The sequence below is a fragment of the Enterobacter sp. ENT03 genome, from assembly GCF_019218745.1.
In the GTDB taxonomy this organism is placed as follows: domain Bacteria; phylum Pseudomonadota; class Gammaproteobacteria; order Enterobacterales; family Enterobacteriaceae; genus Enterobacter_D.
On sequence record NZ_JAHUXA010000001.1, the window covers coordinates 918379 to 975292 of the forward strand.

Below are 56914 nucleotides of genomic sequence, written 5' to 3' on the forward strand. Positions count from 1 at the left end.
GGAATGCCCTCTTCCAGATACGTCATCACCTGAGCATGAACCCGGCGCTGAAAAGCAATGCGATCCGGTTCGAAATCGCCGTTCAGGTTGTCGCAGCTGATATTGAACGGGAAGCCCGCGGCGAGGCAGAACATCCACTCCAGCGCCTGCGGCTTCACTTCCACGTCCTCAAACTGCCCCTGCGTCGTGGCATCGCGCCCGTCCGGGCAATACCAGTAGCCAAAATCCACCTGCTCGCGACGCGCTTTCCCGGCAATACACCAGTGCGAAATCTCATGTAAGCCGCTGGCATAAAAGCCGTGGGCAAAGACGATGCGGTTATAGGGCACGTCGGCATCAGCAGGAAGATAGATCGGTTCGTCGTCGCCTTTAATCAGACGGGTATTAAAATCACCGGCAAAGCAGCCGTCAAAAATGGCGATTAATTGCTCATAAGTGTGCGTCGTATTCATTAGTTCATCCCCAACCAGTGAAGGATCTCCTGTCCATGGCTATCAAAAAGCAGTTTTGCGCTCATTACCGCCGAGACAATGACAATCATCGGGCGAATGAGTTTTTGTCCTTTGCTCAGCACCAGCCGTGAGCCCATGCGCGCGCCAAGAAACTGTCCGGCAAGCATCACGAAACCGGTGGCCCATACCACTTTACCGCCAATAATAAACAGTAACAGGCCGCCGACGTTGGAGGTGGCATTCAGCACTTTGGCGTGGGCGGTGGATTTCGCCAGATTGAAACCGCACAGCGTGACGAAGGCCAGCGCGTAAAACGATCCTGCCCCCGGCCCGAAAAAGCCGTCGTAAAATCCCACGCAGCCACCGGCAATCAACGCAAACGGCAGGCCGTACAGCCGTCGTTGACGATCCTCTTCGCCGAGTTTCGGCATCAGCAAAAAATAAAGCCCGATGCAGATGATTAAGATCGGCAAAATCTGGCGCAGCACGTCAGACTTCACATACTGGACCAGCAGCGCGCCAGAGGTAGAGCCGATAAACGTCATCAGGATATTGAGTTTTTGATCCGCCAGATTGACGACTTTCAGACGCACAAAATAGAGCGAGGAGGAAATAGAGCCACCGCAAGCCTGTAATTTATTGGTGGCCAGAGCCTGGGCGGGCGTCATTCCCGCCGCCAGCAAGGCAGGAATGGTCAGTAAGCCGCCCCCACCCGCCAGCGCGTCGATAAATCCCGCCAGCAATGCCACAAAAAACAGTACCGCCAGCAGTAACGGCGACACCATAAAGAGATCGATAAAGTTGTCCATTAGAGTGCATGCTCATCCAGTAGCGCCTGGCAGGAAGGCGGCAACGGCGGCGGTGTCTTCTTCTCAGGCTTTGTTATCGGGGGTTTTGCGGGTTCAAACCAGCTTTGTAATTCTGCGCCGCAGCCATCACCTGGCGGCGGCAGCGGTTGATCTTCACATTCGAGACTGTCGGCCGGGCAGCGCAGACGCACGTGCATATGGGCGCGATGCTGGAACCACGGACGGACTTTGCGCAGCCAGTCGCGATCCGTACCGGCGTCGAGACAGAGCTGCTGTTTGATGGCCGGATTGACGAAAATACGCGTCACGTCATTATCTTCCGCCGCCAGCTTGATCAGTTGGCTAATCTGCGGCTGCCATAGTGAAGGCACCACGCGTTTACCGTCGGCGGAAACCAGATCCAGCGCTTGCGGTTTCAGCAGTTGCGCCGCCGTCCAGCGGGTTTGCGGAAGTTGCAGGAAAATATCCACATCCAGCCCGCTCTGATGGCTGGCGTGTCCACCGTTAAAACGGCCCCCGGCGGGCATGCCCATATCACCGATCAGCAGGGTTCCCAGCCCCAGGTTATGCACCTGATTACCCAGACGCTGGATAAACAGCACCAGATCCGGATGACCAAAATAGCGGCGCTGATCGGTACGCATCACCTGGTAGGTATCCGACTGCACGGGAAGCTCGCTGGCTCCGACGATACAGCCATTGGAAAAGGCGCCGATAGACTGCGGGCTGCCTGCCACCGGATGGGTAATTTTCTGCCAGGGCGTGGCGGCGAGGCTGAACTGGCTGGCGAGCAAGGCCGCCAGCGCAATGACACGTTTTTTCATGTTTACCAGCGTGGCAATGTAGTTGTGACGTCCCCGTTCTGCGCCCGCTGGCGCATGAAGTGATCCATCAGCACGATGGCGAGCATCGCTTCGGCAATCGGAACGCCGCGGATCCCCACGCAGGGATCGTGACGCCCTTTGGTGATCATCTCGATCTCTTCACCGGCGCGGTTAATCGTGCGCCCCGGCACCGTAATGCTGGAGGTCGGTTTCAGGGCGATGTGCGCGACGATCTGCTGCCCGCTGCTGATACCGCCGAGAATGCCGCCGGCGTGGTTGCTCTGGAAACCAGCATGCGTTATTTCATCGCGGTTTTGACTGCCACGCAGCGCCACAGAACCAAACCCTTCGCCGATCTCCACACCTTTAACGGCGTTGATGCTCATCAGCGCGTGGGCGATGTCGGCATCCAGACGATCAAACACCGGTTCGCCAAGGCCCGCCGGAACGCCATCGGCCACCACGGTGATCTTCGCGCCAATGGAGTCGCCCTCTTTTTTCAGGCCGCGCATCAGTTCATCCAGCGCCTCGATTTTATCGGGATCCGGGCAGAAGAACGGGTTTTGTTCCACCTGCGACCAGTCTTTGATTGCAAGGGGAATATCGCCCATCTGGGTCAGACAGGCACGGATCACGATACCGAATTTTTGCGCCAGGTATTTCTTGGCAATGGCGCCCGCCGCCACGCGCATGGCGGTTTCGCGCGCGGAGGAGCGTCCGCCGCCGCGATAGTCGCGCAGGCCGTATTTTTGTTCGTAGGTATAATCGGCGTGGCCCGGACGGAAGGTGTCTTTAATCGCACCGTAATCCTGAGAACGCTGATCGGTGTTTTCGATCAGCAGACCAATGCTGGTGCCGGTGGTGACGCCTTCAAAGACGCCGGAAAGAATTTTGACCTGGTCCGGCTCGCGACGCTGCGTGGTGTAGCGAGAAGTTCCCGGACGACGGCGATCCAGATCGTGTTGCAGATCGGCTTCGCTCAGCGGCATGCCGGGCGGCACGCCATCCACAATGCAACCCAACGCCAGACCGTGTGACTCGCCGAACGTGGTTACGCGAAAGAGTTGTCCAATACTGTTTCCTGCCATCACGGCTCCGTTATGTTGTTGTGTTGATGTGTGGCTTAATGACGCGGCATCGTTGTGCGGCTTAGTCTTTATAAATGCTGAAGTGTTCCCGCGCAGCGACCAGTTGTGCTTTGGTCAACATGAAGACGCCATCACCGCCGTTATCAAACTCCAGCCAGGTGAACGGCACATCCGGGTACTGCTCCATCAGATGTACCATGCTGTTGCCCACTTCACAAATCAGGATGCCGTCATCGGTCAGGTATTCCGGTGCACAGGCCAGGATGCGACGTGTCAGCTTAAGACCGTCACTGCCGGAGGCAAGCCCCAGTTCCGGCTCATGGCGGTATTCGTTCGGCAGATCCGACATGTCTTCTTCATCGACATACGGCGGATTGGTGACGATCAGATCATACTGCACCTTCGGCAGGTCGCGGAACAGATCGGAGCGGATCGGCGTGACGTTGTGGATCAAACCGTGCTCTTCGATGTTGTGCTCAGCCACCGCCAGCGCGTCCGGAGATATGTCCACGGCATCCACTTCCGCTTCCGGGAATTCGTAGGCGCAGGCAATGGCGATACAGCCGCTGCCGGTGCACATGTCGAGAATATGCTGCGGCTGGTGGTTGATCAGCCCCGCGAAACGGCTGGTGATCAGTTCGCCAATCGGCGAGCGCGGCACCAGTACGCGTTCATCGACAAAAAATTCGTGACCGCAGAACCAGGCTTTATTGGTGAGATAGGCCACCGGAATACGTTCGTTGACGCGACGGATCACGCGCTCAACGATGCGGTGGCGTTCGCTGGAGGTCAGGCGCGCGTTGCGCATGTCTTCCGGAATATCCAGCGGCAGGTAGAGCGTCGGCAACACCAGCTGCACAGCTTCATCCCACGGGTTATCGGTGCCGTGCCCATACCAGATATTGGCCGCGCTGAATCGGCTGACCGACCAACGTAACATGTCCTGAATGGTATGCAGCTCACTGACTGCTTCATCGACAAAAATTTTATCCACACTATCCTCCAGGACATGCATTGCTGTAAATTCGGCGGCTAGTTTGCCATGAAGACGCCGATAAATCAGCATTCTCGCGCCAGCCCGGCGGGGAAAAATGCGTTTTGCCTGAACACAGGCCGTATGGAGTCGGGTAAACTGGCGAAAATAAAAGATGAGACCGAAAAATGAAAAAGAAAGCATCGCTAAGCGAGGAGGATCAGGCGCTGTTCCGGCAGTTAATGACAGGCACACGCAAAATCCAGCAGGACACCATTGTTCACCGCCCGCTGCGGAAAAAAGTAACCGAGGTGCCGGTTAAGCGCCTGTTATCGGAACAGGCCGATGCCAGTCACTATTTTTCTGATGAATTTCAGCCGTTGCTCAATACCGACGGCCCGGCAAAGTATGTCCGTCCGGACGTCAGCCATTTTGAATTAAAGAAGATCCGTCGCGGTGATTACTCCCCGGAGCTGTTTCTGGATTTGCACGGTTTGACGCAGATGCAGGCGAAGCAGGAGCTGGGCGCGCTGATCGCCGCCTGCCGCCGCGAACACGTGTTCTGTGCCTGCGTGATGCACGGCCACGGGAAGCATATTCTTAAGCAGCAAACGCCATTGTGGCTGGCGCAGCATCCGCACGTTATGGCTTTTCATCAGGCCCCGAAAGAGTACGGCGGTGATGCCGCGCTGCTGGTGCTGATTGAAGTGGAAGAGTGGCAACCGCCAGAGCTTCCGTAAGGCCGTGCCAGAAACAGGGATGCCCGGCGGCGCGGAGCTTGCCGGGCCTACGTTAATTTGTAGGTCGGGTAAGCGAAGCGCCACCCGACAAAAACTACGATTTCAGGTCGGGTAAGCGAAGCGCCACCCGACAAAATCCACGATTGTAGGTCGGGTAAGCGAAGCGCCACCCGACAAAAGGTCAGCCGCCAGAAACAACAAGAGCCGCATCAGCGGCTCTTTTTACAGGGTCAGGCGGGATCAGATCGCTTTCGCCATCTTCAGATTGCAGGGACTCATTTGCCAGTTAAATACCCCTTTGCCTGCGGTGTCCAGCGTAATGCTGGCGATCGCTGAGGTAGAAAACATCGGCGGTGTCAGGGTCGGGCACAGCTCCGACACCAGGTAGCCTACCAGCGGCAGGTGTGAGATCACCATCACTGAAGAGACACCTTCGTTTGCCAGCGTCTGCAAATACGCGCTGACCATACGGACATCCCCCCCTGGCGTCAGTTCTGGCAGGACGTCGATTTCCACGTCGTCCGGCAGGTTCATACACTCCCCTACCTCGCTCAGCGTCTGTTCGGCACGCAGGTACGGGCTGACCAGTACACGCTCGATATTCACTTTTTGGCTTAATAGCCAGGTTGCCATTTGACGGGACTCATCACAGCCACAAGAAGTCAAAGGGCGAACCGAGTCACTGGCTGCATCCAAAGCAGCGTCGCCGTGACGCATGATAAAAACTTGCATATTGCACCGCTTTTGTTAACCAGAAGCATTGAACCGCCCGAATGAAACAACATGTTTACACCGGAACAGACAATGGCCGGGCATTGTGCCTTATCCATTCGTTGAATGAAACGCTGTGTTTTACATCAATGGCGTAAGTATAGTCAATCACTGTTTATAAAATGACCACCATCGACATATTCAACGACAGATTTACCCTTTACTGACCTGAACTTACAGGATCAGTGTTAATAGCAGGCCAGAACGTTTCGCCCTGCGCCGCCATTTGTAACAAGGATTCACAAGGCGTAAATCGTGGGCCGTACTGAGAAGCCAGGCGTTCCAGCGTCGCCACGATATTCCCCACCCCGCGCGTATCCATATAACGGAATGGACCGCCCAAAAACGGCGGGAACCCGATGCCAAACACCGCGCCGATGTCGCCATCACGCGCGCTGCGGATCACGGACTCATCAAGGCAGCGCGCCGCTTCGTTGAGCATCATCATCACACAGCGTTCCGCAATCTGATCCGCCGACAGTTTTGCCCCGTTTGAAGCGCCAATCAGCGGGTAAATCGCCGGGTCCACATGCTTCTTGCTTGTACGCCCTTTCGCACCGTAAAGATAGAATCCACGACCATTTTTTCTGCCTTTGCGATCGTCATTCAAAATCGCAGCAACGACGTTTGCAGGTGCAGAAAAACGTTCTCCATACGCGCTTTCCAGTACAGGAATAATTTTAGTACCGGTGTCGATTCCCACCTCATCCAAAAGTTGGATTGGGCCGACCGGGAAGCCAAATTTCACCAACGCGCGGTCAATATGATCCACCTGTTCGCCTTCGGTCAGCAAACGCATGGCTTCGTTGATGTACGGGGCCAGAATACGGTTAACGTAAAAACCGGCTTTATCTGCCACTACAATCGGTGTTTTGCCCTGCTTTTTCGCCAGTTTTACCGTGGTGGCAATGGTTCGCTCTGAGGTTTGCGCATGGGCAATCACCTCTACCAGCGGCATTTTTTCCACCGGGCTGAAGAAATGCAGACCGATAATATTTTCCGGGCGCGCCGCTTTCGCGGCAATATCGCCAATCGGCAACGACGAGGTGTTGGACGCAAAAATCGTCTGCGGCGAGCAGTGCTGCTCCACCTCCGCCACCATTTGCTGCTTTAATGCCAGATCTTCGAATACCGCTTCAATGACGACATCACGCCCGGCAAAACCACGGTAATCAGTGGTGCCGGAGATCAGCGCCATGTCGCTGTCACGCTCCTGAGGACGCATATGGCGGCGACGGACTTTTTTATCAAGCTGCTGCCAGCTGTATTGCAGCGCATGGTTAATACCGGCAGGTTTAATATCCTTGATGCGCACCGGCAGCTTGCCTTTACTGGCAGTGACGTAAGCAATACCGCCGCCCATCAGCCCACCGCCCAGAATGCCCACCGCGCGTAAGGGGGCAGGTTCGACGGCGCTGCCAGGGTCTTTTTTAATGTCGGTGCTGGTGAAAAAGATATGTCGTAATGCGCGGGACTGCGGGGTCATCGCCAGCTCGCCAAAGGCGCGGGCTTCTGCCTCGTAGCCGCTGCTGCGACCCTGCGCCAGCCCAGTGTGTACCACCTCCAGAATGCGCGGCGCGGCCGGATAATTGCCGTGTGTTTTCTGCTGCGTCTTTTTCTCCACCATACGAAACAACAAAGTGCGCCCGAGCGGGCCAGCCATGATGCGTTCACGCACCGGTAAACGACGCCCGGTCGGTTTGCCTTTTTTCGCGAGATCCGCTGCGGCTTCCAGCAAAATCGATACCGGCACCACATCGTCCACCAGCCCCACTTTGCGGGCCTGGCGCGGGCGGAGCATTTTACCGGTAAGGATCATCTCAAGCGCCGTACTGACACCAATCAAGCGCGGCAGCCGCTGCGTACCGCCGGAGCCGGGTAACAGGCCGAGCTGCACTTCCGGCAGCCCAAGCTGTGTTTTTGCATCATCTGTACAGACGCGCCCGTGGCAGGCAAGCGCCAGCTCAAGGCCGCCGCCGAGACAGGCACCGTGGATCGCCGCAATCACCGGGATCGGCAGGGCATGAATATCAGCCATCACCTGTTGCCCCTGACGAGCCAGTTCTTCCGCCTCTTTGGCGGTTTTGCAACGGTCGATCATGTTGATGTCTGCCCCAGCGACAAAGTTGTCTTTTTTCGCCGAAATGAACACTACGCCGCGCAGATCTTTGTTTTCGCGGATCTGGCGTAAAATCGCCCGCACCTGAACGCCAAATTCCGCCTTCAGGGTATTCATTTTTTCGCCGGGCACATCGATGGTCACCACGGCGATATTGTCCGGTCGCACGGTCAGGGAAAATGCAGTTGTCATGTCCATTATTCAGCCTCCAGGACCATTGCCGCGCCAAGTCCGCCTGCGGCGCAGGCTGTCACCAGACCAAAACCACCGCCCCGGCGGCGTAATTCATGCAGCGTCTGGGTGATCATGCGCGCACCGGTGGCGGCAAACGGATGACCATAGGCGATGGAGCCGCCCAGTACGTTAAATTTGCTGTCGTCCACTTCCCCGGTGGCATGGCTGCGGCCCAGCACATCGCGGCTGAACTGGTCACTGGCCATCAACTTGAGGTTGGCCAGCGTCTGCGCGGCAAAGGCTTCGTGCATATCAAACAAGGTGAGATCGTTAAGGGTGATACCGGCGCGTTCAAGGGCCAGCGGTGTTGACCAGGCCGGACCGAGCAGCATGTCCTGCTGAACGCCAATGGCGGTAAACGCATAGCTGCGCAGGAAACCAAGCGGGGTCAGCCCCAGTTCCCTGGCGCGGGATTCGGTCATCAGGATCACCGCCGCCGCGCCATCGGTCAGCGGCGTACTGTTGGCTGCTGTGACGCTGCCGTGCTTGCGATCAAACGCCGGTCGCAGTTTGCTGTAATCGGCAAGGGAGGAGTTGTGGCGAATATTATTGTCCTGAACAACCGCATCGCGGTATGGCGGCACGTAAGCCGTCATCACCTCGTCCGCCAGCTTACCCTCAGCCCAGGCCTGCGCCGCAAGCTGATGAGAGCGATGCGCCTGCGCATCCTGTTGCTCGCGACTGATGCCCCAGGTTTTTGCCATCTGCTCGGCGGTATCGCCCATGCGTAAACCGGTGGAGTATTCCGCAACGGCGGGCGGCACAGGGAGTAAATCGCGCGGGCGCAGGCGGGAAAACAGTTTTAGTTTCTGCCCGGCAGTGCGAGCTTTACTGAGATCGAGCAGCGTGCGCGCCAGGGTTTTACTCACCCCAATCGGCAGCACGGAAGTGGAATCGGCCCCACCGGCAATACCGGCGCGAATGGTGCCGGCCATCAGGCTTTCGGCGACGTTCGCCACCGCCTGGAAGCTGGTAGCACAGGCGCGGCTGACGCTGTAGGCATCCGTGTGAATATTCATGCCGGTGCCGAGCACGATCTCGCGAGCAATGTTCGGCGCTTCGGGCATTTGCACCACCTGGCCAAATACCAGTTGTTCAATGACATCAGGCGGAATTTCACTGCGGGCGAGCAGTTCACCCACGACCATTTTCCCGAGGCTAATAGCCGGAATGCCATGAAAAGCAGTAGCCTGGCGGGCAAAAGGGGTACGCAACCCGCTGACAATGGCAATGCGATCGCCCTGACGGGTGACAAGTGGTAATGCCTGACTCATAACACTCCCCTGTAAATAACGTCATGCAAAGTGGTCTGACCTGATTTTAGTCTTAACCTTTTTCTTACATTTAGCCAACCGGCGGAGCGAATTTTTGCGAACTAATACACAGAGATGGTGAAGAAAACGCTCCTGAGGATCAGGAGCGTAATACGGGGGGGATTAACGCAGGCCCAGCTGGAAAATCAGCGTTTCCGCTTCACAGGCAAAAACAAAATCAATATCCAGGCGCACACCCTCAGCAACCTCGGTAAAGGTGGACGTGATCTGGCAAGGGTCTGACTCCACGCTGCGCGCTTTTTCCGTTAACGCAGCAAGCGTTGCTTCTGCATCAGCTCGGGTGGTAAATACGCGGCTGTAAGAGGCGGTGCAGTCGGTATTATCCATAATGGTGCCTACATCTATACAGCAGCAAACCGGGGTTTCATCAGCACTGCATTTACTCATTGTAGATTTCCTCTGTATTTGCACTCTCGGTGCCATAAACGATGTGGTTATTTTACGCGCCCCGCAATAGTGGCTCCAGTCGATAATGTCACAATTGCCAAATAGTGACCGTTATCACAGCTTAAAATGATCTAAAACAAAATTCGCCCTTTCTCATGACTGTAACAGAGGGCAAATTTGCCACCTGGATCGCGTTTCGAAGATCACAATTGAAAAAACTTATAAACAACCTTGCAACAATCCTGCTGGTCAGACCTATAATTCCGCCACTGGTCTGATTTGTAAGTCGTACCTCAGACCCTACACTTCGCGCTCCTGTTACGGCACGTAACAATCAATGCATAAAAATAAATCGGATGAGGTTATGGTCATGAGCCAGAAAACCCTGTTTACCAAATCTGCACTCGCAGTTGCAGTGGCAATTGTCTCTACACAAGCCTGGTCTGCGGGCTTCCAGTTAAACGAATTCTCTTCCTCTGGCCTTGGCCGCGCTTATTCTGGCGAAGGTGCTATTGCAGATGATGCAGGGAACGTCTCCCGTAACCCTGCGTTAATTACCTTATTCGATCGCCCGTCGTTTTCCGGCGGCGCCATTTATATTGATCCAGACGTGGACATTTCAGGTCGTTCGCCTTATAGCGGTCGTAGTCTTGACGCGGATAATATTGCGCCAACGGCATGGGTGCCTAACCTCCATTTCGTCGCGCCGATTAATGAACAATTTGGCTGGGGCGCATCGGTTACGTCTAATTATGGCCTGGCGACCGAGTTTAATGACAACTACATCGCTGGCGAATACGGCGGTAAAACCGATTTAAAAACGATGAACCTTAACCTCAGCGGCGCATATCGCTTAAATGACAACTGGAGTTTTGGTCTTGGCTTTGATGCGGTTTATGCCGACGCGAAAATTGAGCGTTATGCTGGCGAACAAAGCGCGCTGCTGCCAAAAAACAGTTCTAAAATCGCCAGCCTTAAAGGCGACGAATGGGGCTTTGGCTGGAATGCCGGTATTCTTTACGAGCTGGATAAAAATAACCGTTATGGCTTTACCTACCGCTCTGAAGTGAAAGTCGACTTTGATGGCGACTATAAAAGCGGCATCAGTCCTCTGGTTAATGGCTTACCTGGCGCGGGCACAGCTTTCCCTTCCGGTACGGCTGGTCAGACGATCCCAGGTTCGCTCAGTCTGCATCTGCCTGAAATGTGGGAGCTGTCCGGTTATAACCGTGTCGCGCCACAATGGGCGGTGCACTACAGCATCGCTTACACCAGCTGGAGCCAGTTCCAGGAGCTGAAAGCGACCGGCAAAAACGGTCAGACGCTGTTCTATAAGGAAGAAGGCTTCAGGGATTCCTACCGCCTGGCGCTGGGCACGACCTATTACATGGATGATAACTGGACCTTCCGCACCGGTATCGCCTATGACGACAGCCCGGTTCCGGCTGGCAAACGTTCTATTTCCATTCCGGATCAAGACCGTCTGTGGCTGAGCGCCGGTACCACTTACGCCTTCAATGAAAATGCGTCGGTTGATGTGGGTGCGTCTTATATGCACGGCCAGAAAGTTACCGTTAATGAAGGCCCGTATACCTTTAAGTCAGAAGGTAAAGCCTGGCTGTTCGGTACTAACTTTAACTACGCATTCTGATAAATCCGTCATATAAAAAAGGTGAACCCAGGTTCACCTTTTTTATTGCCTGCGTTGGGATTACTCAGAATCAATATCTTTTAAATCATCCTGAATAGCCTGCGCGTTGGGGTTTTCGTCAGGTTTTAACTGACCGCCGTTGGCAATAAAATCGTGACGCTGGAAATAGGCTTCGCGTACCAGAATATAAGGATCGGACGACTGGCGCAGCAAACCGTCGGAATCCAGCAACTGTGCACGGGACTCGATACCTTCTACCGTCCATTTGCCGACCGAGAGCGGCCACGTCAGCCATGAGAGCACCGGATAGAGCGTATCCGCCATATCGCCGCCATCTTCACGCAGGGTAAAGCTGCCATAGAACGGCAATTGCACATACGGGCCGTAACCCACGCCATAATGCCCCAGCGTGCTCCCGAAACGGTGCGGCTCAATACGCTGCAGTTTTTCGTTGGATAATCCTGCGACGTCGATAAAGCCCCCCATCCCCAACAAGGTATTCAGGAAGAAGCGGGTAAAGTGCACCATACCTTTATAGGGATCACCCTGCAGGAAGAAGTTCACCATAATGGCGGGCTCTTCCAGGTTACTGGTGAAGTTGCTTAACCCGTTACGCGCAGGCTGCGGTACATAATCACGCCAGCCGACGGCAATCGGCCGCAGCACATAAGGATCCAGCACGTTAAAGTTGAAGTTATACATGGTGCGGTTGAATCCTTCGAACGGATCCGAGCGCCCCTGTTGCTGCTCACCAGAACTGGCGCAGCCGAACAATAATGTCGTACCCAGCGCGAGCGCCGACAGGCGATATTTCATGGATGTCTCCCTGTAATAAATGGTCATCGCAAAATGTCATCCGTGACGGATAAACGCGCAGCGCTCAGGTTCCGCCTGGAATACGCAAGAGATTGTATCAGCACGTTTAACGATGTGCACGTCAGCGGCAGCATGACCTGTCATGCATTCAGCATAGCTGGTCTTTATCTTCTCGTTTCGCCTTCAATGTTATACGCACTCTTAAATCCTGTTATCACCTTTTTTGCCCTTAACATAATTTAGGAAGAAGCCCGCTGCTTTAGCGCATAAAGCCGCTACGCTTATTGTCATGATCCCTGGAAAGATGAAGCAAAGATGGACGAAATGAAACACGAAAAAATTGATGAGCACACTGACGACATCGAAGTTGAAAGTGAGGAAAAGGATCGCGGCGAGAAAATCGAAGTGGATGAGGAGCATTTGCCTTCACGAGCGATGGCAATACATGAGCATATTCGTCAGGACGGGGAAAAAGAGCTGGAGCGGGATGCGATGGCGCTGTTGTGGTCAGCCATCGCGGCGGGTCTGTCGATGGGGGCATCGCTGCTGGCGAAAGGCATTTTCCATGTGCAGTTTGAAGGCATTCCCGGCGGCTTTGTGCTGGAGAACCTCGGCTACACCTTCGGTTTTATTATTGTGATCATGGCTCGCCAGCAACTCTTCACCGAGAACACCGTCACCGCCGTACTGCCATTTATGCATAATCCGACGTGGCGCAACGGCGGTCTGCTGATGCGACTGTGGGGTGTGGTGCTGTTAGGTAACTTGATCGGCACCGCGATAGTTGCCTGCGCGTTTGGCTATATGCCGGTGTTTGACGATCCAACGCGCGATGCCTTTGTGAAAATAGGCATGGACGTGATGAAAAACTCCCCCCTGGAGATGTTTGCCAATGCCATTATTTCCGGCTGGCTGATCGCCACGATGGTATGGATGTTTCCTTCTGCCGGCTCCGCCAAAATCGTAGTGATCATTCTGATGACCTGGCTTATTGCGCTGGGCGATACCACGCATATTGTGGTCGGTGCGGTGGAGATTTTTTATCTGGTGTTTACCGGTTCACTGCACTGGAGTGAATTCCTCTGGCCATTCGCCCTGCCAACGCTCGCCGGAAATATCTGCGGCGGGACGTTTATCTTTGCCCTGTTAAGCCATGCGCAGATCCGTAACGACATGAGCAACAAGCGTAAGGCTGAAGCTAAAGCGCTGGCCGACGAAGCGAAAAAGCAGAGTAAATCACAGGAGAATAACGCTTAAGTGGCGACACTTTGAGCATTCAGGCGGTCACGCGCTTAACGCAGTGTTGAAATGACGCTATACTCGTGCCGCCTTGTCCCCTTAGTTAAATGGATATAACGAGCCCCTCCTAAGGGCTAGTTGCAGGTTCGATTCCTGCAGGGGACACCAGAATTCTCGGCTGAAATATCCCAATACGATTGTCCGATTTTCAGCAAAAAGGCTGCCCTCCGGCAGCCTTTTTCACTTTCATCAATATTCAAACTGCCGGTAATAGCGGCGAATATCCAGACTGTGTCCGGTGTAATGCTCGAAGTGAGCGGCCAGACGGTCTACCAGCAGAGTGGAGGCGACGCAGGGCGCCATGATCCAGCGGAATTCATCGTCGATACCAGTAAGGGTATAGTCCCGCGGATCGATGACCACCAGGTTGTCGGTGATTTTACGGGCAAAAGCCTCAATACGATCGTCAAGCGGTCGGCACTTCCCTTCCCCTTTAACCAGAAACAGCGGGACGTCTTTTTCAAGCAATTCCAGCGTACCGTGGAAAAACTCCGCAGAACTGACGGACTTGGTGCGTTTCCACTGCATCTCTTCCAGAATACACATTGAGAACAGATAGACTTCACCCCACATTTCCGCGCCACCAATCCACATCATATAATCGGCGGTATGGTAACGATGGGCGATCTCATCGGCGCGCTCGTTAAACTGGCATTTGGCCTGCAACAGGTTTTCCGGCAGTAACTCCAGCTGACTGGCGAAACGGTCATAACCGTCAAATTCGCCATTACGCGCCACCAGACGGAAAAACAGCCAGTACAACAGCATATACTCATATTCCACACCGTTTTTATGCTGCATCGGAATATGCCAGGTGGCCGCGGCGCCAAGCGGCGAATCGGCGTTTTTGGTAATAGCCACGACGCGGATGCCCTGTGCTTTACACCATTCGGCAATGGCGACCGATTCTTTGGTATCCCCCGATTTGGAAAGGGTGATCACCACCGATTCTTTGGTGAGTTTTTTATTTCCCTTACAGAGTAACTCTGCTGCCTGCTCGGTATAAACCGGCAGCGCAGTCATCTCTTTGGCAAATTCTTGCATCGCCATCATCGGCGCCAGCGAACCCCCTACCGAGGCGAAAAAAATATTATTAAAACCTGCGGCATGTATATTATCCGCAACCTGTTCAGCCGTTTTACGCGCAGCAATGATGTCACGAGCACTGGTCAGGTACTCGTCCTGATTAAAACCTAACATAGCTATTCTCCAGATAAGGAATTAAATTTTGCTTTTAAGCACCTTGTCGAAATCGTCAAATATACGCACGCTTAAATCGATGCCTTTAACCGTGGCAATATGGAATGCGAGTAGCTGGAATGGCACAATCAATAATAAAGGCGCGAAGTGATGATTTAAGGAATAATTCAGCGCCAGTGTCTGGGGATCGTTATTTTCAGCCGCCAGTGTGACGGTAAATACCGCATCCACGGCGGGCTGCATATAATCCCGTAATGCACGGGTGCGCGCATGTACACTGTCCTCAATAAAAAACAGCGTATGGCTGGCGCTGGCTTCCAGATAGGGGCCGTGCATATAGGCTTCCAGTTCGAAACCGCTGGAAGGCAGGCGCACGGTTTCCGTGAACTTGGTTTCAAACTCTTTTGCCACCCCGGTCAGCGCGCCATAGCCCGTCGCCACAAAACGCGCAGCCTGGATAAAGTGCTGCTGGTGACGGGTAAAAAAAGCGTCTGTTTTATCGATCACATCAGGTATTGCCAGCGCAGCCTGTTTAAGGCTCGCGAGTGTGCTGGTGCGTTCGTCCTGTGCAAGCTGCCCGCGGTGTTCAGCCACCAGCAGTGCGATAAGCAGCAGGTTCAGCACGGTGGCGCTAAAGCCGCGCGTGACAAAGCCGACACTTTCGATTCCGGTATTAATATCCAATATGCCGTCCGCCTGCACCGCGGCCGGACTGTGCGGACTGGAGGTCAGGCAATATACCGGAATATCCAGCGCCTGCACTTTTTTCATCGCCTCAAGCGTAGAGGCACTTTTACCGCTCTGGGAGACCGCGATAACTACATCGGTTGTCGGATCGACACGTTCGTAATGGGTGAAGTTATAGGGTTCCTTCACATCTACCAGAATACCGAAATGGCTTTCGAAATAATAACGAGCGCACAATACTGCATTCCATGACGATCCCGTCGCGAGGATCAATACTTTATTTACTGGCCTTGAAGCCAGATGCGAAATTAATGGCGCGAGCTTCTCAGGATATTCCTGGAGTATTCGCGTGAGCGTCTCCGGTTCCTGATCGATATAATCCAGCATGGTTGACATCATTTTCTCCTCAGAATAACCCAATCCACGATCCCGCTATACCGACCACGGCCATGCCGCCCAGAATGGCTAACGGTTTCACTTTGCGGCCCAGCAGCCAGTAGACAATACCGAAGCTCAGCAATGGCAACAGCGCAGGCATGATGTCGTTGATGATGTCCTGCACATGAGTTTTCGCCTCGCCGGTACCAAAGGTCAGCGGAATGGTGATATTAATCATCGAGGCGGTCATCGCCCCCACCACCATCAACCCGATAATGGAGGCACCATAAGTCAGGCTTTCCATCATGCCGCTCTTCTGGATGCGTTGCAGTACGCCGGTACCCAGCACATAGCCCCAGCGGGTAAACAGATAGCGTGCCGCCAGATGCGGAACGTTAAATACCAGCAGGAAAAGAATTGGCCCCAGAATGCTGCCCTTCAGCGCCAGGCTGGTGCCAATTCCGGTGGCGATCAGCCGCAGGGTTCCCCAGAAGAAGGAGTCGCCCAGCCCGGCAAGTGGTCCCATCAGCGAGGCTTTCACGCTATCGACGGACGCCGCGTCCATACCTTTCGCACTGCTGTTTTTCTCCTCCATCGCCGCCGTGATGCCGAGGATCAACGTGACGATATGCGGCGTGGTATTAAAGAACACCAGATGCCGTTTGAGCGCCCCAGCCAGATCCTCTTTACGGGGATAGAGTTTTTTCAGTACCGGGATCATGGCGTAGACAAAGGCAAGGTTCATCTGCCGCTCATAGTTCCAGGAGAACTCCATCTGGAATGACCGCCAGAATACGCTGCGCAGTTCTTTGCTGGTTATGGTGTGTGTGGCGTCATCGGCCACCTGAGTTTCCTCAGAAATCGTCTTCATCGTCATTCTGGACTCCTTGCGCCGCCGTCGGACGGGGGGAATTAAATTGCATCACGTTTACCATCACCACGGCGGTAATGGCCCCGAGAATGGCAATGCCGGTCACCGGGATCTTCAGATAGGCCATCAGCACAAATCCGAGGAAGAAATAAGGGGCTACCTTTTTGTTGATCAGCAGACGAGCCAGCATCGCGAAGCCCAGCGCCGGAATAATGCCCGTCGCGACGCTTAGCCCGTGTTTGATGAACTCCGGAATGGCATCCAGCAGGCTTTTCACCGCGCCACTGCCCACCATAAAGGAGACGGTCACCACGGTTGCCAGCATCAGCGACAGACCAAAACCGGCGATCAGGTGCATTCGCTCAATCCCGCGCGTGTCGGCCCGATCGGCATAAGCATCGGCCTTCTGATTGAGGGTTGGGATGAAAAGGCCGAGGTAGATATTTTTAAGCACCAGCGTCAGGGTGGCGATGGGCAACCCAAGCAGCAGCGCGGTTTCAGTCCCGGCCCCTGAGGTGATGGCAAAGGCGACGCCAAGGATGCCGCCGGTCACTACATCCGGTGGAATAGAGGCCCCCACCGAGAACGAACCGATAAATGCCAGTTCAAGCGTCGCCCCCATAATGACGCCGGTTTGCACATCGCCTAATACCAGCCCGGTCAGTAAACCGGTCACAATCGGGCGGGAAAGTAAGGATGTGCCCAGGGCATATTCAGACTGGGCAATAAAGGCCACCAGTCCGAGCAATAATGCTTCTAACATAATGCGTTCCTCGTCATTCAAAGACAGTCAGTGAATAACAGTTTTCTGTCATTAGGCACCTGCCGGATTTCCACTTCCGTACCTGCTTTAACCAGTTCATTCAGCATTGTCACCTCTTCAGGCAGGACATTTATTGCTTTCGAAATATTCTGGCTCCCCTCTTTGGCTTTAATACCGCCAAGATTAATACTTTTAATTTCTGGTACCGCACCGGCCAGCCGCCAGGCGTCTTCAACAGATTCCACAACGATGAATAATTTATATTTATCGGTGACGCCGCTTTTGATAGCGGCAATGGCATCATCAATGTTTTTCATGACCAGCTTAACGGCGGGCGGTTTTGCCAGTTTGATGGTGGTCTTGCGCAATTCGTCATGCATAACCGCATCGTTGGCGATAAGAATGCAGTCTGCGCCGATATATTGCGTCCAGGAAAAAGCAACCTGTCCATGCAGTAAACGGTGGTCAACTCGCAGGAGTGTTATCATTTTTCGATCCTCGCTTAAAAATCTTTATCTGCCACCTGCGCAGCATCAAGCGTCTGGTTGCAATACTGGATGCTGTGCCGGGCATTCGTCAGGGAGTCGGTAATAAGGGCTGGCAGCGCCTCGTCCTGAGGGGCGATCAGCATTTCGATAATTAGCGGTAAATTAAGCCCGGCAATAAGATGAAAACCGGGGCGCGAAATAAAGCGAATAAATTCGTTATTGACGCTGCCAGCGAAAATATCGGTGATGACCACCAGTTCATCTTCGGCCGGAAAGGAATTAATAAGATGATTGACCTGCTCGGTCAGGTCTTCGCCTTCGTCAATATAGGCACAGAGTGTATGGATATTATTTTGTCTGCCGAGGATCAGCTCGACTGAATTGAGAATGCCACTGGCAAAGGTACCGTGGCTGGCAAAAATATAGTGTCGTTTCATCCTGACCTCAAAAAAAAATTCCACCTGTTGAAACAGGTATTGCAACCGCCGTGCCAGAAATAGTGGCACGGCGGTCAGGTGGAATTATCAGGTGCAGAAAAACGTCAAAACTCTTGATCGTACTGAAGAAATTCTGTTTCCAGATGCAGAAGATCGTGAATGTAAAACAGCTCCGCTTCGGGAATATGGACACTATAACTCGCCTCAATGACACTGATGGCCTCGCGCAGCGCCGGAAGGTGTTGGCGTTGACACTGTGCGCGATGCCCGGCGTAGTTGTGGATCGCCGCCTGGCGGATCAGACGTTCAATAAGACAGCTAACGTGGATATAGAGCGCGACCTTACGGTCGTTCGGCACGGCAATCGCCGTCAGATGCTGGTAGCGCGTGAGAAAGGCTTCAACCTGATTGATGACTTTGCTGGTATCGAGAATGGTGACCGACTCAATTACCCGGCGCAGGGAGAAGTTTTTCACGATCCGTTCGTTAATCTGCATCACGTCGGCGGGGCTGATAAGGGTGCCGAACAGCGCCATCAATGTTTCTTTACCCTGACCGGAAATCAGCGTATCCAGCGAAATCCATGGCACATCAGGAATGCGGGGATCGAGGGTGCCAATCAGCGCCAGCACGTCAAAGCGGGAAAAGATCGGCTCGCGCCGTTTATTCGCCGCCAGAATGTCGTACTCATAGGCTACGACGTCTATACCCAGCTCCTGCGGAATGCTCGCTTTCAGCAAGCTGCTTAAATTGCTGGCCGCGCCAATCCCCGTTGCGCAGGTGGTAATGATCGCTTTTGGTTTGTTCCGTTCCGGCCAGATGATTTTATGCTCCACCGGCAGATCGGCGGCGATGTCACTGGCGATGGTTTCCAGATAATCGCCCTGTAAAATGCGCTCGCCCACGTACAGCGCCATGCGCGTGGAGACGTTATTAATGATCACCACTGGCATCGTCACCTGTCGGCTGAAATAGTGATGGATGTCGTTAAGGGAGCCCATATCCACCAGGATCACCAGACTGCTGGCCAGCGCATTACGCTCCACGTACTGCGTTACCTGCTGGGCAATGGCCTCCGGCGTGACGTCGAGCGGCATATCAAAGGATTCATAGACGGTCTGCTTCAGTAGCCGATTGGCGACGTTGGCAATACTGCTGGCGGTCGCATAACCGTGGGCGAGGATCACCGCTTTGGTGACCAGCTGACTACTCTGCACACCGCTTTTGTTCAGCCACAGCAGCAGCAAAATACGGTCCATGGTCTGAATGCGCAGATCAAGCCTGCGGGCCAGCGAGACCAGAACTTCTTCGCAAAACAAATACAGTAGCGGGTATTTTTGTTCTAAAAAACGATCGAGCTGTTTGCACATCTCGGCGTTCAGCCGCGAGCGTTCACTGGTGGACCGATGCATCAGATAATGCCCGATGGCGTAGATGCCGTTACCGTTAAACTGGATGTTGTAACTTTTCTCCAGTCGATAAAATTCCTCCCGCACCTGGCTGGTCACCAGCATCAGCATTTGCGAACTGGTTTTGTCCTCGTTATCAAAGATCAGGCGGTCAAACAGATTTTCAATTTCATGGCCGATGCGCTGCTCAATATCATCCCACGGCTGTTGCGTCGTACGGTATTTTTCAAACAGCGTCAGTACGCTGAGCTGCGCATCATGGATGAGCATTCGCCCGACATCCTGCGCCTGAAGCAGCCACGGCAGACGGGTGTTTTCATCCAGTACGATGTCTTCCCCCTGCCCGGCTGTTGTGTCGCTGAGCGCGGGCAACTGCGCCATCACCGGCTCCGGCAGATCATGGATGGTCACCTGCAACACCTGCCCGTGACTTTGCCGTGCAAACGCAGACGCCACCACGTATTTAATGACGTTTTTCAGCTCACCGACGTTTCCCCGGAAGACATAATGCGTCAGCACGGAAAGCAGACGCGGGCTGATACGTAATGCCAGCCCCACCTTTTTCGCCTCTAGCCAGAAAAATTGCAGGATCAGCGCCTCCTTCTCTTTACGGCTGCGGCTTTCCAGATCCGGCAATACCACCTGAATGGGAATACGACGAATAAAGGTGGTCAGAAAGGTGCTGTGAATATCTTCGGTAGTGGCGAAGATGAGCCGCACGGCAACGCGATGCCCGCTGGCCGTCTCCCCCAGACGATAAATTTCACCCCGATCGAGCCAGGTGAAAAGCTTTTCCTGCCCTTCCGCATGCAGGCGGTGTACTTCATCCAGAAACAGGATCCCGCCATCCGCGGCCTCAAAGGCACCGGCTTTATCGCTGGTCGCCCCGGTAAAAGCCCCTTTGACGTAGCCAAACAAGTTGGCGGCGAGCAGCTCTGGATTGCTGGCGTACTGGGCGCAGTTCAGGGTGACAAAAGGCGCGTCGGCATCAATAAGCCCGTGAGCGATGGCATAGCCGTGCATCAGGTTCGCCAGATAACTTTTGCCGGTACCGCTGTCGCCGGTGATCAGCAGCGGCAGGCCGCCGTCCGGATAAAACAGCGCGGTTTTGAGCTGCTCGATGGGCTTTTTAAGAGAGCCTTCATGACCGATGAGCAGGGAAAAGTGATCCTGTTGTACGCGCTCGCCGTCGTTTTCCGCCAGCAGTTCGCCGAGGCTGGCAAACTCCGTGCGCGACAGCGGATAAAACTGTTGCTCAAAACTGGCCTTATGCAGGAAGTAGACCGGACGGGTATTGATTTTTATCAGCACGCCCTCTGCCACCAGTTGATTGAGATAGTGGCTGGCGGTATTACGCTGTAGCCCAAAACGCTGCGCCAGATGACGGGCAGTGAAAATCTCGCTGACGTCATGCGGATCAAAAAAATCAGTCTGGTTGATTAAAAAGGTGAGCAAAACGTCTTTACGCATGGGGCGTTCCTTTTACAGCGCTGTACTTATCAGGCGCTATCATGCCGTGAAAGGCTGCGATGACGGGGAAAAGGCCGGAAAGGTTTTTTGTTTTTGTGGGCAATCGCACAAAATGTGTTGTCACTTTTTTGTCACTTATAGCTAACGCCACGCTAAGGTCGATCAGAAAAAACGAGACACCGCTCACAATTTAACCTTATAAATCAAGCAGGAAAAAGGGCGTTTTCATTAAGGCAAATGGCGTCGCTCAAGCGGGATTTATTGCGCCAGGAAATTAAAGTGTCGTCGTTCCCCGACACAACCTAAGTAACGGAAAGTATTTAAGAAAATGCCGCTTGTTTCCCTGATTTATTAAGCGTACATTAGCGCCGTCTGGTGTGATTCACACCTGAATTCTGAGGTGCTGCCGCCGCTCTAAACGAGATTATTCTCATTTTGACTCAGGCGCGGCGTCACCTCTCTATACTCAGTCCTGTCTTGTTCATGATTGCATACCGATGTGTATGCGGAGCGATGAAAAAGTGAAATATTTCTTTATGGGCATTTCGGTAATGGTCATTGTATGGGCCGGCACTTTTGCCCTGATGATCTGAGCAACGTTCATACAAAAAAACAGGAGCCATTTTGGCTCCTGTTTTTGTTTATTCCGCCTCTTCGGTCAGCGGTCTGGCAGTGGAAGGAAGTAGCCCGTCGGCACGGAACATCGCTTTAATGCCCCGTATGGCCTGACGGATACGATCCCGGTTCTCAATCAGCGCAAAGCGCACATGGGTATCACCGTAATCACCGAAACCAATCCCCGGCGATACGCATACCTTCGCCTCGTTCAGCAGCTTCTTGGCAAACTCCAGCGAGCCCATTGCCGCGTACTGTTCAGGGATCTTCGCCCACACGTACATCGAGGCTTTCGGCATTTCCACCATCCAACCCGCTTCGTGCAGCCCTTTCACCAGTACATCACGACGACGTTTGTACTGCGCGGCAATGTCCTTCACGCACTGCTGATCGCCTTCCAGCGCGGCAATCGCCGCCACCTGTAACGGCGTAAAAGTGCCGTAATCGTGGTAACTCTTGATACGCGCCAGCGCGTTCACCAGCACAGAATTCCCCACCATGAAACCAATACGCCAGCCGGCCATATTGTAGCTTTTCGACAGGGTAAAAAATTCGACCGCCACATCGCGCGCGCCCGGCACCTGCATGATGGACGGCGCTTTCCAGCCGTCATAAACAATGTCGGCATAAGCCAGATCATGCACCACCAGCACGTCATAACGCTTCGCCAGCGCCACCACTTTTTCGAAGAACTCCAGCTCAACGCATTGCGCGGTCGGGTTCGACGGAAAACCGAGGATCATCATTTTCGGCTTGGGATAGCTTTCGCGGATAGCGCGCTCCAGCTCATTGAAGAAGTCCACGCCCTCCACCAGCGGCACAGAACGCACCTGCGCCCCGGCGATCACCGCGCCATAAATATGGATCGGGTAGCTGGGATTAGGCACCAGCACGGTATCGCCATGATCGAGCGTGGCCAGCATCAGGTGCGCCAGCCCCTCTTTTGAGCCGATGGTAACGATGGCTTCCGTTTCCGGATCAATATCCACCTCATAGCGATCCTGGTACCAGCGCGAAATCGCGCGGCGCAGACGCGGAATGCCGCGGGAGGTGGAATAACCGTGCGTATCCGGGCGCTGCGCCACGGTGCAAAGTTTTTCGACGATATGCGGCGGCGTTGGGCCGTCGGGGTTGCCCATACTGAAATCGATAATATCTTCACCGCGACGACGCGCGGCCATTTTCAGTTCAGCGGTAATGTTAAAAACATAAGGGGGAAGACGTTCGATGCGCGTAAAGCGGCGTACTGGACTGGAGTCAGCCATAGATTCCTCGATGTAACGTTAGCGCCCGGACCGTCCGAGCGACGTTGCCACTGCGTGGCATGCTTTGAAAATAGCCTGAATAAATTCCCGCTGTCGAGGGGCAGCGGAAAATAAATTATCCAGAAGCCAAAAGCGGAAGCGATTTTTCGCGAGAAGACGCTGACTGAATCATTCGCACCCTGAATAAAACAAAGGTTTAACACGATGATAATTTTGATGTTACCCGTCAGTGATGCTTTTCACCTGCGACCGCTGTCTGACTGTCCACCTGTGACAATCCCCTTTTAATTTTAAGGGTTTTCCTCTTAAAGGAGGGCGGAAGTTAACTGGTCATCTGGCGTCAGATTTTTTATCATCTCTGTTCCACGCCATTCACACGAGTTATCCGTGCACGAAATATTCAACATGCTGCTGGCGGTCTTCGACCGGGCCGCGTTAATGCTGATTTGTCTGTTTTTCTTGATCCGCATGCGCCTGTTCCGCGAGCTGCTGCATAAAACGGCCCACTCACCCAAAGAGCTGCTGGCGGTGACGGCGATTTTTTCCATGTTTGCGCTGTTCAGCACCTGGTCCGGCGTGCCCGTAGAGGGGTCGCTGGTAAACGTGCGTATTATTGCGGTGATGTCCGGGGGGATCTTATTCGGGCCCTGGGTCGGGATTATTACCGGCATCATTGCCGGTATTCACCGCTACCTGATCGATATTGGCGGCGTTACTGCCATTCCTTGTTTTATCACCAGTATTATCGCCGGCTGCATGGCGGGCTGGATCAACCGTAAAACACCGAAAGCGCATCACTGGCGTATCGGCATCATCACCGGGATGTTGTGCGAAACCCTGACCATGATTCTGGTGGTGATTTGGGCGCCGAGCATCTCGCTGGGGCTGGATATTGTGTCGAAAATCGGCATCCCGATGATCCTCGGCACTGTATGTATCGGCTTTATTGTGCTGCTGGTGCAGAGCGTGGAAGGTGAGCAGGAAGCCAGCGCCGCGCGGCAGGCCAAGCTGGCGCTGGATATTGCCAACAAAACCCTGCCGCTGTTCCGCCATGTTAATACGGAATCCCTGCGTCAGGTTTGCGACATCATCCGCCGCGATATTCACGCGGATGCAGTTGCGATCACCAATGTTGAGCATGTGCTGGCCTACGTCGGCATCGGGGAAAATAACTATCGCGACAGCGATGATATTATCAGCCCCACCACCAATGAGGCGATAAAGTCCGGTAAAATCATTATTAAAAACAATGACGAAGCGCATCGCACACCGGAAATACACTCCATGCTGGTGATACCGCTATGGGAAAAAGGCGTGGTGACCGGCACGTTAAAAATCTATTACTGCCATGCGCACCAGATCACCTCCTCGTTACAGGAAATGGCGATCGGTCTGTCACAGATCATCTCCACCCAGCTGGAAGTGTCGCGCGCCGAGCAGTTACGTGAGATGGCCAATAAAGCGGAACTGCGCGCCCTGCAAAGCAAAATTAATCCGCATTTTCTGTTTAATGCCCTGAACGCGATTTCGTCGTCGATTCGCCTGAACCCGGATACCGCCCGGCAGCTGATTTACAATTTATCGCGCTACCTGCGCTATAACATTGAACTGAAAGACGATGAGCAAATTGATATTAAGAAAGAGTTGTATCAAATCAAGGATTACATCGCCATTGAGCAGGCGCGCTTCGGGGACAAACTGACAGTGATTTATGACATCGACGAGGATGTTAGCTGCGTGATCCCAAGTCTGCTGATCCAGCCGCTGGTGGAAAATGCCATTGTGCACGGCATCCAGCCTTGTAAGGGAAAAGGCGTGGTCACCATCAGCGTGGCGGAATGCGGTAATCGGGTACGCATCGCCGTGCGCGATACCGGCAACGGCATCGATCCTAAGGTTATTGAGCGCGTAGAGGCCAACGAGATGCCCGGCAATAAAATCGGCCTGCTCAACGTTCATCACCGCGTAAAACTGCTGTACGGCGAAGGGCTGCATATTCGTCGCCTGGAGCCAGGCACTGAAATTGCCTTCTACGTACCACACGATCGCGCGCCGCTGCCTGCGCCGGTTACGCTGTTGCAATAATCAGGAGTGTCACCATGAAAGTCATCATTGTCGAAGATGAAATCCTGGCGCAACAGGAGTTGAGCTGGCTCATTAAAGAACACAGCCAGATGGAGATAGTCGGCACCTTTGAGGATGGTCTGGACGTGCTGAAGTTTCTCCAGCACAACAAAGTGGACGCGCTGTTTCTGGACATTAATATTCCGTCGCTGGACGGCGTTTTGCTGGCGCAGAACATCAGCCAGTTTGCCCATAAACCGTTCATTGTGTTTATTACCGCGTGGAAAGAACATGCGGTGGAAGCCTTCGAGCTGGAAGCGTTTGACTACATCCTGAAACCTTATCAGGAGTCGCGCATCATCAATATGCTGCAAAAGCTGGAGACAGCCTTTCAACAGCAATCAGGGACGGGTGCGAGCAGCCCAATGGTGCGTGAAAACGATACCATTAACCTGATCAAAGATGAGCGCATCATCGTCACCAGTATTCACGATATTTATTATGCGGAAGCGCATGAGAAGATGACGTTCGTATATACCCGTCGCGATGAATTTGTGATGCCGATGAATATCACGGAGTTTTGCAACAAACTGCCGACGGCGCATTTTTTTCGCTGCCACCGCTCGTACTGTGTGAATCTGGACAAGATCCGCGAAATCGAACCCTGGTTTAACAACACCTATATTCTGCGACTGCGGGATCTTGATTTTCAGGTCCCGGTCAGCCGCAGTAAAGTCAAAGAGTTCAGGCAGTTAATGCACCTGTAAAGGGTTTACAGATAGTAACCCAACGTCTGACGTAAATGCGCACCCGCGCCGAGCAGGCCTGGGTTGTCGTGCACGATCAGATAAACCGGAATATCCTGCACGTAGGATTTGAAACGTCCTTTGTCTTCAAAGCCGCCGCGAAAGCCTGAGGCGGTGAAGAAATCGAGGAAGCGCGGCACAATGCCCCCGGCGATATATACGCCGCCGAAGGTGCCGAGCGTCAGCGCCAGGTTGCCGCCGAAACGTCCCATGATCACACAGAACAGCGACAGCGCACGGCGACAGTCGATGCAGCTGTCTTCCAGCGCACGCTCCGTGATGTCTTTCGGTTGCAGGTTTTCTGGCAGGCGTCCATCGGATTTCACAATTGCGCGGTAAAGGTTCACAAGCCCAGGACCGGAGAGCACGCGCTCAGCCGAAACGTGACCGATTTCACTGCGCAGCTCTTCAAGGATAATGCCCTCTTCTTCGCTGTTCGGTGCAAAATCCACATGGCCGCCTTCGCCCGGCAGGCTGACCCAGCGTTTGTCGACGTGCACAAGATGCGCCACGCCGAGGCCCGTGCCTGCGCCATACACGGCAATTGGTTTGCCTTCCACCGGCTCACCGCCGCCAAACTGCGTCAGATGCTCTTTTTTCAGCATCGGGATCGCCATTGAAACCGCAGTAAAGTCGTTGATAATTTCCAGATGCGCAAAGCCGAGACTTTTCTTCATTTCTGCGATGGAGAATTCCCAGGTGTGATTGGTCATCGCCACCCAGTCACCGGTGATCGGACAGGCAATCGCGATACAGCCATCCTCAACCTCCGCGCCCGTCTCGTCCAGATAGACACGGACAACCGCTTCCAGCGTGGGATAATCCAGGCCGGAATAGGTTTTGGCGCGGGAAATTTCGCCGCTGTCGACATCACACAACGCCAGGCGTGCGTTAGTGCCGCCCACGTCACCTACTAATGCATACTTTGTCATTCTTTTTACTGCTCCGCTGAAGTCAGAAAAATTCTTTGGCACACTGTAAATTCATGGCGCGTTAACAACAATGACCATAGCACGAGTGCCTGTATATTATTGAGCTTCATCACATAATAACTTTACCGTTTCAGCAAAGTCTCAAAGCTGGTGTAAACGTATACACTAATGATACGTCTGCATATTGAGGGTTATTACATGGTTTATCAGGCCGATCCTGAGCGCTATAAAAAGATGGAATATCGCCGCTGTGGTCAGAGCGGATTAAAACTGCCGGCGGTGTCGCTGGGCCTGTGGCATAACTTTGGTGATGCCACGCTGGTAGAAACCAGCCGCCAGCTACTGCGCCGCGCCTTTGATCTCGGGATTACCCATTTCGATCTCGCCAACAACTACGGGCCGCCGCCTGGATCCGCTGAACGCCACTTTGGCCGCATCTTACAGGAAGATTTTAGCCCGTGGCGCGATGAGCTGATTATCTCCACCAAAGCGGGCTACACCATGTGGGACGGCCCATACGGCGACTGGGGTTCACGCAAGTATCTGATCGCCAGCCTTGATCAAAGCCTCAAACGCATGGGGCTGGAGTATGTGGACATTTTCTATCACCACCGCCCGGATCCAGAAACGCCGCTGAGAGAAACGATGCGCGCGCTGGATCACATCGTGCGCCAGGGCAAAGCGCTGTACGTGGGTCTGTCTAACTATCCGGCGGACATGGCGCGTGAGGCGATTGATATTCTTAATGACCTCGGCACGCCGTGCCTGATCCATCAGCCGAAATATTCAATGTTTGAACGCTGGGTGGAAGACGGCCTGCTGGATGTGCTCAGTGAGAAAGGCGTCGGCAGCATTGCCTTCTCGCCGCTGGCGGGTGGACAGCTGACCGACCGCTATTTACAGGGCATTCCGGCGGATTCCCGCGCCGCCAGCGGCAGCCGTTTCCTCAATCCCGATCAGTTAACCGATGAGAAGCTGCACAAGGTGCGTCAGTTAAACGATCTGGCACAGCAGCGCGGCCAGAAGCTGTCGCAAATGGCGCTGGCGTGGGTGCTGCGTGACGATAAAGTGACATCCGTGCTGATCGGTGCAAGTAAAGTGGCGCAGATTGACGACGCGGTCGGCATGCTGGCGAACCGCCATTTCAGCGCCGAGGAATGCGCAGCAATTGACAGCATCCTCAATAGCGCAAAATAACAGCAATTTTAGCAAAAAATGCTGCCCTTCATGATTTAAGAGTTAAACCAATCTACCGGGGCTTTACAGCCCCGTAATATTGCATTAACAGGCCGTTTCGGCCCCGATCGTGAAGGAGATAAGTATGTTCAGGTCACTGATACTGGCAGCTGTTTTAATGACTTCTGCCCCGCTGGTGGCAAATGCCGGCGAAATCACCCTGCTGCCCTCAATAAAATTACAAATTGGCGATCGTGATAATTACGGTAACTACTGGGACGGCGGCCACTGGCGCGACCGTGATTACTGGCATAATCACTATCAATGGCGTGAAAACCGCTGGCGTCCTCACGACCGCGGTTATCACCGTGGCTGGGATAAACGCAATGCATACGAGCGCGGCTACCGTGAAGGCTGGCGCGACCGCGATGACCATCGTGGACCGGCTCGTGGACATGGCCACGGGCATGGACATCATCATTAATGGATACTAAAAAGCCCGGCGTAGTAATACGCCGGGCTTTTTTATTACCATTTATAGTCCCATCACCGTTCCCACCAGCAGCCACATATTTAACGCCACCACCAGCAACACGATCAGCCAGCCGATCCGTTTTATCAACGGCGTGTTGACCAGTTCGCCCATCAGTTTACTGTCGCTGGTAAAGACCAGCAGCGGCACCAGCGCCAGCGCAATACCAAAACTCAGCAGCACCTGGCTCATCACCAGAATGCGGGTCGGATCCAGCCCCATTAAAATGACGATAAACGACGGCAGCATGGTGACGGTACGGCGCACCCACAGCGGAATATGAAAGCGAATAAAGCCCTGCATCACTACCTGTCCCGCCAGCGTACCGACCACTGTCGAAGACAGCCCTGCCGCCACCAGACTCAGACCAAAAATAGTGGCTGCCGCATGGCTCAGTAACGGCTCCAGCGTCAGATAGGCTTCATCAAGATCGGCCACACCGGTATGCCCGCTGAAGTGAAACGCCGCGGCCGCCGTCGCCATCATGGCCAGATTAACGAAGCCGGCAATGGTCATGGCGATCGCCACATCCCATTTGGTGGCCGAATAGCGCTCTTTGCGCGATCCACCGTGCAGATCTTGCGTCAACGAAGAGTGCAGATAAATCACGTGCGGCATAATGGTCGCGCCCAGCACGCCCGCGGCGAGAAACACGGCTTCGGTGGTGGGCAGGCTTGGGAGCAGCATCCCTTTACCTAACGCCGCGAGTTTCGGCTGGGAGAAAAACAGCTCGACAATATAGGCCGCCGCCACAAACAGCAGCAGGCCGCCAATGACTTTCTCCAGCGGTTTCTGCCCGCGTTTTTGCAGCATCAGGATCAAGAAGGTGGCGATCCCCGTCAGCACCGCGCCCTGTAGCAGCGACACGCCGAGCAGTAATTTAAAGCCGATCGCCGCGCCAATAAATTCAGCGAGATCGGTCGCCATGGCGATGATTTCCGCCTGCACCCAGTAAAACCACACCAGCGGGCGCGGATAGTGATCGCGGATTTGTTCGGCGAGGTTTTTGCCGGTGGCGATGCCCAGTTTGGCCGAAAGGATCTGGATAAGCATGGCCATAAAGTTGGCCCAGACCACCACCCACAGCAGCTGGTAGCCGAAGCTGGCGCCGGCCTGAATATTGGTGGCAAAGTTGCCCGGGTCGATATAACCGATAGCAGCAACGAACGCAGGTCCCATTAATGCGAACCTAAGCTTGCGCGCCGCACGACCACTGTTACTCTCAACGCGACTGTCGTTCATTCATGCCTCTGATATAGCCTTTGCTATGTTTCATGCTAACAAAATGAGAATGATTATCAAGATCACCTGATTTGTTTAAACTGATTATTCTGATAGCCCGGAACGATAGCCGGAAGGAATTTTAACAGCGGAAAGGTGCTCTTAACATTTGCCCTATCAATTTGTTAAAAGCTTAGCAGCAAAATTTGCCTCCTCGCACCTTTACGTAACATAACAGAAATGTATGTTTGATCACTATTTTTGAGATTCGTCACAGGTAGTTACTATAGTGTGCTTTTGATCTCGTTTTCTTTACGCTTGTTGCATAGAATGTGCACGGAAATTAAACCTGCCTCATATTTGGAGCAAATATGTCCCGCGTTCTTCACTTTGTTCTGGCGCTTGCCGTTGTGGCGTTGCTTGCGTTGTTGTTAAGCAGCGACCGCAAAAAAATTCGCATCCGCTTTGTTATTCAGCTTCTTGTTATTGAAGTTTTACTGGCCTGGTTCTTCCTGAACTCTGATGTTGGTCTGGGCTTTGTAAAAGGCTTCTCCGAAATGTTTGAAAAACTGCTCGGATTCGCCAATGAAGGGACAAACTTCGTCTTCGGCAAAATGAATGATGAAGGTCTGGCATTCTTCTTCCTGAAAGTGCTGTGCCCTATCGTCTTTATTTCTGCGTTGATCGGTATTCTGCAACACATTCGTGTGCTGCCGATTGTGATCCGTGCCATTGGTACCGTACTGTCAAAAGTGAACGGTATGGGCAAACTGGAATCCTTCAACGCCGTCAGCTCGTTGATTCTGGGGCAGTCTGAAAACTTTATCGCTTATAAAGATATTCTCGGCAAGATGTCCCGTAACCGCATGTACACCATGGCGGCCACGGCGATGTCTACCGTGTCGATGTCCATTGTGGGCGCGTACATGACCATGCTGCAGCCGAAATATGTGGTCGCCGCGCTGGTACTGAACATGTTCAGCACCTTTATCGTACTGTCGCTTATCAACCCGTACCGTGTTGATGAGAATGAAGATAACCTGCAAATGGCTAACCTACACGAAGGCCAGAGCTTCTTTGAAATGCTGGGTGAATACATTCTGGCAGGCTTTAAAGTAGCCATTATTGTTGCCGCGATGCTGATTGGTTTTATTGCATTGATTTCCGCGCTGAACGCCCTGTTCGCGACCGTGTTCGGCATCTCCTTCCAGGGCATCCTCGGTTACATCTTCTACCCGGTCGCCTGGGTAATGGGCGTACCGTCGCATGAAGCCTTGCAGGTCGGCAGTATCATGGCAACCAAACTGGTTTCAAACGAATTCGTGGCGATGATGGACCTACAGAAAATTGCCGGCACCATTTCTCCGCGAGCAGAAGGTATTCTGTCTGTGTTCCTGGTGTCCTTCGCTAACTTCTCGTCCATCGGTATCATCGCGGGCGCGATTAAAGGTCTGAACGAAGAACAGGGTAACGTAGTGTCACGTTTCGGTCTGAAACTGGTCTACGGCTCTACGCTGGTCAGCATCCTGTCTGCGTCCATCGCCGCACTGGTGCTGTAATTCTGCCGTGATAAGAGAACCGGGCCTGGCCCGGTTTTTTTATTTAATCGTCTAATGGCTGGGGCTTACCCAGTAAATATCCCTGCAAATACTCCACCCCCAGCCCCAGTAGCAACTCGCGCTGTGCCTGCGTTTCCACATATTCCGTTACCACAGTGAGTGATTTTGCTTTTGCCAGCGTGCAAATCGCCTTCACGATCATCGCATCCAGCGGGTCGCGCTCGATCTCTTTCACAAAGGCACCATCAATTTTAATAATATCGGCGTGCAGACGCTTTAAACGTTCAAAATTCGCATAGCCGGTACCGAAGTCATCAATGGCAATTTTGAAACCAAAATCGCGCAGCTGTCGTATGTTACGCAAACTGGTTTCCGCATCTGAGAAAGCCTGTTCTTCGGTGATTTCAAAAATAATGTATTGTGGCGACACCCCGTAACGGGTAAAGAGCGCAATAATGTCGCTGGCCGACGTTTTTTGCATTAACGTCATGGGCATCAGATTGACGGAGAAACGGGCTTCTTCCCCGGCTGCCGGATGCGCCTGGATCCAGTTTAATAGCGTTTTGATAACCAGCATGTCAAAGCGCGGGCTGAGATTAAAACGGGCAATAAGCGGGATGAAACGATCCGGAGTGATAAGCTCGCCATCGCAAACCAGCCGGGTGAGGATCTCCTGATAGCCGCAGCCATCCGCCCTCTGAACAGGCTGGGCATATAGTGTAAGACTCCCCTCTTCCAGCGCACGCTTAACCTTATTCAGCATAAGCACCTGTTCGGTGGTCTGGTCAGAGACCGTTTCAATACTTTGCGTTAGCGCCAGCACGCGCTGTGCCATGCAGGCCTCCCCGGCAAGCCAGCTGAGCTGTCCCAGCGTATGGTGCAACGTTTCGCCAGTCCCCTCAACTTTCCCCCAGGAGGCCCCAAATTCGATCTCAAGGGCCGTGTCATGCCAGTAAATTTTGCGGCTGTTGAGGTGATCCACCATATGCTGCAAACGGGCTTCAGGCTCCTGCCCATTTAATACCAGCAGCAATTCACTTCCCGGCAAACGAAACAGCTTTTCGTTCGCCATCATCAGCGGTTGCAGGTCCCGGGCAATAGCGCGTTTGCAGTGAACGCGCATCATCATGCCGTAATGGCGGCTTAGAAATTCCAGATTATGCAGATGTAAACAGCACACCACCGCGTGGGGTAGATTTTCCAGATGCAGTTCAAGGGCGCGCAAATTGGGAAGCCCGGTAAGCGGATCGGTCAGCGCCTGCGATTTCCAACGTTGTCTGAGCCACTCGCTGCGGTGATAAATATGTGCCATGTAAAAAATGCAGATGGTTACAGCTATCAATACTGACAGTACAAAGGCCAGTGAATAGTCCGTGCCGACGCCGTGCAGGAAATTGCGATTGTAGGCGACCAGAAACCATGCCGTGCCTCCCCACCTAAAAGCAATTAACTCTGGACTGAATTCTCGTACCGCAATTATAAACATGATGAATATAACAGGCACCAGAAAACCAGCAATATATTCCGCCTCACCAGGTGAGCAGAGGATGATCAAAATAAAAATTAAAGCCAACAACCAGCTCACAGTAAAAACACGTTTACGTAAAGAATAAAGGGGTTGGATGCTGCGACGCCAGAATACCCGCGCATAATGCGGATTCACAACCATGCGTAGCGGATAATAAAAAAGCAGAGTAAAAATGAGCGCCGCACTGATAAGCCCCTGAATATTAATTATATGGTAAATAACCGAGCGACTATCTGAAAATTCCGAAATCGAAATAGGATAATCAAACCAAACGCCAGAAATATACATTAAGAATTTAATACCAGCAGGCGCGAAAAATCCTAACCAAAATACGCGTACGACCCTATTTTCATGGGGAAAATTGTAGCGCCAGCGACTGCCAAGCCGCCAGCGAACCACGGCGCAGGCCAGCAGCACCGGGGCAATCTGACAAAACAATAGTAATAGTGCCTCGCGGAAAGAGAGGTCCATCAACCAGTGATTCACGACTGCAAAGCCGAGTATTACCGGTACTACCCCGCGCCGGCCAAAGATAAAAATAATAGCAAGCATTGCGCTTAATGGCAGCCAGGAAAGGAACGTATCACCCTCATGGATTAGCACCATGGGTGAAAGAAGGCGTGAAACTATTACAGCTACGAGACAAATAATGAATGCAAGTGAGAATAGTGTTACATGCTTACAAATATTAATTTTCATTATGATTACTAGTTAATTATCACAAGCGGTAGTGAAACGAAATTTATAATAGGTTTATTCTTATGACCAGGCAAGTTTAAGCTAGCATATTAATCTAAAATATATTAACGGAGGTTTTCAGGAAATATGATGGATAAAGAGGGTAAAGAGTCTTAACAGTAACGGAGGGCCCAATAGCAGGCATAAAAAAAACCCCCGCCACAGGCGAGGGTTCAAATTTTGGTGGAGCTAAGCGGGATCGAACCGCTGACCTCTTGCATGCCATGCAAGCGCTCTCCCAGCTGAGCTATAGCCCCACAATAGTATTTACGCACCAAATCTGTTGGGATCAGAATTTGGTGGAGCTAAGCGGGATCGAACCGCTGACCTCTTGCATGCCATGCAAGCGCTCTCCCAGCTGAGCTATAGCCCCAATGCGTAAATCGTGTCGCGTTGACGGGCGGCATAATATGAATTCCGCCGCGAGGTGTCAACGGCAAAATCAGTAAGCCCCGCTCAATCGCTGAAAAAGCAGTCAAATGAATGACATTGCGAGCCGCCTCGCAGACGTTAGTTAAACCCGTCACACTTTCCAGTTAAAGGGTGCTATAAGATGAACCACTAACCCCTACTTCTCGTCAGGAAATTGCATGATCAAGGAACGGATGACGCCGGATGAGCTCGCCAGACTCACGGGATACAGTCGCCAGACCATCAATAAATGGGTGCGTAAAGAAGGCTGGATTACCTCGCCAAAGCCAGGCGTTCAGGGTGGAAAAGCCCGTCTGGTGCATATCAATGAGCAGGTACGTGAGTTTATACGCAACGCACGTCGCGCAATTGATGACAGTACTGGTAACGATACCGCAGATCTTGAGCCATCGCTGGAAGCGCTTTTATTGACGCTGGCGAGGGAAATGACTCCAGCGGAACAAAAACACTTAACCTCCTTGCTGCTACGCGAGGGCATCAGCGGCTTACTACAACGGCTCGATCTTCGCGATCAGAATTAACATGATAAAAATACCTGCCAAATTAACGACCGAAGAGCTGGCTGATTTTGTTGGCATGACAAAACAAACGGTGAATCGCTGGATCCGCAAAAAAGGCTGGCAAACCCAAAAGATCCCCGGCGTGAAAGGTGGACGAGGACGGCAAATCCTCATTGATAAAAATGTGCTGGCGTTTATTGAGCAACTGCCCAAATTTCGTCATCTCACCTCCGGGCGCTCGCTGGCTGAACCCGCTGCCGCTTATGGCAACCTGTCAGCGCCCATGCGTCAAATTATCAGCGTCTTGCAAACGATGACGCCTTCCGAAGAAGAGCAACTGGATCGTCTGTTGAAGAGAAACGGATTGCAGTACATGTTAAGCCGCCTCGACATCACCGAGACAAGCACTCACAACAAATAAAAAACGGCAGGGTAAACCTGCCGTTCGCTTTTATGCTGATCCGAAGGAATTACTGCTGGCTTTCACGCGCAGCAATGTACTCCAGCGCTTTATTGATGCGCTCGACGCTGCGGGATTTACCGATAGCATGTACAGTGACATCCAGCGCCGGAGACTGGCCAGCGCCCGTCACCGCCACACGCAGCGGCATACCGACTTTACCCATCCCCACTTCCAGCTCGTCTGCCGTCGCCTGAATCGCGTTATGCACATTTTCAGCCGTCCAGTCAGTAATGGCCGCCAGCTTATCGCGCACCACTTCCAGCGGCTGACGCGCTACCGGACGCAGGTGTTTTTTCGCCGCATCCGCATCCAGTTCCTCAAAGTCCTGGTAGAAGTAGTGGCAGCTTTCCGCCATCTCTTTCAGGGTCTTACAGCGCTCGCCCAGCAGTTTAACCAGATCGGCCAGCTGCGGGCCGTTGCGGGTGTCAATGTTCTGCTGTTCAATGTGCCATTGCAGGTGCGTGGCAACGTATTCCGGCGGCAGGGTGTTGATGTAATGGTGGTTCAGCCACTGCAGTTTTTCAGTGTTGAACGCACTAGCGGATTTGCTGACCGCGCTGAGTGAGAACAGCTTGATCATCTCTTCGCGGGAGAAGATCTCCTGATCGCCGCTGGACCAGCCGAGGCGCACCAGATAGTTGAGCAGCGCTTCCGGAAGATAACCGTCATCGCGGTACTGCATTACGCTGACTGCGCCGTGACGTTTGGACAGTTTTTTGCCGTCGTCACCGTTGATCATCGACACGTGCGCATACACCGGCACCGGCGCATTCAGCGCTTTAAGGATGTTGATCTGGCGCGGCGTGTTATTGATATGGTCTTCGCCGCGGATCACATGGGTGATCTCCATATCCCAATCGTCCACTACGACACAGAAGTTATAGGTTGGGGAACCGTCGGTACGGCGGATGATCAGATCGTCCAGCTCCTGGTTGCTGAACTCGATAGGGCCACGGATCTGATCGTCGAAAATCACCGAGCCTTCCTGTGGGTTGGCAAAACGCACCACGCACGGTTCATTATCAGCGTGATGTTCATGACTGTGACGGCAGCGACCGTCGTAGCGCGGCTTTTCACCGTTTGCCATCTGTTCTTCGCGCAGTGCGTCCAGACGCTCTTTTGAGCAATAACATTTGTACGCCGTTCCGACTTTCAACATGTCATCGATGACCGCGTTGTAGCGATCAAAACGTTTAGTCTGAAAATACGGGCCTTCATCCCACTCCAGGCTCAGCCAGTTCATGCCGTCCATGATGGCTTCGATAGCCTCCGGCGTAGAGCGCTCAAGATCGGTGTCTTCAATACGCAGCACAAACTCACCGCCGTGGTTACGTGCAAAAAGCCAGGAATAGAGAGCGGTACGCGCGCCGCCAACATGCAGATAGCCAGTGGGGCTTGGCGCGAAGCGAGTTTTAATTTTCATGAATTGGCCTTACGTTGATAAAGATGCCGGTCACCGGCAAGTCCTGGAAAAACGAGTGGGCAATATTCTATCACTCCAGGCTGATTCCTCAATGAAGTTACCGTCACAGGGGCGGCAAATCGGTTTTTTGTTGATAAATCATGCGCGAACACAGGCTTCGCCGCCGCGTTGTTTAATTTTACGACGAACAAACAAAATCTTTAGAAAAGGCGTTGACTCATTTTCAACTCTCCCTATAATGCGACTCCACACAGCGGGGGTGATTAGCTCAGTTGGTAGAGCATCTCCTTTACACGGAGGGGGTCGGCGGTTCGAGCCCGTCATCACCCACCATCTACTTAAATGTAGACCCGCAGTGCCGATAAGACTTGAGACGTGGGGTGATTAGCTCAGTTGGTAGAGCATCTCCTTTACACGGAGGGGGTCGGCGGTTCGAGCCCGTCATCACCCACCATATCTCACCTTATCAACAGCAGTACCGAAATGGGTGATTAGCTCAGTTGGTAGAGCATCTCCTTTACACGGAGGGGGTCGGCGGTTCGAGCCCGTCATCACCCACCATTTCGGGTCGTTAGCTCAGTTGGTAGAGCAGTTGACTTTTAATCAATTGGTCGCAGGTTCGAATCCTGCACGACCCACCAATGTAGAAAGGCGCCCTAAAGGCGCCTTTTTGCTGTGCGTGAAATGCAGGATGAGAACCTGCCGCAGGTTCGGGTCGAGCAAAGCGAGACAACGGAGCCGCTGGCGGCGACGGCCCGAAGGGCGAGCGAAGCGAGTCATCCTGCACGACCCACCAATGTAGAAAGGCGCCCTAAAGGCGCCTTTTTGCTATGCGTGAAATGCAGGTTTTACCGAGTGGCGCGGCGCTTGCCCCGCCTATAACTACAAATTCTCACCCGGCCTGTGTGATCCCATCATTGTAGGCCCGGCAAGCCTGCGCCGCCGGGCGCGTGCTCAGCACCGCTGCGTCAGCGTTGCCAGTAATCTGGATAACACTGGCGTCACCTGCTTTTCCTCATACACCACATACAAATCCGCCGGAATGCGCTCTTCGAGCGGGCGAAAAGCCACGCCGGGCCACTGCATTTGCGCGTAGCTGTCCGCCATCAGCGTGATACCCATTCCCATGCTGATCATCGCCAGCACCGTTTGCGGCTCCACCGCCTCGCGCACGATCACCGGTGAAAATCCCACCCGCTGACAGACTCGTTGCAAAAACGCCCAGTCAGAATGCACCGACGGCAGCGTGACAAAATGCTCATCGCGCAACATCGCCAGTGGAATGGACTCCCTGGCCGTCAATGGGTGCTCATCCGGCAGCGCCACGAGGAACGCCGCCTGCTGCACGCGTCGGCTGGTCAGCCCGGCGGGCAGGTCCAGTGCCATACGCCAGATCCCCGCATCCAGCTCACGCCGCTCCAGCAGCGCCTGCTGACTTCCAGGGGATTTCTCACGAAACAACACCTCGACGTCAGGATTTTCCTTCAGAAAGCGATACAGAACGTTACGCATGCCACCCCATAGCGCAGTGCCGACAACGCCCAGCTCGATGCGCCCGGCCTCCCCTCGCCCGATTTGCTCCACGCGTGCCAGCGCCTGATTCACATCACTCAGCAGACGGCGCGACTCCTCCAGCAAAATTTTTCCCGCATGGGTTAACACCACGCTGCGGGAATGGCGAACGAACAGCTGCGCTCCCAGCTGGTTTTCCAGTTCTTTAATGTGAAAACTCAGCGGCGGCTGCGACATGTTAAGGCGGGCCGCAGCCCGCCCGAAGTGCAGTTCCTCCGCCACGGCCAGAAAATAGCGCAGCAGTTTTAGGTCTGTTTTGTACAGCGGTTCCATCAGATTCGCAGGCCTGCGGGCAGGATCATTTAGCGTGTCAACGTACCACACATGCGCGCTTATCAGGCTGATGTTTATAATTAAAGGCAAAGAAAAAGATCACTGCCAGCGCGAGGGCATAACCCGCAAAAACCAGCCAGATCGTCTGCCAGTCCTTGACGCCATCCACGGAAAAATAGTCCACCGCCAGTCCGCTCAGGATGGAACCCACATACGCCCCGACGCCGTTAACCATGGTCATAAACAGCCCCTGCGCACTGGCGCGGATTTCTGAACTGACCTCCTGCTCAACAAACACCGAACCGGAAATGTTGAAGAAATCGAAGGCGCAGCCGTAAACGATCATCGACATCAACAGCAGTATGCAGCCGACCGGAGACGGATCGCCAAACGCGAACAGCCCGAAGCGCAGCATCCACGCCACCATGCTCATCAGCATCACCGTCTTAATGCCGTAACGGCGCAGGAAAAACGGGATGGTGAGGATAAAACCGATCTCCGCCATTTGTGAAACGGACAGCAGAATCGACGGGTATTTCACCACCAGACTGTCGGCAAACTCCGGCTGGCGGGCAAAGTCATGCAGGAAAGGATTACCAAAGACGTTTGTAATTTGCAGCACCGCCCCCAGCAGCATGGCAAAGAGAAAAAACACCGCCATGCGGGGATTTTTGAACAATACAAAAGCATTGAGTCCGAGTTTACTGCTCCACGACTGCGACACTGTTTTCGCCACCGTCGGAATTTTGGGCAGCGTCAGGGAATAGGCCGCAAGGCACAGGGATGAGGCGGAGGCGATATAGAGCTGCGCGCTGCTAAGCTCCAGATCCATCAGGCTTACTGTCCACATGGCAACGATAAAACCGGCGGTACCGTAAACGCGGATCGGCGGAAAATGGCTTACCGTATCCAGCCCCGCCTGCTCAAGACAGGAGTACGAAATACTGTTGGACAGCGCAATGGTCGGCATAAACGCCATCGCATTGACCAGCATCACCCAGAACATCAGATCGGGCGTACTGACGCTGGCGGCGTAAAACATCGCCCCGGCGCACACCAGATGGCACAGCAGATAAGCCCGCTCCGCCCGCAGCCATTTATCAGCGATGATCCCCATGATGCCCGGCATGATAATCGCCGCCAGCCCTTTTGAGCTGTAGACCATCCCCACGTTTGCCCCGCTAAAATGCAGGGTGTTGATCATGTACGAGCCAAGGGTCACCAACCAGCTTCCCCAGATGAAGTACTGCAAAAACGACATGATTTTTAAGCGAACCGTGATCCCCATAGCCTTTTCCTTGTCGCAGAAAGACAAACCGCCCCGGCCAGCGGAGCGGTATTTGTGATTATCAGGCCAGCTTGCGCAGGAAACCGCAAATCAGGTCGATGAAGTTCTGCCGCGAGAGCTCCGCCGCGGCGAGGGTCTGCGCATGGGAAAGCTTCACGTCCCCTAGTCCTTCCGCCAGATTGGTGATGGCCGACACCGCCACCACTTTCATTCCGCAGTGGCGCGCGGTAATCACTTCCGGCACGACGGACATGCCCACCACATCGCCGCCGATAATTTGCATCATGCGGATCTCCGCCGCCGTTTCGAAGTTCGGGCCGGAGTAAGAGACAAACACACCTTCACTGAGCGGGAAGCCCGCTTCCTGTGCCACCGTGTGCAGCAGCGCGCGGTAATCCGCGTCATAGGCGTTCGCCAGCGAAAAGAACCGCTCGCCGAAGCGGTCATCGTTCGGCCCGCACAGCGGCGATCCCGGCATGGTGTTAATGTGGTCTGACAGGGCGACCAGACTGCCCGGCCCGACCTCCGGGCGTAACGATCCGGCGGCGTTAGTGCAGAACAACAATTCACAGCCCAGCAGATCGAAAGTACGTACCGCATCGGTCATCACCGTCATACCACGACCTTCATAGTAGTGGCCCCGGCCTTTCATACAGGCCACCGGTACGCCCGCCAGAGTACCGAGCACCAGCTCGCCCGCGTGACCGTGCACCGTACTGACCGGGAAGCCCGGTAATTCTTCATAAGAGATCGCTACCGCATCGACGATCTGATCGGCCAGCGCGCCCAGGCCGGAGCCTAAAATGAACGCCACGCGGGGGGTGAAATCCGGTTTGCGCGCCCGAATGATGTCAGCACAGATAAAAGCATGATCGGAAAAATGGGCAGGGGTCATGGCGTGTCCTTAATCGTTATGTTTTGCCGTGCGGAAGGCTCCGCGGGTACTGAGGTTTTATAACGACTCCTGCGCTTTACTGACCAATACACTTTTCTGGCCATATTGATAGCGTCTCTGTATTGATTGCACGCGAACGCGAAACACCGTCACGCTTATTCATATCGGCAATGATTACCCCACTTATCGTCTCAAGCTCTGCTAAAAAATGCCGATATAACAATTTTATGGCAAACAAGGAGTTCATAATGACGACCATCTCGACGACCACCCCGTCAGTACAAAATAGTGGCAGTTCGCGCTCGTCCAGTTCAGGAAATGACATCGCAGCCCAGATCAGCCGTCTGACGCAGCAGGTGACTAAACTGACCGCGCAGCTGAAAGAAGTGGCGAACGGCACAGGTACGACCGACGAGAAACGAAAGCAGCAGGAACAGCTTCAGTCGCAGATCCAGTTGCTACAGGCGCAGATCGCACAGCTGCAAAACCAGCAGGCCAAAGAAGCTGAGAAGAAACAAGAAGAGAAGCAGCTGGCCAAAGCGGAAGGCGTGAACACCCCGTCTGACGACCACAAGATCGATATTTATATTTAACATCCGCTCATACGCAAGGCTCCGGCGATCCGTCGGGCCTTTCCGCCTGCCCCGCCCTTTTTATCTTCTGAATTGCACATTGCGGATCCTTAACCTATCTGTTTCATAAATGAATGACAGAAATGACTTTTATTTAGCAGAGAGAAAAACGCAGAATAATGAGACTGACTTCAGGAGTGTTTATGAAAATTTTCCGCATCCTCGATCCCTTCACCTTAACCCTGGTGGCGGTGGTGTTACTGGCATCGTTCTTCCCGGCGCGCGGTGGTTTTGTACCCTTTTTTGAGGGGCTGACCACCGCCGCCATCGCCCTGCTGTTCTTTATGCACGGTGCGAAACTGTCCCGCGAAGCCATTATCGCTGGCGGCAGCCACTGGCGGCTGCATCTGTGGGTGATGTGCAGCACCTTTGTTATCTTCCCGGTGCTGGGCGTGCTCTTTGCCTGGTGGGCACCTGTTAATGTCAGCCCGGAGCTGTATACCGGTTTTCTCTATCTGTGCATTCTGCCCGCCACCGTACAGTCTGCTATTGCGTTTACCTCCCTTGCGGGCGGTAACGTTGCCGCTGCCGTCTGTTCAGCGTCGGCATCGAGTTTGCTGGGGATTTTCCTGTCACCGCTGCTGGTGGGTCTGGTGATGAATATGCACGGCGCGGAAGGCAGTCTGGAGCAGGTGGGCAAAATTATGCTGCAACTGCTGTTGCCGTTTGTGCTCGGCCACCTGTCACGTCCGTGGATCGCAGGTTTTGTGACGAAGCATAAAAAATGGATTTCAAAAACTGACCAGACGTCGATTCTGCTGGTGGTCTATTCAGCCTTTAGCGAAGCGGTGGTTAACGGCATCTGGCATAAAGTGGGCGCAGGCTCGCTGCTGTTTATCGTCATCGTCAGCATTGTGCTGCTGGCCATTATCATCGGGATAAATATCTTTGCCGCCCGTCGCTTTGGGTTTAATAAGGCCGATGAGATCACTATTGTCTTCTGCGGCTCGAAGAAAAGTCTCGCCAACGGCATTCCGATGGCGAATATTCTCTTTCCCGCTGCCGCGGTGGGGATGATGGTGTTACCGCTGATGATTTTCCACCAGATCCAGCTGATGGTTTGTGCGGTGATGGCGCGACGCTATAAGCGTCAGAGTGAAGTATTGCAGGCGCAGGAAGCCACTGCCTCCGACGCCACGCGGGGCTAAGGGCGTCGCAGGGGCTGCACCAGATGCGTCAGCCCCTCAGTTTTGATCAATAGCGTAAACGCCATCAGCTCACCCAGATGCCCGGCAGGAAATTCATCCTTACGGGCAAACCACAACAAATACTCTTCCGGCAGGTCTATCAGCCTGCGCCCTTTGTATTTACCAAAGGGCATTTCGGTGTTGGCGATCTCGATTAGCTGCGCGCTATCCATTTCAGGCACCTAACAGACGGATCATCTCCGCCTCGTCGATCACCTCGATCCCCAGTTCCTGTGCTTTCGCAAGCTTGGAACCCGCCGCTTCACCGGCGATCACCAGATCGGTTTTCTTCGACACGCTGCCCGCGACTTTTGCGCCCAGCGCCAGCAGCGCCGCTTTCGCATCATCACGTGACATCTGACTCAGGCTGCCGGTCAGCACGATAGTTTTACCGGCGAACGGGCTGTCGATTTCTTCGGCGTTGACCACCACCGGCGCGGCCCAGTGAATACCCACCTCTTCCACAAGCTGGCGGATCACCTCCCGGTTGCTCTCTTCATCGAGGAAGTGACGCACATGGGTGGCGACCACAATGCCGACGTCCGGCACTTTTTGCAGTTCGTCGATGGACGCAGCGATCAACGCGTCCAGCGTACCGAAATACGCGGCCAGCCCGGCTGCGGTGGCTTCGCCGACTTCACGAATACCCAGCGCGTACAGGAAACGGGCAAAGGTGGTTTCTTTCGATTTTTCCAGCGCATTCACGATATTCTGCGCCGATTTCGGCCCCATACGATCCAGCCCGGTGAGCTTCCCGGCGGTGAGCCTGAACAGATCGGCAGGCGTATGGACGTACTCTTTTTCCACCAGCTGGTCGATGATTTTGTCGCCCATACCATCGACGTCCATTGCCCGGCGCGAGACAAAATGTTTGAGGGATTCTTTACGTTGCGCGCCGCAGATCAGGCCACCCGTACAGCGAGTGACCGCTTCACCTTCCACGCGCTCCACGTCCGAGCCGCATACCGGGCAGTGGGTCGGGAACTCCACGTCGCGGGTTTCCGCCGGGCGCTCTGATTCAATGACGTTGACCACCTGCGGGATCACATCTCCGGCGCGACGGATCACCACTTTATCGCCGATTTTCAGCCCCAGACGGGCGATTTCATCGGCGTTATGTAAGGTGGCGTTGCTGACCAGCACCCCCGCAACATGTACCGGCTCCAGACGTGCCACCGGCGTTATAGCCCCGGTACGGCCGACCTGAAATTCGACGTCGCGCACCCAGGTCATCTGCTCCTGCGCCGGGAATTTAAAGGCCACTGCCCAGCGCGGCGCACGGGCGACAAATCCCAGCTGTTCCTGCAGATCCAGTGAGTCGACCTTGATCACCACACCGTCAATATCAAACCCAAGCTGTGGACGGTCTTCCGCGACCTGGTGATAAAAATCCAGCACCGCCTGCGGCGTGTCGCAAATGCGGATGCGGTCGCACACCGGCAACCCCCAGCGCTTAAACTGTTGCAGACGTTCATGATGGCTGCGCGGCAATTCACCGCCTTCCAGAATACCGACGCCGTAGCAGAAGAAGGTTAGCGGGCGCTTCGCTGTAATACGCGGATCGAGCTGGCGCAACGAGCCTGCGGCTGCGTTGCGTGGATTAGCAAAGATTTTACCGCCGGTACGCCGCGCTTCATCGTTGATCTTTTCAAATCCCGCCTGCGGCAGGAACACTTCGCCGCGCACTTCAAGACGGGCGGGAATGTTATCACCGTGCAGTTTCAGCGGGATAGCGCGGATGGTTCGCACGTTGGTGGTGATGTCCTCCCCGGTGGTACCATCGCCGCGGGTGGCCGCGCGGATCAGCACGCCATTTTCGTAAAGAATACTCACCGCAAGACCATCCAGTTTCAGCTCGCAGCAATAGCTCAGCGCGTCGGTGCTTTTCAGCCGATCCTGTACGCGCTTGTTAAAGGCCAGAAAGCTCTCTTCATCGAAGACGTTATCCAGCGACAGCATCGGCACTTCGTGGCGGATCTGGGTAAAAGCACTTAAAGGCGCGGCACCGACACGCTGTGTCGGGGAATCCGGTGTGATGAGTTCAGGATGCCGGGCTTCCAGCTCCCGTAGCTCGCGCAGCAGCCGATCATATTCGGCATCGGGCACTTCCGGCGCGTCCATCACGTGGTACAGGTATTCATGATGGCGAAGCGTGGTTCGCAGTTCTGTGAGTTGTTGTTCGATTGAGTCCATAACACACCATCAATAATAAAAACCCCCGACAGGCGGGGGTTCAGGAAGGGGTTAACACAGCGACGCGCAGGTTACGCGTTTGCCTCTTTAACTTCGCGAATGCGGGCCTGATACTCACGCAGCTTTTGCGGCGTCATCATGCGGCGCTGATCGTCCAGCACCATACCACCCACTTCGTCAGCAATGTACTGCGCCGACTGTAGCATCAGCTTAAAGTTTTGCAGTTCATCGCCATAGGACGGCACCTGCATAAAGATGGTCACGCCAGGCGTGGTGAAATTGCCGGTCATCTCTGGATCAAAGGTGCCAGGGTTGACCATGTTCGCCAGGCTAAACAGTGCCGGCCCGCTGCCGTCAGGGCTAAGGTGACGATGGAAAATGTTCATGTCACCGAACATAAAGCCCGCCTGCTGGATGCTGTTAAGCAACACATCGCCATTGATTTCCGTCCCCTGATGCGCGGCGACGCTCATCACAATCACCGTCTCTTTGCGCTTCGGTGGTTCAGGTGCAGCGACCGGTTGTTCAATGATCGGCGCAGGAGCAGGCTCTGGCTGCTGCACCGGCTGCGGTGCAGATTGCGGCGCGCTGTATTGCGGCTCACCGTGCGGTGCTGTCGGTTGCGGCTGTTGTACCGGCTGGTGGGTCACCGGCTGGTGATGCTGATGCTGAACTGGCTGCGGCTGAACCGACTGATGCGGCTGCTGCACAGGCTGGTGCGGCGCGTCGTCATAAGCCGCAGGCGCAGGTTCGCGCCGCGTTACCGGTTCACGAGCAGGCACCGTGGCCGTCGGACGAGGCTGCGCCGACGCATAAGGCGGCTGATACTGGTGCTGGGGCGAACGAGGGGCGTCTTGCTCAGGGGCTGCACCCGGCGCAGGGTTAACCCGGTGAACACGCACTTCACCCACGCCATCATCGGCGTCGTCATCGATGTCGTCCTCAAACGGTTCATCATCACGACGCGACTTCATGCGTTTTAATGGGCGATCGCGGAACATAGAAGAGCGCTCTTTCCGGCTGGTCCAGAACCCATGTACCAGCAGAGCGATTATGGCGATCGCGCCAACAATGATTAATATCAGACGCAAATCCTGCATCATTATATTCTCTGTTGTTCTAACACCTTGCCACCACGGCAAACATTTACTCACTAAGAGTATTTGCCGATTACCGCAAGTGCAAGTGTGCACATGGCTTTCACTGCATAAAGATGAACAAAATCGTGCTTTTTGCTGTTTTTTCGAACATTTCCGAACTAGCCAGCGACGCGTAAACCGTTAATATAGCCGTGCACTTTCCCTTGCTGTCACTAAAGGAGTCTGGCCTGACATGGGTTTATCATCTGCAACCGCGCCTCGTAGCGGCGTCTGGTACTTTTCTCAGGGCTGGAAGCTCATCACCCTCCCCGGCATTCGACGCTTTGTGATCATGCCGCTGCTGGTCAATATTTTGCTGATGGGCGGCGCATTTTTATGGCTGTTTATGCAACTCGACAGCTGGATCCCACAACTGATGACGCACGTGCCGGACTGGTTACAGTGGCTGAGCTACCTGTTGTGGCCCATCGTCGTCATATCCGTGGTGCTGGTGTTTGGCTACTTCTTCTCGACTATCGCCAACTGGATCGCGGCCCCCTTTAACGGCCTGCTGGCGGAGCAGCTGGAAGCGCGGCTGACCGGGGCAACGCCGCCGGATACCGGGATCGGTGCCATCATGAAAGACATTCCGCGCATTATGAAGCGGGAATGGCAGAAACTGGCGTGGTATCTGCCGCGCGCGTTCGTACTGGTCATCCTCTATTTTATTCCCGGCATTGGCCAGACGGTGGCCCCAGTACTGTGGTTCCTGTTCAGTGCCTGGATGCTGGCGATCCAGTATTGCGACTATCCCTTTGATAACCACAAAGTGCCCTTTAAAACCATGCGCGAGGCATTGCGCACGCAAAAAGCCACAAATATGCAATTTGGCGCGCTGACAAGCCTGTTTACGCTGATCCCATTCCTCAATCTGGTGATCATGCCCGTCGCTGTATGCGGCGCAACGGCAATGTGGGTTGACTGTTATCGACCAAAACATGCGCTGTGGAAGTGAGTGGATTATTCCTCTACTTATTCCATACTTGTTGCCATTATTTCTCATCAGCATATAGATATGCGAAATCCGTACTTCCGCATCATTCTTAACCGCGTATGCTGATGACGTTCCCAAATTCATACAGTTAAGGACGGGCTATGAGTAAGATTTTTGAAGACAACTCGTTGACTATCGGTCATACGCCGCTGGTTCGACTGAACCGCATCGGCAATGGACGCATCCTGGCGAAGGTTGAATCCCGCAACCCGAGCTTCAGCGTGAAATGCCGTATCGGTGCCAATATGATTTGGGATGCCGAAAAACGGGGTGTGCTGAAACAGGGCGTTGAACTGGTTGAACCGACCAGCGGCAATACCGGCATCGCGCTGGCCTATGTGGCCGCAGCGCGCGGTTACAAACTGACGCTGACCATGCCGGAAACCATGAGCATTGAACGCCGTAAGCTGCTGAAAGCGCTGGGTGCGAATCTGGTGCTGACCGAAGGCCCGAAAGGCATGAAAGGCGCCATCCAGAAAGCAGAAGAAATTGTCGCCAGCGATCCGGCGAAATATCTGCTGCTGCAACAGTTCAGTAACCCGGCCAACCCGGAAATCCATGAAAAAACCACTGGCCCGGAAATCTGGGAAGATACCGATGGTCAGGTTGATGTGTTTATCGCGGGCGTAGGTACCGGCGGTACGCTGACCGGCGTCAGTCGTTACATCAAAAACACCAAAGGCAAAACGGACCTCATCACCGTGGCGGTTGAACCGACCGATTCCCCGGTGATCAAGCAGGCGCTGGCTGGCGAAGAGCTGAAGCCTGGCCCGCATAAAATTCAGGGGATTGGCGCAGGATTTATTCCTGGCAACCTGGATCTGAAACTGATCGACAAAGTGGTGACCATCACCAACGAAGAAGCGATCGACACTGCGCGTCGTCTGATGGAAGAAGAAGGTATTCTGGCCGGCATCTCCTCCGGTGCGGCGGTAGCCGCCGCGCTCAAGTTGCAGGAAGATGAGGCCTTTACCAACAAGAATATTGTCGTTATTCTACCTTCTTCCGGTGAGCGTTATTTAAGCACTGCGCTGTTTGCTGATCTTTTCACGGAAAAAGAACTGCAGCAGTAACGCCAGCACAGTAAAATTGCGCAAAAAAGCACCTGTTAAGGTGCTTTTTTGTGGCGTACTTCAAATTTTCCACTCTCGTGGCATTGATTACCCCCGCCGGGTCTGGTATTTAACCACCACATTTATTTCGAAGCGCGAAATTAATCGAATTGTGACTTTGCGCCAGCTGAATCGATTTAATGATTTGGTTCAGGTCTCGCTTTCGCGGCATAATGATTAATGACGGACGAAACCTTAACGGCCAGAAATTTCAGGCTCCGGATTTGCGTCATCACGCTTCTGTATCGCGCCCCGTTACTATTGGCGCTAACAATACAGGCTAAAGTTAAGCCGCCAGGCTAGACTTTAGTTCCACAACACTAAACCTATAAGTTGGGGAAATACAATGTTCCAGCAAGAAGTTACCATTACCGCTCCGAACGGTCTGCATACCCGCCCTGCTGCTCAGTTTGTTAAAGAAGCAAAAGGCTTCTCTTCTGAGATCACTGTGACCTCCAATGGCAAAAGCGCCAGTGCTAAAAGCCTGTTCAAACTGCAAACTCTGGGTCTGACTCAGGGTACTGTGGTTACGCTGTCTGCTGAAGGCGAAGACGAGCAGAAAGCCGTTGAGCATCTGGTAAAACTGATGGCTGAACTCGAGTAAGTTCACGGGTTCTTTTAAAAATCAGTCACAAGTAAGGTAGGGTTATGATTTCAGGCATTTTAGCATCCCCGGGTATCGCTTTCGGCAAAGCACTGCTGCTGAAAGAAGACGAGATCGTCATCGACCGGAAAAAAATTTCTGCCGACAAGGTTGATCAGGAAGTTGAACGTTTTCTGAGCGGTCGTGCCAAGGCATCAGCGCAACTGGAAGCCATTAAGACTAAAGCTGGCGAAACTTTCGGTGAAGAAAAAGAAGCCATCTTCGAAGGGCACATTATGCTGCTCGAAGATGAGGAGCTTGAGCAGGAAATCATAGCCCTGATTAAAGATAAGCACGTCACTGCTGATGCAGCCGCGCACGAAATTATCGAAGGTCAGGCCACCGCTCTTGAAGAGCTGGATGACGAATACCTGAAAGAGCGCGCCGCTGACGTGCGCGACATCGGTAAACGTCTGCTGCGCAATATTCTTGGTCTGGCAATTATCGATCTGAGCGCTATTCAGGATGAAGTTATCCTGGTGGCAGCGGATCTGACCCCGTCTGAAACGGCACAGCTGAACCTGAAGAAGGTGCTTGGCTTTATCACTGACGTTGGCGGCCGTACCTCCCACACCTCTATCATGGCGCGTTCCCTTGAGCTGCCAGCGATTGTGGGCACCGGTAGCGTCACCACGCAGGTGAAGAACGACGACTATCTGATTCTGGATGCCGTAAACAATGCGGTTTACGTCAATCCGACTAACGAAGAAATCGAAAAACTGCGTGCCGTGCAGGAACAGGTTGCCAGCGAAAAAGCTGAACTGGCAAAACTGAAAGATCTGCCGGCCATTACGCTGGACGGCCATCAGGTTGAAGTGTGCGCCAATATTGGTACTGTCCGCGACGTAGACGGTGCTGAGCGCAACGGCGCTGAAGGTGTCGGCCTGTACCGTACCGAATTCCTGTTCATGGATCGCGACTCTCTGCCGACTGAAGAAGAGCAATTCGCAGCGTATAAAGCCGTTGCTGAAGCCTGTGGCTCGCAAGCGGTTATCGTCCGTACCATGGACATCGGCGGCGACAAAGAGCTGCCGTACATGAACTTCCCGAAAGAAGAAAACCCGTTCCTGGGCTGGCGTGCAGTGCGTATCGCTATGGATCGTAAAGAGATCCTGCGCGATCAGGTTCGTGCCATCCTGCGCGCCTCTGCCTTCGGCAAACTACGCATCATGTTCCCGATGATCATCTCTGTTGAAGAAGTGCGTATTCTGAAAAAAGAGATCGAGATCTACAAACAGGAACTGCGTGACGAAGGTAAAGCCTTTGATGAGAGCATTGAAGTGGGCGTGATGGTGGAAACCCCTGCGGCGGCGACCATTGCCCGTCACCTGGCCAAAGAAGTTGATTTCTTTAGCATAGGTACCAATGATTTAACGCAGTATACGCTGGCAGTTGACCGCGGTAATGATATGATTTCACATCTTTACCAGCCGATGTCACCGTCCGTGCTGACGCTTATCAAGCAAGTCATTGATGCTTCTCATGCTGAAGGCAAATGGACTGGCATGTGTGGTGAGCTAGCAGGCGATGAACGTGCTACACTTCTGTTGCTGGGGATGGGTCTGGATGAATTCAGTATGAGTGCCATTTCTATCCCGCGCATTAAGAAGATTATCCGTAACACGAACTTCGAAGATGCGAAGGTATTAGCAGAGCAGGCTCTTGCTCAACCGACAACGGACGAGTTAATGACGCTGGTTAACAAGTTCATTGAAGAAAAAACAATCTGCTAATCCACGAGATGCGGCCCAAATTACTGCTTAGGAGAAGATCATGGGTTTGTTTGATAAACTGAAATCTCTGGTTTCTGACGATAAGAAAGATACCGGAACCATTGAGATTATTGCTCCGCTGTCTGGCGAGATCGTCAATATTGAAGACGTGCCGGATGTGGTGTTCGCTGAGAAAATCGTTGGTGATGGCATTGCTATCAAACCAACCGGTAACAAAATGGTGGCACCGGTTGACGGTACCATCGGCAAAATCTTTGAAACCAACCATGCCTTCTCTATCGAATCTGATAGCGGCATTGAGCTGTTCGTTCACTTCGGTATTGATACTGTTGAACTGAAAGGCGAAGGTTTCAAACGTATCGCCGAAGAAGGCCAGCGCGTTAAAGTTGGCGACCCGGTCATCGAGTTCGATCTGCCACTGCTGGAAGAGAAAGCCAAGTCTACCCTGACGCCGGTTGTTATCTCCAACATGGACGAAATCAAAGAGCTGATCAAACTGTCCGGTAGCGTGACCGTGGGCGAAACCCCGGTTATCCGCATCAAGAAGTAATTCTTGCCGCACATAAAAAAGGCACCTGCAAAGGTGCCTTTTTTTGCCTGTAGCCTCACGGTTAAACCCGGTCTGGCGGCAACAGCAGCTCATCGCAGCCGGTATCCAGCGTATAACGCATCACGTCAAACACCCGCGTACCCGCCTTCTTCACCGCATCGCTCAGGCTCAGGCCTTTAACGATCCCACTGGCCAGTTCGGCGCAGAACAGATCGCCGGTGCCTTTTAAATCCGTCGCCACCCGCGGATGGGTGATCACTTCCACACTATTCGCCGTAACCAATACCACGTGCATGTCGTCGCTGTCGGCCACGCCCGGCGCACTGGTGATAACAATCCATTTCAGCGATTCCGAGAGCAGCCCTTTGGCGGCGGCAATGGCGCTGTCGTGGTCACGGCAGGATTTACCGGTCAGCACTTCCAGTTCAAAGACGTTCGGCGTCAGCCCCTGCGCCAGCGGCAGCAAATGCTGACGATAGGCGTCCGGCAGATCCGGCTTGACGTAAATACCGCTGTCGATGTCGCCAATAACCGGATCGACCAGGATCAGCAGATCCGGATGCTGTGCTTTTAGCGCCGTCAGCCAGCGAGCCAGAATAGCAATCTGCGACGCATTGCCCATATAACCGGTGGTCACCGCGCGCAACTGGCGCAGCGCATCCCGCTCCTGCAACGCCTGCAGATAACCGCTGAACCACTCGTCAGGGATCACGCCGCCGTAAAAGGTATCGTAGTGCGGAGTATTACTGAGCAGCACCGTAGGCACGGCGATTACATTCAAATTGTGGCGCTTGATGGTCGGCACGCCAATGCTGTTACCCACGCTGCCGTACACTACCTGCGACTGCACGGCGACAATATCCGCCTGCAATGCTCTGGTTTTATCGTTGAACAACACCATGTTCATTGTTGCCTCCTTTAGATGCCTGAACCCTGAGAATAACTCTCTTCACCAAACACGCCGGTGGAGAGATAACGATCGCCGCGATCGCAGATAATTGCCACCACTACCGCGCCCGGCGTGCCCTTTGCCACGCGCAACGCTCCGGCAACCGCCCCGCCGGAGCTGACGCCGCAGAAGATACCTTCCCGGGTGGCCAGCTCGCGCATGGTATTCTCCGCCTCGCGCTGATGAATATCCAGCACCTCGTCCACCAGCGCAGCATTAAAGATGCCTGGCATATATTCAGCGGGCCAGCGACGGATGCCGGGAATGCTACTGCCCTCTTCCGGTTGCAGACCAACGATAGTCACCGCCTTTTCCTGCTCGCGCAGAAAGCGGGATACGCCGGTGATGGTGCCGGTGGTGCCCATGCTGGAGACAAAATGGGTGAGGCGTCCGCCGGTTTGCTGCCAGATTTCCGGCCCAGTGGTGGTGTAGTGTGCGTAAGGGTTATCTGTGTTATTGAACTGATCGAGCAGTTTGCCTTCGCCGCGCTGCGCCATTTCCAGCGCCAGATCACGCGCGCCTTCCATGCCCTGGGCTTTGCTGACGAGGATCAACTCTGCGCCATAGGCACGCATCGCAGCCCGTCGCTCCTGGCTCATGTTGTCTGGCATCAGCAGTTTCAGGCGATAGCCTTTGAGGGCGGCGATCATCGCCAGGGCAATACCGGTATTACCGCTGGTGGCTTCGATCAGCACGTCGCCGGGTTTGATTTCACCGCGTTTTTCCGCCTGGACGATCATCGACAAGGCCGCGCGATCTTTTACCGATCCCGCCGGGTTATTGCCTTCCAGCTTGACCCAGATTTCACTGCCATTCGCGGGTGTCATGCGCTGGAGTTTCACCAGCGGCGTATTGCCGATGGTGTCTTCTAATGTATTCACAAACGCTGTCCAATAAAAAGCCCGGTGGCGCTACGCTTACCGGGCCTACATGCATAACCCCGACCTGTACCACCTGGCAACAACAAGATGGCGATAACTTATCAGCCACGCTCATTCAGGTCTATATTCAGCACACAGATATTCCCTCATGTTCCCCTACAGTCATGCAACTTATTGCTTATAAAGAGGTCTTACCGGCGATCAATACTTATTAAAGGAATAATGTGATGAAAAAGACTCTATGTGCCATCGTTGCACTCGGCTTAACGCTTCCGGCCTGGGCTAAACTTAACGCCCATGAAGAAGCCCGTATCAACGCTATGCTTGACGGGCTGGCACAGAAAAAGGATTTAGTGTTTGTACGCAACGGTGATGCACACAATTGCGAAGAAGCGGTTTCGCATTTGCGCCTGAAACTGGGCAATACCCGTAACCGAATTGATACCGCAGAACAATTCATTGATAAGGTGGCATCCTCGTCTTCAATTACCGGTAAACCTTACATTGTAAAGATGCCCGGCAAAGGAGATGAAAATGCCCAGCCCTATCTGCATATGCTGATCGCCGAAACGGATAAAACGCTGGTCACAGAAGATAAATCACGCTGATGCCCGGTGGCGCTACGCTTACCGGCCGCGCCACCCGGCAAAAGACGTTATTACTCATATTCAGCAAGTAAAAACTCGACGTGATATTCCCCCGAGCCCGTTGTCGCGCACCAGTTTGCAGAGCCTTGCGTAAATACCAGCCCGCCCGCATCTGTTATCTGGCTCGCCGGAAGCTTCAGCGTAGCGGTAGTGTTCGCCGGGATACGCACACTCAACCGGATGCCTTCCCCCACACGACGCCAGTGCACGGCGATTTCGCCATACACCGACTGATACCCGGCCTCGACAAAGGTCACATCGCCGCCCGGCAGCGGGGAGATAATCACATGCTTAAAGCCTGGCTGCATCTCGTCGGCTTCAATCCCTGCCACCGCGCGATACAGCCACTCCCCTACCGCGCCATAGGCGTAGTGGTTAAACGAGTTCATATCAGGGCTCCACATCGATCCATCGGGCTTGATGCCGTCCCAGTGCTCCCAAATCGTGGTCGCCCCCGCTTTGACCTGATAGAGCCAGGAAGGGAAATCATCTTTTAACAGCAGCGCCCAGGCCTCTTTCACCCGCCCATTCTGACTCAGCGCATGGCAGAAATACGGCGTGCCAACAAACCCGGTCACCAGATGGCCGTCATGCTCGTCAAGCAACTCCACCAGTGTGTTGATGGTACGTGCGCGGAACGCTTCCGGCACTAAATCGAAGTACAACGCCAGAATATGCGCCGTCTGGGTTCGGGCGGTCATCATCCCGTCCGGGGTGAAAAATTCCGCCTGGAAACGTGCGACCACCGCCTGATGTAACGCCCGATAGTTTGCCGCGTCGTCATCGCGGCCCAGCACCGCCGCTGCACGGGCAAACAGGCCGCTGGAATACGCATAGTACGCCGTGCAGGTCAGCACATCCGGCGTCGCGCCGAAGTAACTTCCCTCTTGCGCGTCCAGCGCCACCCAGTCGCCAAATTGCAACTTATAGCGCCAGAGATGGTTATCAGCATGGGCGTGCATGAAATCGATCCACGCCTTCATGCTCTCATACTGGTTTTCGAGGATGCGGGTATCTCCATACATCAGATATATCGTCCAGGGGTTGATGACCGCCGCATCCGCCCAGGCTGATGACGAATGGGTTCCCCCTTCCGCCAGAAAACGATCCGCCTCACAGTGTCCGGTCAGAATATCCGGGATCACATGCGGCACACCGCCCTCCGGCGTCTGGTCAATCATCAGATCGGTGAGCCATTTGGCAAAGAAATTGCGCGTCTGCATCAGATAGCTGGCGGTACGGCAGAAAATCTGCGCATCTCCCGTCCAGCCGAGGCGCTCGTCACGTTGCGGGCAGTCGGTAGGCACATCGACAAAATTGCCCTTCAGCCCCCACAAAATATTGTGATGCAACTGGTTGAGATCGGGGTTTGAGCAGCTAAAGCGCCCGGTTTGCTGCATGTCTGAATGCAACACAATCGCCTGAAAATCGTCCGCATTCACCTGCCCCGGATAGTGCTCCACCTTCACGTAGCGGAAACCCTGAAAGGTAAAATGCGGATGGAAGGTTTCCCTGTCACCGCCCTTCAGGGTGTACTCCACGCGCTGTTTTGCACTGCGCAGGTTATCGAGATAAACGTTGCCCTGCGCATCCAGCGTTTCAAAATGCCGTAGCACCACATTGTCGCCGGGCTGCCCGCTGACGGTAAATTCGACCCAGCCGCTAAGATTCTGGCCGAAGTCGATCACCGTGTCGCCTGCGGGGGTGGTGAAAATCGCTTTCGGGCGCAGCGTCTCCTGGCGCTTGACGTGCCCGGCGCCCTGCGCGGTGAGCGCCTGCTTGTTAAAGCCGATAACGCTAACCGCGCGCCAGGCACCATCTTCAAAATCCGCGTACTGCCAGCCCGCCCTTTCCTGCCGCGCGTCGTAGATTTCGCCGTCGTAGAGTTCGGAAAACAAAATCGGCGACTCATCTGCACGCCAGCTGGCGTCTGATGCCACCACCTGCCGGGTACCGTCCTGATAATAAATCACGACCTGGCAGAGCAGCGCCGTCTGTGCGCCGTAGAAATTACGATGGCGCATAAAACCCATATCGCCTTTAAACCACCCCGCGCCCAGCTCAGCGCCAATGGCGTTCACACCGCGTTGCAACATAGCGGTGACATCATAGGTTTGATACAGCAAATGTTGCGAATAGCTGGTCCAGCCAGGCGTTAGTTCATGGTCGCCCACCCGCTCGCCGTTGAGGTACAGGTTGTATAGCCCGAGTGCCGTGACATGGACAAACGCCGAGGCGATGGATTTATCCGTAAGCGAAAACGTGTTCCGCAGCAGGGTCGCATTCGAGCGGTGCTTATCTTCCGGCGTTTCGGCAGAGATGAACTCAGCCTGCCAGCGAGTATCCCGCATACCGGTTACAAACGTCGCCAGGCGCCAGTCGCTCTGCTCACCGTGGTTATCTTTGATCCGCACGCGTAAAAAATAACGGGTGGAAGGCGCAAGCGGGATATCTGGCAGCGCGACGTTCATAGAGGCGCTGCCGTTTACCCAGCCGCTGTCAAAAAGCATGGCCGTAAACGCAGTGTCAGTGCTGCATTGCAGATGCCAGTTTTGCTGCGTCACGTTCCGCCGGTCGCTGATGATGTGCCAGCCCAGCAGGGGAAATTCATCCACGCCAGTAAGCGTTTGTTCATAGTTGAGCGTGATTTTCGTTATCGCCAACATACTCTGTTCCTCATCCTTTCACTTGGTGTAAATCCGCGTGCTGTACCTCATGCACAGCACTGGCTTCATGACTGAATTCGTTGCGTTGCTGGCCGCGAAAGCACAGCCAGCCGACAAACAGGCCAAAGGCCACGATGGAAGATAAAATGGTGTAGAGCACCACTGGCCCGGCATCGAGCAACACCGGGGTGACAAAGGCCAGCACGCCGCAGGAGAGTCGGGACAGACCGACAATCGCCCCTTGCGCGGTGGATCGCAGCATGGTGGGGAAGGACTCCTGCGACCAGACTTTCATGATGCCTTCAAACGCCAGCCCGCTGCCGATGGCGGTAAACAGCAGGCAGCAGAACCAGGAGAGCGGCGAAAAGCTCAGCAGCACCGGCATAAAAAATCCCCCGGCAAAAAAGAATGCGCCAATGACGTAAACAAACATTCTTTTCGAGGTATCGACCACTTTCATAAATAACAGGCCAGAGAGCACGCCCACCGGCATCAGCAGCAGATTCCACAGCGAATTTTTCTCGACCGTAATACCGACGACGTTAACTGCCACATAGGTGCCAAACTGCCCGCCGGTATTCGCCGCCAGGTTGGTAAAGGAGTAAAACAGGCACAGGGCGATAAACGGCCAGATATATTTCCCACGCAGCAAATCTTTAAACGCGGCTTTCTGCGCACGCACGGTGCTCACGCCGCGTCTGCGCTCGTCGCGGGCGATTAGCCACATCTCAGATTCCGGGATCGACCAGCGCAGGATCAAAAGCGTTGCCGCCACGATGCCCACGTGCAGATACATAATCTGCGCACCCAACGCCCCCCAACCGCCAACCACGGCGGAAATCGCCATCGTGGTGCCGATGCCGAGCGTCCACAGCAGGTTGGATAAGCCGATAATTTTGCCCCGGTTTTTCTCCGTTGCCGCTTCGGCGATGGTGGCAAGTGACACAGGCAGATCGGCCCCCGTCGCCAGCCCAACCAACAGCGTCCCGACAAAAAGTAACGGGAATATTTTGCCAAACGCCAGCAGCAGCGTACCGATGACGATCATCGCCATGGTGGCAATAAAGACTTTCCGCCTGCCAAAACAATCCCCCATCCGTCCGCCA

52 protein-coding genes, 7 tRNA genes and 1 other RNA gene (2 of these 60 running past the window's edge) are annotated in these 56914 nt (G+C 54.0%); 25 read left to right on the forward strand and 35 right to left on the reverse strand.

The features are described 5' to 3' along the window. From KW828_RS04420 to prmB, 5 genes are all read right to left on the reverse strand, one after another. Positions 1 to 452, reverse strand: partial view of an elongation factor P hydroxylase gene (locus KW828_RS04420; protein ID WP_218335201.1) — the 5' portion only. It extends 97 nt beyond the left edge of the window; only the first 452 of its 549 coding nucleotides appear in the window; its start codon is at positions 450 to 452; its stop codon lies beyond the left edge, outside the window. Next, positions 452 to 1261 carry a sulfite exporter TauE/SafE family protein gene (locus KW828_RS04425; protein ID WP_218335203.1) on the reverse strand — a complete coding sequence of 270 codons (810 nt, stop codon included), beginning with the start codon at positions 1259 to 1261 and terminating at the stop codon, positions 452 to 454. Before KW828_RS04425 ends, KW828_RS04420 begins: the two co-directional genes overlap by 1 nt. Further along, on the reverse strand, positions 1261 to 2085 hold the full coding sequence (mepA, locus tag KW828_RS04430) for a penicillin-insensitive murein endopeptidase (protein ID WP_218335204.1): 825 nt from the start codon (positions 2083 to 2085) through the stop codon (positions 1261 to 1263). Before mepA ends, KW828_RS04425 begins: the two co-directional genes overlap by 1 nt. Positions 2086 to 2087: 2 nt before the next feature. After that, positions 2088 to 3173, reverse strand: a complete 1086-nt coding sequence (gene aroC, locus KW828_RS04435; protein ID WP_088220072.1) for a chorismate synthase — start codon at positions 3171 to 3173, stop codon at positions 2088 to 2090. A 61-nt stretch (positions 3174 to 3234) separates the two neighbouring features. Next, a complete protein-coding gene (prmB, locus tag KW828_RS04440) occupies positions 3235 to 4167 on the reverse strand; it encodes a 50S ribosomal protein L3 N(5)-glutamine methyltransferase (RefSeq protein ID WP_218335205.1) in 933 nt (310 codons plus the stop codon). A 167-nt stretch (positions 4168 to 4334) separates the two neighbouring features. Here prmB and smrB point away from each other — a divergent pair, with 167 nt between their 5' ends. Then, positions 4335 to 4886, forward strand: a complete 552-nt coding sequence (gene smrB, locus KW828_RS04445; RefSeq protein WP_072567707.1) for an endonuclease SmrB — start codon at positions 4335 to 4337, stop codon at positions 4884 to 4886. Positions 4887 to 5126: 240 nt separating this feature from the next. Here the strand turns inward: smrB and sixA are convergent, their stop codons facing one another. From sixA to KW828_RS04465, 4 genes are all read right to left on the reverse strand, one after another. Continuing rightward, on the reverse strand, positions 5127 to 5618 hold the full coding sequence (sixA, locus tag KW828_RS04450) for a phosphohistidine phosphatase SixA (protein ID WP_218335206.1): 492 nt from the start codon (positions 5616 to 5618) through the stop codon (positions 5127 to 5129). A gap of 199 nt (positions 5619 to 5817) precedes the next feature. After that, the gene (fadJ, locus tag KW828_RS04455) at positions 5818 to 7974 is read right to left on the reverse strand and encodes a fatty acid oxidation complex subunit alpha FadJ (protein ID WP_218335208.1); all 2157 of its coding nucleotides are present in this window, start codon (positions 7972 to 7974) and stop codon (positions 5818 to 5820) included. Continuing rightward, positions 7974 to 9284, reverse strand: coding sequence for an acetyl-CoA C-acyltransferase FadI (gene fadI, locus KW828_RS04460; protein WP_218335210.1), 1311 nt, complete (start codon positions 9282 to 9284; stop codon positions 7974 to 7976). The genes fadJ and fadI overlap by 1 nt, the downstream gene beginning before the upstream one ends. A gap of 162 nt (positions 9285 to 9446) precedes the next feature. Continuing rightward, positions 9447 to 9731, reverse strand: a complete 285-nt coding sequence (locus KW828_RS04465) for a YfcZ/YiiS family protein (protein ID WP_218335212.1) — start codon at positions 9729 to 9731, stop codon at positions 9447 to 9449. 370 nt (positions 9732 to 10101) lie between these two features. On the opposite strand from KW828_RS04465, the gene fadL reads away from it, so the two are divergent. Further along, positions 10102 to 11382, forward strand: a complete 1281-nt coding sequence (gene fadL / locus KW828_RS04470) for a long-chain fatty acid transporter FadL (protein ID WP_218335213.1) — start codon at positions 10102 to 10104, stop codon at positions 11380 to 11382. 60 nt (positions 11383 to 11442) lie between these two features. Here fadL and mlaA read toward each other — a convergent pair whose 3' ends face one another. After that, a complete protein-coding gene (mlaA, locus tag KW828_RS04475) occupies positions 11443 to 12198 on the reverse strand; it encodes a phospholipid-binding lipoprotein MlaA (RefSeq protein WP_218335214.1) in 756 nt (251 codons plus the stop codon). A gap of 324 nt (positions 12199 to 12522) precedes the next feature. On the opposite strand from mlaA, the gene KW828_RS04480 reads away from it, so the two are divergent. Both KW828_RS04480 and KW828_RS04485 read left to right on the forward strand, forming a co-directional pair. After that, positions 12523 to 13455, forward strand: coding sequence for a formate/nitrite transporter family protein (locus KW828_RS04480; RefSeq protein ID WP_218335215.1), 933 nt, complete (start codon positions 12523 to 12525; stop codon positions 13453 to 13455). Positions 13456 to 13530: 75 nt separating this feature from the next. After that, positions 13531 to 13605 (forward strand) — tRNA-Arg (locus KW828_RS04485). Between the two features lie 81 nt (positions 13606 to 13686). On the opposite strand, the gene KW828_RS04490 is transcribed toward KW828_RS04485, so the two are convergent. From KW828_RS04490 to KW828_RS04525, 8 genes are all read right to left on the reverse strand, one after another. Beyond that, the gene (locus tag KW828_RS04490; RefSeq protein WP_218335216.1) at positions 13687 to 14697 is read right to left on the reverse strand and encodes an SIS domain-containing protein; all 1011 of its coding nucleotides are present in this window, start codon (positions 14695 to 14697) and stop codon (positions 13687 to 13689) included. 21 nt (positions 14698 to 14718) lie between these two features. Continuing rightward, positions 14719 to 15783, reverse strand: a complete 1065-nt coding sequence (locus KW828_RS04495; RefSeq protein ID WP_218335218.1) for an SIS domain-containing protein — start codon at positions 15781 to 15783, stop codon at positions 14719 to 14721. Positions 15784 to 15790: 7 nt separating this feature from the next. Further along, the gene (locus tag KW828_RS04500; protein ID WP_088220083.1) at positions 15791 to 16639 is read right to left on the reverse strand and encodes a PTS system mannose/fructose/sorbose family transporter subunit IID; all 849 of its coding nucleotides are present in this window, start codon (positions 16637 to 16639) and stop codon (positions 15791 to 15793) included. Then, the gene (locus KW828_RS04505; protein WP_088220084.1) at positions 16617 to 17396 is read right to left on the reverse strand and encodes a PTS mannose/fructose/sorbose/N-acetylgalactosamine transporter subunit IIC; all 780 of its coding nucleotides are present in this window, start codon (positions 17394 to 17396) and stop codon (positions 16617 to 16619) included. The genes KW828_RS04500 and KW828_RS04505 overlap by 23 nt, the downstream gene beginning before the upstream one ends. A 17-nt stretch (positions 17397 to 17413) precedes the next feature. Beyond that, positions 17414 to 17884, reverse strand: coding sequence for a PTS sugar transporter subunit IIB (locus KW828_RS04510; protein WP_218335219.1), 471 nt, complete (start codon positions 17882 to 17884; stop codon positions 17414 to 17416). Between the two features lie 14 nt (positions 17885 to 17898). Continuing rightward, on the reverse strand, positions 17899 to 18321 hold the full coding sequence (locus tag KW828_RS04515; RefSeq protein ID WP_218335221.1) for a PTS sugar transporter subunit IIA: 423 nt from the start codon (positions 18319 to 18321) through the stop codon (positions 17899 to 17901). 104 nt (positions 18322 to 18425) lie between these two features. Further along, positions 18426 to 21200: a sigma 54-interacting transcriptional regulator gene (locus tag KW828_RS04520; RefSeq protein ID WP_218335222.1), complete on the reverse strand. Its 2775-nt coding sequence runs from the start codon at positions 21198 to 21200 to the stop codon at positions 18426 to 18428. Continuing rightward, a complete protein-coding gene (locus tag KW828_RS04525; RefSeq protein ID WP_218335223.1) occupies positions 21193 to 21387 on the reverse strand; it encodes a hypothetical protein in 195 nt (64 codons plus the stop codon). The genes KW828_RS04520 and KW828_RS04525 overlap by 8 nt, the downstream gene beginning before the upstream one ends. A 334-nt stretch (positions 21388 to 21721) precedes the next feature. Between KW828_RS04525 and ypdK the strand changes: the two genes are divergently transcribed. Then, a complete protein-coding gene (ypdK, locus tag KW828_RS04530) occupies positions 21722 to 21793 on the forward strand; it encodes a membrane protein YpdK (RefSeq protein ID WP_099458783.1) in 72 nt (23 codons plus the stop codon). A 48-nt stretch (positions 21794 to 21841) separates the two neighbouring features. Here the strand turns inward: ypdK and alaC are convergent, their stop codons facing one another. Next, positions 21842 to 23080 carry an alanine transaminase gene (gene alaC, locus KW828_RS04535; protein ID WP_218335225.1) on the reverse strand — a complete coding sequence of 413 codons (1239 nt, stop codon included), beginning with the start codon at positions 23078 to 23080 and terminating at the stop codon, positions 21842 to 21844. A 387-nt stretch (positions 23081 to 23467) separates the two neighbouring features. On the opposite strand from alaC, the gene KW828_RS04540 reads away from it, so the two are divergent. Continuing rightward, a complete protein-coding gene (locus KW828_RS04540) occupies positions 23468 to 25165 on the forward strand; it encodes a sensor histidine kinase (protein ID WP_218335227.1) in 1698 nt (565 codons plus the stop codon). A 14-nt stretch (positions 25166 to 25179) separates the two neighbouring features. After that, complete coding sequence (locus KW828_RS04545) at positions 25180 to 25911, forward strand: LytTR family DNA-binding domain-containing protein (RefSeq protein WP_218335229.1); 732 nt, start codon at positions 25180 to 25182, stop codon at positions 25909 to 25911. 5 nt (positions 25912 to 25916) lie between these two features. On the opposite strand, the gene glk is transcribed toward KW828_RS04545, so the two are convergent. Then, the gene (gene glk / locus KW828_RS04550; RefSeq protein WP_218335231.1) at positions 25917 to 26882 is read right to left on the reverse strand and encodes a glucokinase; all 966 of its coding nucleotides are present in this window, start codon (positions 26880 to 26882) and stop codon (positions 25917 to 25919) included. A gap of 198 nt (positions 26883 to 27080) precedes the next feature. Between glk and mgrA the strand changes: the two genes are divergently transcribed. Together mgrA and ypeC are read left to right on the forward strand one after the other, a co-directional pair. Beyond that, complete coding sequence (gene mgrA, locus KW828_RS04555) at positions 27081 to 28079, forward strand: L-glyceraldehyde 3-phosphate reductase (protein ID WP_218335372.1); 999 nt, start codon at positions 27081 to 27083, stop codon at positions 28077 to 28079. A 124-nt stretch (positions 28080 to 28203) separates the two neighbouring features. Further along, complete coding sequence (gene ypeC / locus KW828_RS04560) at positions 28204 to 28542, forward strand: DUF2502 domain-containing protein YpeC (protein WP_218335233.1); 339 nt, start codon at positions 28204 to 28206, stop codon at positions 28540 to 28542. A 51-nt stretch (positions 28543 to 28593) separates the two neighbouring features. On the opposite strand, the gene KW828_RS04565 is transcribed toward ypeC, so the two are convergent. Next, positions 28594 to 29832 carry an Nramp family divalent metal transporter gene (locus KW828_RS04565; protein ID WP_218335234.1) on the reverse strand — a complete coding sequence of 413 codons (1239 nt, stop codon included), beginning with the start codon at positions 29830 to 29832 and terminating at the stop codon, positions 28594 to 28596. Positions 29833 to 30182: 350 nt separating this feature from the next. Between KW828_RS04565 and KW828_RS04570 the strand changes: the two genes are divergently transcribed. Further along, the gene (locus KW828_RS04570; protein WP_218335236.1) at positions 30183 to 31370 is read left to right on the forward strand and encodes a NupC/NupG family nucleoside CNT transporter; all 1188 of its coding nucleotides are present in this window, start codon (positions 30183 to 30185) and stop codon (positions 31368 to 31370) included. A gap of 43 nt (positions 31371 to 31413) precedes the next feature. Here KW828_RS04570 and KW828_RS04575 read toward each other — a convergent pair whose 3' ends face one another. The 3 genes from KW828_RS04575 to KW828_RS04585 form a co-directional block, all read right to left on the reverse strand. After that, the gene (locus KW828_RS04575) at positions 31414 to 33597 is read right to left on the reverse strand and encodes an EAL domain-containing protein (protein WP_218335237.1); all 2184 of its coding nucleotides are present in this window, start codon (positions 33595 to 33597) and stop codon (positions 31414 to 31416) included. A 220-nt stretch (positions 33598 to 33817) separates the two neighbouring features. Then, positions 33818 to 33893: transfer RNA gene (locus KW828_RS04580), tRNA-Ala, on the reverse strand. A gap of 40 nt (positions 33894 to 33933) precedes the next feature. Beyond that, positions 33934 to 34009, reverse strand: a tRNA-Ala gene (locus KW828_RS04585). A 217-nt stretch (positions 34010 to 34226) separates the two neighbouring features. On the opposite strand from KW828_RS04585, the gene KW828_RS04590 reads away from it, so the two are divergent. Beyond that, the gene (locus KW828_RS04590; protein ID WP_218335238.1) at positions 34227 to 34589 is read left to right on the forward strand and encodes a YfeC-like transcriptional regulator; all 363 of its coding nucleotides are present in this window, start codon (positions 34227 to 34229) and stop codon (positions 34587 to 34589) included. A 1-nt stretch (position 34590) separates the two neighbouring features. Continuing rightward, positions 34591 to 34989 (forward strand): YfeC-like transcriptional regulator, encoded by a 399-nt coding sequence (locus KW828_RS04595; RefSeq protein ID WP_218335240.1) that lies wholly within the window; start codon positions 34591 to 34593, stop codon positions 34987 to 34989. Positions 34990 to 35038: 49 nt separating this feature from the next. Here the strand turns inward: KW828_RS04595 and gltX are convergent, their stop codons facing one another. Then, positions 35039 to 36454: a glutamate--tRNA ligase gene (gene gltX, locus KW828_RS04600; RefSeq protein ID WP_218335242.1), complete on the reverse strand. Its 1416-nt coding sequence runs from the start codon at positions 36452 to 36454 to the stop codon at positions 35039 to 35041. A gap of 257 nt (positions 36455 to 36711) precedes the next feature. Between gltX and KW828_RS04605 the strand changes: the two genes are divergently transcribed. From KW828_RS04605 to KW828_RS04625, 5 genes are all read left to right on the forward strand, one after another. Then, positions 36712 to 36787 (forward strand) — tRNA-Val (locus KW828_RS04605). A gap of 45 nt (positions 36788 to 36832) precedes the next feature. Next, positions 36833 to 36908, forward strand: a tRNA-Val gene (locus KW828_RS04610). A gap of 31 nt (positions 36909 to 36939) precedes the next feature. Further along, a tRNA-Val gene (locus KW828_RS04615) sits at positions 36940 to 37015 on the forward strand. A 4-nt stretch (positions 37016 to 37019) separates the two neighbouring features. After that, positions 37020 to 37095, forward strand: a tRNA-Lys gene (locus KW828_RS04620). Between the two features lie 29 nt (positions 37096 to 37124). Next, a non-coding RNA gene (locus KW828_RS04625) (RtT sRNA) lies at positions 37125 to 37250 on the forward strand. Between the two features lie 158 nt (positions 37251 to 37408). Here the strand turns inward: KW828_RS04625 and KW828_RS04630 are convergent. From KW828_RS04630 to xapA, 3 genes are all read right to left on the reverse strand, one after another. Further along, positions 37409 to 38299, reverse strand: a complete 891-nt coding sequence (locus tag KW828_RS04630; protein ID WP_218335243.1) for a LysR family transcriptional regulator — start codon at positions 38297 to 38299, stop codon at positions 37409 to 37411. 37 nt (positions 38300 to 38336) lie between these two features. Further along, positions 38337 to 39587 carry a nucleoside permease gene (locus KW828_RS04635; protein WP_218335245.1) on the reverse strand — a complete coding sequence of 417 codons (1251 nt, stop codon included), beginning with the start codon at positions 39585 to 39587 and terminating at the stop codon, positions 38337 to 38339. Between the two features lie 61 nt (positions 39588 to 39648). Next, positions 39649 to 40482 carry a xanthosine phosphorylase gene (gene xapA / locus KW828_RS04640; protein ID WP_218335247.1) on the reverse strand — a complete coding sequence of 278 codons (834 nt, stop codon included), beginning with the start codon at positions 40480 to 40482 and terminating at the stop codon, positions 39649 to 39651. 248 nt (positions 40483 to 40730) lie between these two features. Here xapA and KW828_RS04645 point away from each other — a divergent pair, with 248 nt between their 5' ends. Together KW828_RS04645 and KW828_RS04650 are read left to right on the forward strand one after the other, a co-directional pair. Further along, positions 40731 to 41075, forward strand: a complete 345-nt coding sequence (locus KW828_RS04645; protein WP_218335248.1) for a FlxA-like family protein — start codon at positions 40731 to 40733, stop codon at positions 41073 to 41075. A 182-nt stretch (positions 41076 to 41257) separates the two neighbouring features. After that, entirely contained in the window at positions 41258 to 42262 is a 1005-nt protein-coding gene (locus KW828_RS04650; RefSeq protein ID WP_218335250.1) for a bile acid:sodium symporter family protein, read from the forward strand. On the opposite strand, the gene KW828_RS04655 is transcribed toward KW828_RS04650, so the two are convergent. The 3 genes from KW828_RS04655 to zipA all read right to left on the reverse strand — a co-directional run bounded on the left by KW828_RS04655 (position 42259) and on the right by zipA (position 45597). Continuing rightward, positions 42259 to 42474 carry a DUF3820 family protein gene (locus KW828_RS04655; protein ID WP_218335252.1) on the reverse strand — a complete coding sequence of 72 codons (216 nt, stop codon included), beginning with the start codon at positions 42472 to 42474 and terminating at the stop codon, positions 42259 to 42261. The two genes, KW828_RS04650 and KW828_RS04655, sit on opposite strands and share 4 nt — an antisense overlap. 1 nt (position 42475) lies before the next feature. Then, positions 42476 to 44494, reverse strand: coding sequence for an NAD-dependent DNA ligase LigA (gene ligA / locus KW828_RS04660; protein WP_218335253.1), 2019 nt, complete (start codon positions 44492 to 44494; stop codon positions 42476 to 42478). Positions 44495 to 44565: 71 nt separating this feature from the next. Then, positions 44566 to 45597, reverse strand: a complete 1032-nt coding sequence (gene zipA, locus KW828_RS04665) for a cell division protein ZipA (protein WP_218335254.1) — start codon at positions 45595 to 45597, stop codon at positions 44566 to 44568. Positions 45598 to 45826: 229 nt separating this feature from the next. Between zipA and cysZ the strand changes: the two genes are divergently transcribed. The 5 genes from cysZ (at position 45827) to crr (ending at position 50665) form a co-directional block, all read left to right on the forward strand. Then, complete coding sequence (gene cysZ / locus KW828_RS04670; protein ID WP_218335255.1) at positions 45827 to 46588, forward strand: sulfate transporter CysZ; 762 nt, start codon at positions 45827 to 45829, stop codon at positions 46586 to 46588. Between the two features lie 140 nt (positions 46589 to 46728). Further along, positions 46729 to 47700, forward strand: coding sequence for a cysteine synthase A (gene cysK / locus KW828_RS04675; protein ID WP_218335256.1), 972 nt, complete (start codon positions 46729 to 46731; stop codon positions 47698 to 47700). A 385-nt stretch (positions 47701 to 48085) separates the two neighbouring features. Further along, positions 48086 to 48343 carry a phosphocarrier protein Hpr gene (gene ptsH, locus KW828_RS04680; protein WP_043017126.1) on the forward strand — a complete coding sequence of 86 codons (258 nt, stop codon included), beginning with the start codon at positions 48086 to 48088 and terminating at the stop codon, positions 48341 to 48343. A gap of 44 nt (positions 48344 to 48387) precedes the next feature. Continuing rightward, positions 48388 to 50115: a phosphoenolpyruvate-protein phosphotransferase PtsI gene (gene ptsI / locus KW828_RS04685; RefSeq protein WP_218335258.1), complete on the forward strand. Its 1728-nt coding sequence runs from the start codon at positions 48388 to 48390 to the stop codon at positions 50113 to 50115. Between the two features lie 40 nt (positions 50116 to 50155). Further along, a complete protein-coding gene (gene crr, locus KW828_RS04690) occupies positions 50156 to 50665 on the forward strand; it encodes a PTS glucose transporter subunit IIA (RefSeq protein ID WP_008803873.1) in 510 nt (169 codons plus the stop codon). A 61-nt stretch (positions 50666 to 50726) separates the two neighbouring features. Here the strand turns inward: crr and pdxK are convergent, their stop codons facing one another. Both pdxK and cysM read right to left on the reverse strand, forming a co-directional pair. Continuing rightward, on the reverse strand, positions 50727 to 51572 hold the full coding sequence (gene pdxK / locus KW828_RS04695) for a pyridoxine/pyridoxal/pyridoxamine kinase (protein WP_218335259.1): 846 nt from the start codon (positions 51570 to 51572) through the stop codon (positions 50727 to 50729). 11 nt (positions 51573 to 51583) lie between these two features. After that, entirely contained in the window at positions 51584 to 52495 is a 912-nt protein-coding gene (gene cysM / locus KW828_RS04700; RefSeq protein WP_218335261.1) for a cysteine synthase CysM, read from the reverse strand. A 227-nt stretch (positions 52496 to 52722) separates the two neighbouring features. Here cysM and KW828_RS04705 point away from each other — a divergent pair, with 227 nt between their 5' ends. Continuing rightward, positions 52723 to 53103: a YfeK family protein gene (locus KW828_RS04705; protein WP_218335262.1), complete on the forward strand. Its 381-nt coding sequence runs from the start codon at positions 52723 to 52725 to the stop codon at positions 53101 to 53103. Between the two features lie 50 nt (positions 53104 to 53153). On the opposite strand, the gene KW828_RS04710 is transcribed toward KW828_RS04705, so the two are convergent. Both KW828_RS04710 and KW828_RS04715 read right to left on the reverse strand, forming a co-directional pair. Then, complete coding sequence (locus KW828_RS04710) at positions 53154 to 55808, reverse strand: glycoside hydrolase family 78 protein (RefSeq protein ID WP_218335264.1); 2655 nt, start codon at positions 55806 to 55808, stop codon at positions 53154 to 53156. 10 nt (positions 55809 to 55818) lie between these two features. Further along, positions 55819 to 56914, reverse strand: partial view of an MFS transporter gene (locus KW828_RS04715; RefSeq protein ID WP_218335266.1) — the 3' portion only. Its footprint extends 194 nt past the window's final position; only the last 1096 of its 1290 coding nucleotides appear in the window; its start codon lies beyond the right edge, outside the window; it ends in the stop codon at positions 55819 to 55821.

Excerpts from the sequence above, each read along its gene's own strand:
- smrB (WP_072567707.1), top strand. The coding sequence starts at position 4,335 with ATGAAAAAGAAAGCATCGCTAAGCGAGGAGGATCAGGCGCTGTTCCGG.
- KW828_RS04655 (WP_218335252.1), bottom strand. The coding sequence starts at position 42,474 with ATGGATAGCGCGCAGCTAATCGAGATCGCCAACACCGAAATGCCCTTT.
- cysK (WP_218335256.1), top strand. The coding sequence starts at position 46,729 with ATGAGTAAGATTTTTGAAGACAACTCGTTGACTATCGGTCATACGCCG.
- alaC (WP_218335225.1), bottom strand. The coding sequence starts at position 23,080 with ATGGCTGACTCCAGTCCAGTACGCCGCTTTACGCGCATCGAACGTCTT.
- KW828_RS04710 (WP_218335264.1), bottom strand. The coding sequence starts at position 55,808 with ATGTTGGCGATAACGAAAATCACGCTCAACTATGAACAAACGCTTACT.
- KW828_RS04595 (WP_218335240.1), top strand. The coding sequence starts at position 34,591 with ATGATAAAAATACCTGCCAAATTAACGACCGAAGAGCTGGCTGATTTT.
- KW828_RS04490 (WP_218335216.1), bottom strand. The coding sequence starts at position 14,697 with ATGTTAGGTTTTAATCAGGACGAGTACCTGACCAGTGCTCGTGACATC.
- mlaA (WP_218335214.1), bottom strand. The coding sequence starts at position 12,198 with ATGAAATATCGCCTGTCGGCGCTCGCGCTGGGTACGACATTATTGTTC.
- KW828_RS04515 (WP_218335221.1), bottom strand. The coding sequence starts at position 18,321 with ATGAAACGACACTATATTTTTGCCAGCCACGGTACCTTTGCCAGTGGC.
- cysZ (WP_218335255.1), top strand. The coding sequence starts at position 45,827 with ATGGGTTTATCATCTGCAACCGCGCCTCGTAGCGGCGTCTGGTACTTT.
- KW828_RS04465 (WP_218335212.1), bottom strand. The coding sequence starts at position 9,731 with ATGAGTAAATGCAGTGCTGATGAAACCCCGGTTTGCTGCTGTATAGAT.
- KW828_RS04635 (WP_218335245.1), bottom strand. The coding sequence starts at position 39,587 with ATGGGGATCACGGTTCGCTTAAAAATCATGTCGTTTTTGCAGTACTTC.
- KW828_RS04495 (WP_218335218.1), bottom strand. The coding sequence starts at position 15,783 with ATGATGTCAACCATGCTGGATTATATCGATCAGGAACCGGAGACGCTC.
- KW828_RS04520 (WP_218335222.1), bottom strand. The coding sequence starts at position 21,200 with ATGCGTAAAGACGTTTTGCTCACCTTTTTAATCAACCAGACTGATTTT.
- KW828_RS04650 (WP_218335250.1), top strand. The coding sequence starts at position 41,258 with ATGAAAATTTTCCGCATCCTCGATCCCTTCACCTTAACCCTGGTGGCG.
- KW828_RS04545 (WP_218335229.1), top strand. The coding sequence starts at position 25,180 with ATGAAAGTCATCATTGTCGAAGATGAAATCCTGGCGCAACAGGAGTTG.
- ligA (WP_218335253.1), bottom strand. The coding sequence starts at position 44,494 with ATGGACTCAATCGAACAACAACTCACAGAACTGCGAACCACGCTTCGC.
- KW828_RS04575 (WP_218335237.1), bottom strand. The coding sequence starts at position 33,597 with ATGAAAATTAATATTTGTAAGCATGTAACACTATTCTCACTTGCATTC.
- KW828_RS04425 (WP_218335203.1), bottom strand. The coding sequence starts at position 1,261 with ATGGACAACTTTATCGATCTCTTTATGGTGTCGCCGTTACTGCTGGCG.
- ypeC (WP_218335233.1), top strand. The coding sequence starts at position 28,204 with ATGTTCAGGTCACTGATACTGGCAGCTGTTTTAATGACTTCTGCCCCG.
- KW828_RS04565 (WP_218335234.1), bottom strand. The coding sequence starts at position 29,832 with ATGAACGACAGTCGCGTTGAGAGTAACAGTGGTCGTGCGGCGCGCAAG.
- KW828_RS04510 (WP_218335219.1), bottom strand. The coding sequence starts at position 17,884 with ATGATAACACTCCTGCGAGTTGACCACCGTTTACTGCATGGACAGGTT.
- ptsH (WP_043017126.1), top strand. The coding sequence starts at position 48,086 with ATGTTCCAGCAAGAAGTTACCATTACCGCTCCGAACGGTCTGCATACC.
- fadJ (WP_218335208.1), bottom strand. The coding sequence starts at position 7,974 with ATGGACATGACAACTGCATTTTCCCTGACCGTGCGACCGGACAATATC.
- gltX (WP_218335242.1), bottom strand. The coding sequence starts at position 36,454 with ATGAAAATTAAAACTCGCTTCGCGCCAAGCCCCACTGGCTATCTGCAT.
- fadL (WP_218335213.1), top strand. The coding sequence starts at position 10,102 with ATGAGCCAGAAAACCCTGTTTACCAAATCTGCACTCGCAGTTGCAGTG.
- KW828_RS04630 (WP_218335243.1), bottom strand. The coding sequence starts at position 38,299 with ATGGAACCGCTGTACAAAACAGACCTAAAACTGCTGCGCTATTTTCTG.
- KW828_RS04645 (WP_218335248.1), top strand. The coding sequence starts at position 40,731 with ATGACGACCATCTCGACGACCACCCCGTCAGTACAAAATAGTGGCAGT.
- mepA (WP_218335204.1), bottom strand. The coding sequence starts at position 2,085 with ATGAAAAAACGTGTCATTGCGCTGGCGGCCTTGCTCGCCAGCCAGTTC.
- crr (WP_008803873.1), top strand. The coding sequence starts at position 50,156 with ATGGGTTTGTTTGATAAACTGAAATCTCTGGTTTCTGACGATAAGAAA.
- fadI (WP_218335210.1), bottom strand. The coding sequence starts at position 9,284 with ATGAGTCAGGCATTACCACTTGTCACCCGTCAGGGCGATCGCATTGCC.
- glk (WP_218335231.1), bottom strand. The coding sequence starts at position 26,882 with ATGACAAAGTATGCATTAGTAGGTGACGTGGGCGGCACTAACGCACGC.
- sixA (WP_218335206.1), bottom strand. The coding sequence starts at position 5,618 with ATGCAAGTTTTTATCATGCGTCACGGCGACGCTGCTTTGGATGCAGCC.
- KW828_RS04570 (WP_218335236.1), top strand. The coding sequence starts at position 30,183 with ATGTCCCGCGTTCTTCACTTTGTTCTGGCGCTTGCCGTTGTGGCGTTG.
- zipA (WP_218335254.1), bottom strand. The coding sequence starts at position 45,597 with ATGATGCAGGATTTGCGTCTGATATTAATCATTGTTGGCGCGATCGCC.
- KW828_RS04705 (WP_218335262.1), top strand. The coding sequence starts at position 52,723 with ATGAAAAAGACTCTATGTGCCATCGTTGCACTCGGCTTAACGCTTCCG.
- KW828_RS04480 (WP_218335215.1), top strand. The coding sequence starts at position 12,523 with ATGAAACACGAAAAAATTGATGAGCACACTGACGACATCGAAGTTGAA.
- ptsI (WP_218335258.1), top strand. The coding sequence starts at position 48,388 with ATGATTTCAGGCATTTTAGCATCCCCGGGTATCGCTTTCGGCAAAGCA.
- KW828_RS04590 (WP_218335238.1), top strand. The coding sequence starts at position 34,227 with ATGATCAAGGAACGGATGACGCCGGATGAGCTCGCCAGACTCACGGGA.
- pdxK (WP_218335259.1), bottom strand. The coding sequence starts at position 51,572 with ATGAACATGGTGTTGTTCAACGATAAAACCAGAGCATTGCAGGCGGAT.
- xapA (WP_218335247.1), bottom strand. The coding sequence starts at position 40,482 with ATGACCCCTGCCCATTTTTCCGATCATGCTTTTATCTGTGCTGACATC.
- KW828_RS04505 (WP_088220084.1), bottom strand. The coding sequence starts at position 17,396 with ATGTTAGAAGCATTATTGCTCGGACTGGTGGCCTTTATTGCCCAGTCT.
- mgrA (WP_218335372.1), top strand. The coding sequence starts at position 27,081 with ATGGTTTATCAGGCCGATCCTGAGCGCTATAAAAAGATGGAATATCGC.
- KW828_RS04500 (WP_088220083.1), bottom strand. The coding sequence starts at position 16,639 with ATGACGATGAAGACGATTTCTGAGGAAACTCAGGTGGCCGATGACGCC.
- aroC (WP_088220072.1), bottom strand. The coding sequence starts at position 3,173 with ATGGCAGGAAACAGTATTGGACAACTCTTTCGCGTAACCACGTTCGGC.